Source organism: Rheinheimera metallidurans (assembly GCF_036983985.1).
Taxonomy (GTDB): Bacteria; Pseudomonadota; Gammaproteobacteria; order Enterobacterales; family Alteromonadaceae; genus Alishewanella; species Alishewanella metallidurans.
The window spans coordinates 634,384-692,054 of record NZ_JALAHQ010000002.1; the positions used below are offsets into that span (position 1 = coordinate 634,384).

Below are 57,671 nucleotides of genomic sequence, written 5' to 3' on the forward strand. Positions count from 1 at the left end.
CTGCGACCAACATATTTAAAAAACCGTTGATATTAGTGTTGTTAGTGGCGATAGGGTCGGCAATAGAACGTGGCACTGAACCGAGCGCCGCTTGATGCAATACAAAATCGACACCAGCACACGCTTGCTGGCAGTCCGTTAAATTGCGAATGTCGCCATTTATAAACTGAAAGTTAGCCCACTGCTCGGGGCTAACTAACTGCTGCACTTCATCTAAATTACGTTGATGGCCGGTGGCAAAATTATCTAAGCCTACTACCTGCTGGTTAGCCTTTAACAAGGTTTCAATTAAATTAGAGCCGATAAAGCCAGCACAACCTGTTACCAACCAGCGCTTTGAGGCCGACTGAAGTTGTTGCAAAACATCCATATTTTTCACTCTACTTTTCACTCTATTAATGACTAACTGCCACTGACGTGCGTTCTAATGACATCGACAATGCGCTGACACGCTTTACCATCGCCATAGGGGTTATGGGCGAAGCTCATACTATCGTAATAGGCTTTGTCAGTCAGTAATTTATTAACTTCTTTAACGATAATTTCTGTATTAGCACCAACTAACTTTACCGTACCCGCGGTTACCGCTTCAGGGCGCTCAGTAGTATCGCGCATAACTAATACCGGCTTACCCAGCGATGGCGCTTCCTCTTGAATACCGCCCGAGTCGGTTAATACTAGAGTACTGCGGCTCATTAAATACACAAAGGGTAAGTAATCTTGCGGTGCAATTAAATGCACATTTTTTGCATCTGACAATAAGCGATACACCGGTTCACGTACATTAGGATTTAAATGCACCGGATAAACGATATCGCAATCTGGAAATTGCAATGCAATTTGCTTTAATGCCGCACAAATATGCTCAAAGCCACTACCAAAACTTTCACGACGATGCCCAGTAACCAACACTAAACGCCGACCATTTTGGCCATACGGAAACTGTTTACTAAAATCTGCTGTTAGCTCGCTATTGGCTTCTATTTTCTCGACCACTTGTAACAACGCATCAATCACCGTGTTGCCGGTAACAAAAATATCAGCTGGGTTAACCTGCTCTTGCACTAGGTTATGTTCTGAGTTAGTCGTTGGCGCAAAGTGCAAGCGTGTAATAGCGCTAGTGAGCTTACGATTAGCCTCTTCCGGCCAAGGGCTATAAATATTACCGGTACGCAACCCAGCTTCAATATGCCCTACCGCTGTTTTTTCGTAATAACAGGCTAAAGCGGCAGCGAAGGTGGTACTGGTATCGCCATGCACTAATACAATGTCGGGCTTAAAGTCTCGCAATACTGGCTTAATATTAAGCAGGATATTGGTGGTAACGTCGTATAAATCTTGGCCTGCTTTCATAATAGCCAAATCATATTCGGGTTTTATATCAAATAGCTGTAGCACTTGATCTAACATTTCGCGATGTTGGCCAGTAACACAGACTCGGCTATCAATATCAGGCTGTTGTTTTAGCAAGTTTACCAACGGCGCCATTTTTATGGCTTCTGGTCGAGTACCAAACACACTAAGAACTTTAATCATTGCATTACCTTTTATCGCGCGAAAGGCGTAAAGCTTACCAAAAGCCCTTTAAAAGCGATAGAGTGAAAAGGTAAACTACACACCGAAGCTATGGCTAAATAGGATTTTAGATGATTTATTTTAACAGTAAAAATATTCCCGAACTGGCTGGTTTAAATTTTGCTCAGCGTATGGATGTGGTGCGCCAAGCTGCAAATTTATTGCCCGTACCAACTAAAATTACGCTGAACATTATTAAGCTGTTAATTTTAACTCCGCTTTTTTTGCTAATGGCAAGAAGCTCTGGCTGGTATATTCTGGGCTACGCGGTGTTACTTGTTGTATTGTACCCAGCCATTACCAGACCTTTAACCTTTGCCTTATGCCGTAAGCATTTTGCTAAAATACGTCAGCAATTAGTGCCTAACCCGTAAAGTTTTGTCATTACTATCGCACTTTTCTCGTAGTTTTTATCGCTTTGCCGCGTCCCTAAGGGTGACAACCGGCTATTTGATCTGCATAATCGGCGCGCCCTAGTGCAAAGTACACTAGGTTAATAATTCTAATAAAACTGGGGTTTTCATGACTGAATCAAGCACTATTGCGGCAGCACCTGCTAACCAACCGCAATTTCTCGGCCATCCGGTCGGGCTATATGTGTGCTTTCTCACTGAGATGTGGGAGCGCTTTTCGTTTTACGGTATGAAATATTTGCTGTTGTTATATCTAACTAAGTATCACTTATTTAGTGATGCGGGCGGCCTAGACGTATTAGGTAGCTACGCCGGTTTAGTTTACGCGATGCCGGTGATTGGCGGCATGTTAGCCGACCGCTACTTAGGTATGCGCAAAGCGGTAACCTTTGGCGCTATTTTACTGTGCTTGGGCCATTTAGGCTTAGCTTATGAGGGCTTTCAGGCTTACATGGAAAATGGTGCTGTGGTTCGTGACAATCAGGCGATACAAGTATTTTATTTTTCTTTAGCCTTAATCATTATTGGCGTTGGCTTTTTAAAACCGAACATTTCAACCATTGTTGGCCAACTGTATGGTAAAGAAGATTCGCGGCGCGACTCTGGTTTTACCATTTTTTATATGGGTATTAATCTAGGCTCTTTTATTGCCACGTTATTAGTTACGTACCTAGGTGAAACCTATGGCTGGGGCTACGGCTTTGGCTTAGCCGGTATCGGTATGGTATTGGGCTTAATTGTATTTTTAACTGGGCAAAAATACTTATTCGGTTATGCCGAGCCAGCTAATCCTAAGCTATTAAAAGAAAAGGTATTTGCCGGCATTAATAAAGAATGGTTAATTTATCTAGCCACATTGCCGGCATTAGCAGTAATTTGGCAGCTGGTACAATATAACCCGGTGGTGCACAGCACACTGATCGGCTTATCCTTTATCGTTCTGGTTGGCATTATTTGGTTTATTGTTACCCAGTGTAATAAAGAAGAGCGCGACCGGATGATTGTACTTATCATCTTAACCATGTCTACGGTGGTATTTTGGGCGTTGTTTGAACAATCGGCATCGTCGATGACACTTTATGCCGACCGTGTACTAGACCGCAATATCTTTGGTTATCAAGCCACTGCAGGGCAATTTGGTGCACTAAATGCGTTCTTCATTATTACCCTAGCCCCGTTATTTGCTTGGCTATGGTTTGCATTGGGTAAACGTAAACTAGAACCTAGTACGCCGGTTAAATTTGCTTTAGGTATTATCCAAGCAGGTTTAGGCTTTGGTGCTTTAGTTTATGGCGCCACGCACCCGAACGATGCCGGATACGTTGCAGCTTGGTGGCTAGTGTTAGCCTATGCACTGCATACTATGGGTGAGTTATGCTTGTCGCCGGTAGGTTTGTCGGCAGTAACTAAGTTAGCCGTGCCGAAAGTAGTTGGTGTAATGATGGGTAGCTGGTTCTTAGCCACCGCCTACTCTGAACTGCTAGCAACACAATTGGCAAAACTGGCGGCTATTGATACTAACGCTGGCGAAGTAGCTGACGTAGGTGAAGCACTCGCGGCGTACACTGAATTGTTTAGCTTCTTATTTTATGTTGGTATAGCCGTTGGTGTGTTTATGCTAGTTATTAGCCCTTGGCTGAAAAAACGCATGCATGGTATATCTTAACTAACTTTGTAACTTTGGTAACTTTGGGGGTCAGATCCATTTGTTAATTCTGGATCTGACCCCGACAGTGGGTTTTATTGGCCTCGCCACTGGGCGTGGCATAAAGATTCATATTTCTCTCGGCTAAGCAGTATCCGCGCTAAAACGATATCAGCTTCGCCCGCCTCACCCGTTAAACCAATTTGCGCTTCGAAATGTAGCTCGGGCTCTAAATCTTGCATCATCATATCGGCCCAGTCACCGTTAGGAATAACCAAGTCAACATAGCCTCGGTTTTCATAATGTTGCTGGTACTGGCCATAATCTTCAGCCGACAGGTTTTCGCTGGCCAACTCTTCAAAAATATCGAAGGCATGGTCACATAATTCGTCCAACGTCCACAATTCTAAATCTTGCATTGCTGCTCCGGTTATATTGTACTTAGGCCACTGGTCTTGCATTAGGGTAAATGCAATTACCCAAGCTGGTTATTGGCGCGCAGTATAGCAAGGCTTTGGCGAAAACACTGCTGTGCTGCTACACTAGCGGCCTTTTTTCTAAGCAGATTTTATTATGTACCTGTGCCCGCTTTGCCAAACGCCATTATTACTTAATCTTAAACAGTATCAATGCACTAACAATCATAGCTTTGATATGGCTAAAGAGGGTTATGTTAACCTATTGCCGGTACAGCAAAAAAACTCTAAAGATCCCGGTGACAATAAGGACATGATGCAAGCTCGGCGCACGTTTTTACAAGCCGGTTGGTATGCGCCGTTAGCGCAGGCCGTAGCCCAGCTACTGGCTAAGCTAGCACCTAGTAATTTGCTTGATTTAGGCTGCGGCGAAGGTTACTACACTGGCCAGCTACAACATGCTTTAGCGTATACGGCGATTTACGGTATCGATATTTCAAAAAATGCGGTGAAATATGCCTCTAAAGCGTACTCAGCAATCAACTTTAGTGTTGCCAGTGCTTACCAGCTGCCGTTTGCTGCGAATAGCTTTGCTGCCGTAGTGCGCATTTATGCCCCATCTAAAGCAGAAGAGTTAGCCCGCGTGATAAAAACTGAGGGCCATTTATTAACAGTGGTGCCCGGGCCAAGACATTTAATTGAGATGAAACAGGCTATTTATACGAACGTGCAATTACATAGCGATGCGATAGCACCAATTACTGGCTTTACGCATTTAAAACGAGAACGCTTGCAATTTCAGCTGCAGTTTAAACACGCTGATGACGTATTAGCCTTGATACAAATGGTGCCTTTGGCATGGAAGTTTACCGCTGAACAAAAGCAGCAGTTTGCCGATACTGTACCGCTGATCAGCGTCGATTTTCTGATCGATTTATATCAAAAAACAACTTAGTCATCTTTGTAAAGCCAACTTACCCAGTGCCAATGAGAACCGATTTGCTCTAAGCCAACCGTTGAAGGCATGGATGCCTGAAACGAGCCCCCATGGATGGGTTTACGGCGTGTTGGCGTGAGCAACTCGGTTCGTTAACCTAACTAGTCAGCATTAGCCTTTAACTGGTCTTTTTTGTCTTGCTGCTGTTGATGAATGGCTGTTAATACACCTGACCAAAAGTACGTACCTAGCTCGTTAATTAAATTAGATTCGGCATTCATTAGCATGACCAAACCGAGCTGATGCTCGCGCGAATACGCTATTTCCGCCCGAAAGCCTTGCACCCAGCCACCGTGGTAAATTAATTCGTCTTGGCCAAACTGATATACCCGCCAACCTAAAGCATAATGGGCATCAGTTAAATAACGTCGCCATTCTTTGCGACGCAAATCACGACGGGTTTTCACCCGTTTTTTAGTAATAGTTTTTAATAATTCTTCAGATAATACCTTAGGGTTATGGCCTAACTGGGCGATTAACCAATAGCCAAGATCAATAGCGCTGGCGTTAACACCTGCCGCTGGACTGAAATGATAATAACTCTCGGCAACCTTAGTTGGGTGCCATTTACCTCGGGCTCGCACATGCGGCATGGCACGGTTTTCTGTACTAAAAAATCCATCTAGCCCTACCGATGCTGTAGGTAACTGTAACGGCTTTATAATGCGTTCTTCTAATAATTGCGCGTACGTTTTTTTTGTGGTTTTTTGAATAACTTGATCAATTAAGCTAAACAGTACATTTTGATAACCGTAGCACTGTCCGGGGTTACATAGCGGATCGATTTTACTAAATTGCGGTAAAATTTTATCAAGCGGCACGTTAGCTTCTATTAGGTTATCGTAGGCATTGGCCATTACGCCGGTACTTTGCGATAACAAATGCTCAAGTGTTAGCTGGCTATTGTATTTCTTTGTTTTAAAAGAAAAATCAGGTAAGTATTTTACCAGCTTGTCGTCCCAGTTAAAGTTACCTTCGCTGGCCAAAATACTGGTTAAGCCACCAGCAAAAGTTTTTGATACTGAAGCAATACGAAACACGGTATTGGGGTCAACCAATTCAGGTAGGCCTTTTTCCCTTACACCAAAACCGGCAGTAGCAATAATTTTATTACCTTGCACAATGGCATAAGCTCCGCCAGGAATATCTTGCTCGCTAAGTTTACCGGCATAGTATTGCTCAAAGTCGGCGATTAGCGCCGCAAGTTCATTTTCCCCCTGCGCTATAGCGTCATCATCGCTGGCCTGAGCAAAGCCATTAAATGCCAAAGCTAGCACTATAAAAAAAAGCGGTTTCATGTTGACCTTGCTTCTGTTGGCATTAATCTAAGTCGTCCAGTAAATCATCAAATACGTCTTCGTCAATATCAGGCTCTGGCGGTTGTGGTGGGTTGCCGTCAAACACTTTAAATTGTTGATACTGAAAATATGACTCTTTAATAAAGGCATAAGGGTCTAGCGATTCATCTAACATATTTTCCATCGACATTAACTTTTCACGACCATCAAGTGCCGCGATAGCACCGCGCGCTATCGTCAGCGGCGCATTTAACAATGCTAATGGAAAATACAAATTATCGACTACTTTACCTGTGGTATCGCGCACTGTGGTAGGGCCAAGTGCAGGTAACATGAGGTAAGGCCCATTACCTGCGCCCCATACGGCGAGTGTTTGGCCAAAATCTTCGTCTTGCTCGACTAAGCCTATTTTTGTCGCCACATCAAATAAGCCAAATATACCCAAGGTGCTATTAACTAAAAACCGCCCCGCGCTAATGGCGGCACTTTGCGGTTTAGCTTGCAGGGCGCCGTTTAAAAAACTGGCTGGTTCGTTCAAATTGCTGGCCACATTCACTAAGCTTTTGCGCGCAGGTTTAGGCACCACAGCCATATAGCCGACGGTTACTGGCCGCAAAAAATATCGGTCTAAAATATCATAGTTGAAATCCCAGAACGGCCGGTTAATGGTTTCTAAGGGGTCACGGTTATCAACGTAACGCTGCTGGGGTGCATTGTTAGCCTCTTGCGCAGGTTGTGCCGGTTTGCTGGCACAACCTACTAATACTGAGACAATTAAAACTAGGGCTAATTTAAATAGTGAAAGCCGCATATTAGGGTTCCAAGGTTAAAGAAATAGTAAGGCTTTGCTGAGTAAACTGTAAAGTATCGGACACGGTTTGAATATCGCCAGGACGCTGTTCAACAGTGCCTGACAATGACATACGTGCTACAACCTGAACCTGATCAGAATTGGCTAAGCTCCACCCGGCTTGCATGGCCATTTGCTCTGTAAGTTGCAGTTCTACCTTGCCTTCAGGTAAGGGAATACGCTGCACGGCTAGCGGCAAGGCCGCGCCATCTACCGCACGGGCGAATAAAAACAAACTGGCTTCTGGGTTAGCTTGCTTTAGCTCAGGTGCAACGTTTAAACGTACGTTAATAACACGCCCAGCCACTTCAACTTTTACGCCCAGTTCTTTTAAGCGCTGCTGCACCGCACTGTAGCGCGGATCGTCTTGGGGTAATTGCGTTAATAACAACTGCCATGCACTCGTTGCTTCGGCGAGATCGCCTTTTTCATAGGCGATCAACGCCATTAACGATAACGCATCGCTATTTTTGGGCTCTTTAGTTAGTATTTTCGCTACTGCTCGTCCAGCTCTAGCCAAGCTAGCGTCATCGGCCAGCAAAATGAGTGCCTGCGCATAGCTAAGCAATAACGGAGTACGTTCTGGAGTTAAACGCAGCGCGCGCTCAAAGGCAGCAACCGCTTGCTCTACCGCGCCCTGTGATAAGCGAATACGGCCAAGTAACATCCATGCTACCGCATCATCGCCCTCATTCGCTAAACGCGTGCGAAGCGCTAGCGCAAACCATTCAATTTCTTGCTCAGATAGTGGCTCGCCTTGGTTTAATAGCGCTCGTTCGCCATACTGTTTTAGATTTTGCTGTGCTTGTTGCCAGTCAGCTAGCTGTTGGTAATGCCCGCTGAGGCTATAAATTGCACCAACCAGCACTGCAACAATAACCAGCAACACGGCCGGCAATTGCCAGCTTGGTTTGGCTGACAAAACTGCGGCTGACTGTGTTTTCTGCAAAAACTGGCTTTTTAACTCTTGGGCTGCACTATCAAAATCTTGCTCGGCTAGCTCACCGCTGTCTCTTGCTAGGGCTAATAGTTGTAACCGCTCTTCAAATAATTGGCTTGGTGTTTGCTGGGGTAAATTAGCGGCACGTCTAGGCCAGAATAAACATAGCGCAGTGAACAACAACATGCATAAAGCGGCAATTAAAACAGGCCAAATCATGGTTTTTTACTCCGGTAACGGGCGATAAGTTGATCAAGCTCGGCCTCTGACGTAGGTTGTATTGCAGCATCTGAACCAATAGCTTGACGAGAGCGACGCACAATACCCGTAACCAATAATGCCAATAATACCAGTAACGGCAGCAACCATAACCACAAGGTGTAGCGATTAACCGGTGGAATGTAATGCACAAAATCGCCATAGCGATTAATCATATAATCGAGTATTTGTTGCCGGCTTTTACCTTCGCGAATTAACTGATAGGTTTTGCCTCGCATATCAACAGACACCACGGCATGCGAGTCGGCAATATTTTGGTTTTGGCACTGCGGACAGCGTAACTCTGCAGTAAGTTGCTGATACAATTGGCGTTGCTGTTCGTTATCAAACTGCAATACTTCTTGGCTATAGGCATTAACACTGCTAAACAACACCCAGCAGAGTAACGCGAATACACTGAGTGGGCGCATTATGGCGTTCTCCACTGCTGATATAACGGCGCCAGTTTACTGCGCCACACCATAGGATTAATATCGCCAATATGATGCGCTCGCACTATGCCGTTAGCGTCAATAATAAAGGTTTCTGGTGCGCCACTAACGCCAAGATCGAGTGACAAGCTGCGCTTAATATCTAGCATATTAAATTGATAAGGATCGCCCTGTTGCGTTAATTTTTGCTGTACGTCTTGCTGTAATACCGCAAGATTAAACGGTGCATCAAAGGTGGGGTCACGCGGCAGTTCATAATACAACCCAACAATTTTTACGCCCTGCTTACGCAATTCGGCTAGATAACCCAGCTCAGCGTTACAGGTAGGACACCAAGTGCCCCAGACGTTTAATAAATAGGTTTCGCCTTTTAGTTTTTCTGGCGTCCAGATTTTTTTTGGCTGCATTAAATCAGCCAAGGCAAAATCAGGTAAGGCTTTGTTTAAACTGGCTGACTCGCGCTCACGCGGATCAGAAAACAGTCCACTAAGTAAAAATAGCGTTAACGCCAAAAATGCAACTAAGGGTACATAAAACAGCACTTTACGCATCAGCTACTCCCGCTACTGTTGCATCAGTCGTTGTCGTTTTTCGCCGATAACGTTTATCGGCCAAAGCTAATAGTGCACCTAGCGCCATTAACAGACCGCCGAGCCAGATCCAACGCACAAAGGGTTTTACTTGAATACGCAGTGCCCAAGCACCACCGGGTAACTCTTCAGCTAGCGATACATAAAGATCACGGCTTAAACGCGCATGTACCGCAGATTCGGTCATTACCGTACGTTGAATACGATAAAAGCGTTTTTCGGCGTGTAAATGGGTAACAAATTGGCCATTTTGCCGTACATCTAGCTCAGCAGCTTGCCCGCCATAGTTAGCACCATTTAAATCGTACACATCGGTTAGTGTAAACTCATAGCCGGCCACTGTGGCGGTGTCACCTTCTAGCATGCGAACATCGCGCTCGGTGGTATAGGTTTTGGTCATAGCAACACCGATTACCAGTACCGCAAAACCGATATGCGCCAAGGTCATACCATAGTGGCTCGCATTAAGTTTAGTGATGCCTTTACCAATAGAACCAAATTGACGTAAGCGCAGCACCACCTCGGCTAAGGCGGAAATACCCACCCAAGCACCTAACAACATGCCAAGTAAGGCCAAGTTTGCTTGCACGCTTTGCATGCTAGATAACACACCCAGAGCAATAGCTAATGCGGCTATTGCCACTAAGCTAAGCGGACGCATTAATGGCATAACCTGCTGTTGTTTCCAGCGTACCCAAGGGCCTAGGCCGAGTAAGAGCGCAAAGGGGATCGAAAGATAATAAAACATTTGATTAAAAAATGGTTCACCAATAGAAATAGAACCTAAGCCCAACTCTTTATGAAATAGCGGAAACAAGGTGCCTAAAAACACGATTAAACAGGCAGTAAGCAAAAATATATTATTGCCCCACAGCAGCATTTCACGAGAGAACAACTGATACCTAGCTTGGCTACGCACTGAATTCATCCGACGGCCATAGAGCAGCAATGAGCCACCCACGACCAGCAATAAAAACACTAGCAAATACAAACCGCGACCAGGATCGGTAGCAAATGAATGCACCGATACCAACACACCGGAACGCACTAAAAATGCACCGACTAAACTTAAGGCAAATGCCGCTAACGCCAATAATACGGTCCAGCTTTTAAAAGTGCCGCGCTTTTCGGTTACCGCTAAACTATGAATTAAGGCCGTACCAACTAACCAAGGCATAAAAGAGGCGTTTTCTACCGGATCCCAAAACCACCAACCGCCCCAACCCAGTTCGTTATAAGCCCACCAGCTACCTAGCATAATGCCAAGGGTTAAAAACAACCACGCAGCCAGCGCCCAAGGCCGAACCCAACGCGCCCACACACTGTCGAAACGGCCGCTCATCAGCGCCGCGATAGCAAAGGCAAACGCCACAGCAAAACCGACGTAGCCCATATACAACATGGGCGGGTGCATAATCATGCCGAAATCTTGCAATAATGGGTTAAGGTCGCGCCCTTCTACCGGAAAGAACGGTAAACTGCGCAAAAATGGGTTAGACATAAACAAGGAAAAGGCAACAAAACCCGCACTGATTAAACCCAAGATACCCAGTATGCGCCCCTGTAATAACAAGGGTAATGCTTTAGAAAACTGCGCTACCAACGCTGTCCAAAACGCCAACATTAATACCCATAGCAACATTGAGCCTTCGTGAGAGCCAAAACTTGCGGTAACTTGGTAATACCAAGGCAAAGTAGAGCTGGAGTTTTGTGCCACGTTAATAACGGTAAAATCGTTATGACAAAACGCATAAACTAATGCGGCCATTGCCACTAAAGCAAAAGCAAACTGACCAAACGCCAACGGTTTAGCCAACAGCAGCAAACGCTGATTAGCTGTAAAGCTGCCCAGCAGTGGCACTACTGCCAGCAGTAACGATAAGGCAAAAACAAAGGTAAGCGCTAGCTGTCCGGCTTCAACTATCATTTAGTATGATCCTTGCGTCGGTTTATTTGTGCTGGCATCAAGCTGTGACGGCGGCACATGTTTAATTCCTTTCATCGCCTCAGCAACTTCTGGTGGCATATATTCTTCGTCGTGCTTGGCTAATACTTCGTTGGCTTCGATGGTAGTGGCGTCAACTAGTGTACCCTGCGCTACTATGCCTTGGCCCTCACGAAACAGATCAGGCAAAATACCTTTATAAGTAACATGCACTAACGGCCCAGTGTCGACTAAATCAAAGCTCACTTGTAACGAATTAGGATCACGCTTTACTGAGCCAACAACTACCATGCCGCCAATACGCAAGCGCTGGCCGATTTGCGGTTTAACCTTGTCATTGCCCAATCCATCGATTAATTGCGATGGCGTATAAAACAAATCAATATTTTGCTGTAATGCGTATAACATTGCACCAACGGCACCGGTTAACAGGGCAATGACCACGAGGATAGCGAGTAAACGTTTCTGACGTCTTGGCTGCATTATTTTGTTTGCTCCTGATATTGCTTCACACGTTGCTCGCGCGCCAACCTTGATTGCAGTTGACGTTTAAATTGTTTTTGTTGGTAATGGCTATAACCCGTTAACGCTACTAATAACAAATAAGTAATGCCAAACGACAACCAAACAAATAGCGCATAGCCACCCATATGCCAAAAATCGGCCATTGACTGAAAATACATCTATTGTGCCTCCACAAGGTTTTTTACCCAGGGTCGGTGTTGCTCATTTAACAAAATGGCGGTGCGTAAACGCAAGCACACCAACGCTAGCATAATGACTTTGAATGCCAATATGCTAATAAGCAACGGCCATAACATACTGGGGTCAATTGACGGCTTGGCAAACTTGGTAAGAGACGCGCCCTGGTGCAAGGTGTTCCACCATTCTACCGAGAAATGAATAATAGGCAGATTAATAACGCCAACAATAGCCAGTAAAGATGCTACCTTAGCGCCCGTTTTCCGGTCTGAAAACGCGCCACTTAATGCAATGACCCCGAGATACAAAAATAATAAAATTAGCTCTGATGTTAAACGTGCGTCCCATACCCACCAAGTACCCCACATGGGTTTACCCCAGGCCATACCGGTAATTAATGCAATGGCGGTATATATCGCACCAACAGGAGCAATCGCTAGTACTGACCACTGCGCGACCTTTACTTGCCAAACTAAGGCAATAAAGGCAGCAATTGCCATAGCCGAATAGGTGCCCATCGACATAATGGCTGCAGGTACATGAATATGAATGATGCGATAGCTATCACCCTGCTGATAATCAGCGGGTGTAAAGGCCAAGCCCCAGATATTGCCCACTAGCAATAACACGACGCCAAGGGCAATTAACCAAGGATAAAAGCGACCGCATAGCTGGTATACGGTTTCTGGCTTAGCATAAGGGTGCAACCATTTAAACATATCAGCTCACATTCAATTTTAATGCGCCAATCACCGCTAGCGGGATCAGTGCCAAAGCAAATAACAACATCGCTAACATAATTGCTAGCTGTCCATGATACGACATACCCGTTGCGGCTGCTTCCATTGCTGCACTAGCAAAAATAAGTAGCGGAATATACAGCGGCAAAATAAGCAGTGCCAGTAAAATGCCGCCTTTATCGGCGGATACCGTAAGCGCTGCGCCCATAACCCCAAGCAGGCTAAGTAATGGCGTACCTAGCAATAAGGTAAAGAGCAACGCAACGAAACCGGCAGTATCGATATTAAGTAACAAGGCAACTACCGGTGACAACAACACCAAAGGCAAACCGGTGCTTAGCCAATTAGTAAACAGTTTAGCCAGCACAAAACTCAATAACGGCTGGCGCGCCGCAACGAGTTGTTCAATAACCCCATTTCGATAATCATCTTTAAATAAGCGCTCGGCTGCTAACAGCACGCTGAGTAAGGCGGCAATCCAAACGATACCGGGTGCCATTATACGCAGTAAATTAGGCGATGGGCCAACGCCCAACGGAAACAAACAGAGCACGATAACAAAAAATAACAACGGATTTAGCCAGTCTGCTTTTTGTCGGGCTAATAGCCTGAGCTCACGTTTAATAAACTGCCCTAGCATTACCATCGATATGCCAACTCTAATTTGCTTTGATGCACAAAGGCCACGCTTAAACTTTGGTGTGTGGTAAGAATAATAGCGCCACCTTGTTGCAAGTGTGCGAAAAAGTGTTGTTGCAACATCGCGATAGCGGCTTGGTCTAGTGCCGTAAAGGGTTCATCTAAAATCCATAATTGGCAGTTAGTAAACCATAATCGCGCCAAAGATACGCGCCGCTGCTGCCCTGCTGATAACATACGACAAGGCACATCTTCTAAACCCGCTAAACCCAAGGTTGCCAACAACGCAAAGTCATCTGCTGGGGCAATACCGGAGGCCGCGCGCCAAAAGCTAATATTTTCTAAAGCCGTTAATTGTTCATGAATACCACTATGGTGGCCGATATAACATAAGTTAGCGGCGTAATCAGCATACACTCTGGCTATAGGTTGTTGTAGATAATATAAACTGCCATCGTCGGCTTGAGCTAGCCCAGCTAAAATGCGCAATAATGAGCTTTTACCCGCGCCATTTTTACCGGCAATCTGTAATAGTTCACCGCTACGCACGCTAACATCAAGCTGTTCAAACAGCACACGATCTTGGCGAATACAGGACAAAGCAGTACCCTGCAATATAATTTGGCCGGCGCTAACAGCAAACATTTGTGGTTTAATCACTAAGCTCTAACTATCGACAACAGTAAAAATTGGCCGCATATTACCATATAGACGACATAATACGAACGTGGTTATGTGATAAAGTAACAAAAAACGAGCAAAAATATGAACCAGATTAATCTGGATAAACTACTACAACTGGCGCCAAGCGGCAAAGCAGATACCGCTGCATTGAAATTAGTGGTTGCTCAGGTCTATCAGGGACAGATCCAACAACTTAGTGGTGGCGGTTTTAGTCTACAGGTGCCTTCTGCGCAAGGCGCGCTGCAAATTACTTTACCTGCGTCGGCTAACATTACATTGCAGCAATTAGTACAACAAGCCAGCCCTGAGGCGATAAAAACCGGGCAGTTAGCCGCACTGCAAACTAACTTACCGCCGCGCTTGCCGGTGCAGGTACAGTTTCAGCCGCTAGCTAATGGCAATATTGAGCTGAATATTCAAACGGTTGCCAAAGCTATTACGCTCAATATACCGCCCGAGCAGTTGCGTCAGTTATTACTGGCGGCTTATAGCGCAAAAACCGCAACGACACCAATGCGCAGTGCAGATAGCAGCATTAGCGCGCTATTAGTTACCGCAAAAATACCCCTAACGGCAAATAACACGTTAATTCAGTTGCCGGCATTAGCGCCATTAGCCTTATCGGGCAAAGCTCAGGCTAATTTAGCGCAGTGGTTAGGCGTGAGCCAATCAAGCCAATTTACTGTTGCCTTACAACTTAAAACCAGCGACAAAGGGGTTGAGCCTAACGTGTTACAGCCGACAAGCCAAGGCCAACAACCTGGCACCGCAATGCTTGATAAACCGCAGCAACAAGCCTTGCTACAGCAATTAATTAAGGTATTTAACCAACAGCCGGTAAATACCGCCGGCAGTAACCATCCTATTCTTAATGCGGTAAAACAGCTGGGCATTGCTCCGCCTGGTGCCTATCAATTACAGTTGCAAGCTAACAGCTCAGGTAGTCTTGCTCAGTTGCAATTGCTGCCACAAAAAGACCAATTGCAGTTAGCCGTATTACCTGAAGACAGTAATCGGCCCCTGCAGTTTATTAGCCGAACAGCGCAAAATACGCCAACCACAACAGCAGGTGCAGCTAGTGGTTTTTTATCTGCCGCGACAGTACAACAAGCGTGGCGACATTTGTTACCCTTATTGCCACAAAAAGGCGATCTGCTCACGGCATTACCAGAGTTGCCCGAGCAGGTACAACAGATATTACAACTCGTTCGCCAAAGCCAACCCGATGGCAGTAAAGTGCTAACGTTAAACCAACTCGCACCACAACTGCAAAGCCTACTGCAATTTCAGCCGCTGCAAAACAATGCCAATGTTCAAACCAGTGGTGGCACATTAGCCGTCGCAATACAGCTATTGTTGGGGCATTTATTGCAAAAACCGCTTAGCGCAGCACAGCAACCTGCAAACCAAAAGCTACTGCAATTAGTAAACTCATTAGAGCCAAACCAAACGAGTAACTTATTGCGGCAGTTAGCTGGCCATAGCGGAACATTGCAACAAAGCCAGCTCGCAACCTTAGATAGCAGCCAAAGTGCGCAACAACATTTACTATTGCAGTTGCCGCTGCAACAAGGCGAGCACTCCGTTTTTAGCCAAATACAATTAGAGCAGCGTGAGGCTGATGGCAAGGCAAAAGGAGAAAAGCAAACGCAGTGGCAACTCACCATGCGTTTTGACTTGCAGCAACTCGGGCCATTACTAGTTGTGGCAAAGTTACAGCAGCAACAATTACAGTTACAATTTTATACTGAACAAACTGAAACGAAGCAGTTAGCTGATAAGTTTTTACCGTTGCTAAAAGAGCGCTGTAATATGCAAGGTTTAGTAGTAAGCGATGCTGACTGTGTACTGGGTAAAATTCCTGATACCTTATTGCCACGCGCCAACAGTTTACTTGCGGTTAAAGTATAGGGATCAGCTATGACAGAAAATAAGCAGCAAAAAACCGCCACTGCACTGCAGTACCAAGGTAAACAAGCTCCAACGATAACGGCAAAAGGCCACGGTGAGCTGGCAGACGATATTGTGGCCCTCGCCCGTGAGCATGGCATCTTGGTACATCAAGACGACGAGTTAAGTAAATTACTCAGTCAATTAGAGCTAGGTGAGCAAATACCCAAAGAGTTATATATTGTGATTGCAGAGCTGATTGCGTTTTCTTATGTGTTACAGGGTAAGTTTCCGGAAAACTGGCACAATATTCATCAGCGCATTGATTTTAAAACGTAAAATAGCGCTTATAACTGCTTTTGCTGGTGCAGGTTAAACAACAGTTCCGCTTCAGCCCGCGGCAATTCACATTCACGCATTATTTCTTCTAGATCTGCGCCTAACTGCACCATCTTCATCGCTCGGCTATAAATTTTTGATTCAGGATCAGTAAGCTCTAACGCTTGCTGCTTATCGGCAAGCTGTTGCATATCGGCACTTAGCTGACTATTAAGCTGAGCTAAGCCGGCATCTAGTTGCAATACGCGCTGGCCAACACCAATAACACCGGCCCGTAGCTCTTCAAGCTCATGTTTACCATGTTCTTGTTGCTGCGCGCTAAATTCAAGCCGCTGTTCTAACGCGGCTAATTGTGCCACAACATTTTTGCGTAGCTTGGCGAACCACAGATATATAACTAGCATAAATGCCAGTAATAATACTGCCTGAATTATTACACCAAGCCACATAGTCATTCCTAGAGCGACGTTACTTCGTCCCACTCTTCATCATTGAGGAGTTTATTTAGATCAACCAGAATTAACAGTTCGCCTTCACGGTTAGATACCCCTTGAATAAAGCGCGCACTTTCTTCTGTGCCTACATTTGGCGCGGTATCAATTTCTGACGATTTTAAGTACACCACTTCGGCAACGCTATCTACCAAAATACCGATAACTTGTTTTTCTGCTTCAATAATAACAATACGCGTATTATCCGTTACATCGGCTGGCTCTAAACCAAAACGTGAACGGGTATCAATAACCGTAACCACGTTACCGCGTAAATTAATAATACCTAATACATAATCAGGTGAACCTGGCACGGGTGCAATTTCGGTATAGCGCAGTACTTCTTGCACCTGCATTACGTTAATGCCGTAGGTTTCATCTTGCAATTTAAAAGTAACCCACTGCAACACGATGTCTGCGGCGTCATTCTTTTTAACTGACTGCTTGGTTAAATTACTCATGCACAGCTCCTGTATAAATACCTTTTCCGCTTAAGCACTGATATCCAGACCGCGGTTTAATAAATCTATCATAGCGTCAACATCAACTAATACACACATATGTTTTTTGATTAAGCCCGCCATCCAAGGTCTTTTACCCTCAGCTTCGCGCCACTTTACATCGTCTTGTTCTAAAACATAGGTATTAATTAATGTTTCGCAGCATAAACCCCAGTTACTGCTACCCAGCATAATAACATACTGATAGTTTAGCTTTTGCTGTAAGGTTTCGTCATATTTTTCTGGCATAACCCAACGAGCGGTATCCACCGTGTTTATTTTCTGTTCGCGGTACAGCATTACGCCTTTAAACCATTCCGGTTTACCAATCAGGCTATTCACTTTACCTAATTGATGAATACCACCGAGTTCCTTTAAAGGTACTGCTATTTTTAACCCAGCAACGTCAAAAAATAAGGCTTGAAATTTGCCTTGTCGATAGTCTTTTTGCTCAGTTGCAACAGATACTGTTGGTACTTCTGCCGCCGCAATGCGTTGGGTTACAGGCACATCTCGTTGCTGTAAGTGCTGTGCTTGTTCTACTTGTACAAATTTCGCTTTAAGTGTAGCTAACGCCGCGGCATCGGCAGCCACTTCAGTTTTAGCTTCAATTTTTTGTGCGGCTATTGGTTCAGCTGGCACTATGGTCGCTTGGGCTAACAACTCATTAAGTTGCTGCTTTTTTTCTTCTTCCAGCATTAACGTTTCACTGGGATCTTCGTCAACCAACAAAGCGGATAAATAATGCTGCATCACTTTTTGACTGGCGATTAAATTACTCATGCCGACTCCGGCGCCTGTTGCAGTAAATAGGTCAGTAAGGTGTTGTAGGCAAATACACCGCGTGAGGCCGAGGCAAATTCACTCGGCGGCGTTTGTGCTAAACTTGCGTCGCGAAACTTAGTGTCGACCGGAATTACCGCAGACCAAACTTTATCTTGATACTTTGCTTTTAGCTCTTTGTAGGCTTCTAATGAGGCTTTAGTTCTCTTGTCATACATAGTTGGAATAATAGTGTAGGCATAGTCTCTTTTTTGCGACGTGCGCATTAATGCTAAGGTCGCAATCATTCGTTCTAAGCCCTTTAATGCCAGAAACTCGGTTTGCACAGGAATAAGCAAACGATCACAAGCCGCAATAGCATTGACCATTAACACCCCCATTACTGGAGGGCAGTCAATGACGACATAATCGTACTCTTTTTCGATTTTAAGTAAGGCCTTTTTCAGCATTAAACCCATGCCACCCTTATTACCTAGCGAGCGATCGAGTGTGGCTAAGGCCATTGATGAAGGCAAAATGTCTAAATTGTCCATGCCACTTGGGCATAATGACTGCAAAATTTGTTCGCTGGTAATATCTTTACCACGAATAAAAATATCGTAAACGCTAACTTCTAACTCTTCAGCGTCAATGCCAAAATAATAGGTTAGCGATGCGTGCGGATCGGTGTCTACCAACAAAACCTTGTAGCCGCGTTGGGCTAATAAGCCACCAAGCGTAACGGTAGTAGTCGTTTTACCCACACCACCTTTCTGATTTGCTACTGTCCAAATAACCACTTCAAGGTTCCTGTTGTTCTGGAGACTTTATGTCAGTATTGTCTTCTCGTGTGGTGATACGAATACCGCCACCGGGCAAAGCAATAACTTTTATACTGCCATCTTTTTGCGATACTTGCTCTAATTGTCGCTGTAATGCCGCGTTTTCAGTCGAACTATCTATCTTAGGTTCGTCACTAGCTTGGTTAGCGAAATAACCAAAACGCGATATGGCAATCACCACTTTACGATTAGCCGCTCTACCTTGAATACTGTCGTTTGCGTTAAACGGATAATACTGACCATAACCTTCTATTGCTAAACGCTGAGGAGTGGTGCCTTGCCGCTCCAGTAACCTAAGTACAGAGGTAGCACGGCTTACAGAGAGCTCCCAATTTGAGGAGAATAATTCATTATTAATGGGCTGATCATCGGTATAGCCGCGAACACGAATAAAATTAGTAATTGGGTTAATAACCTTGGTAATTTCCGCCAATAATGTTTGCGCCGATTGCGTAGCAGTAGCACTGCCGCTAGCAAATAATAAACCACTGCTTAATTCGATAGTTAGCCAATTTTCGTCCTGCTGCAGCTTAACTAAACCTTGTTCTAGTAGATTTGCCAGCGCCTTAGTTAATTGTTGCTCTACAGACTGCAATGGGCTGCCAAGCTTATGTTGGGTAACATCCGACAATTGCGTTGCGTCGGCCAATAGCGTTGGCCCTTTTGCTGGTTCTAAAGACGTGCCGTACAGATCGAGCTCACTTTGTGGTACTGGTGTTGTTAGTACGGATAGCCCTTGTTTGCCAGTACCAGAATGCTCAGGCGTTTCAAATATTTTCGTTAAACTATCCGCTAACACACTGTACTTTTCTTCTTTAACAATGGACATGGCGTATAACACTACAAATAGCGCAAACATTAAGGTCATATAATCGGCATAAGAAACCAACCAGCGATCTAGCTGTTCTGGCTCTACATGCGAATGTTTTTGCTTATGGCGGTACATGTGTTTTACCCCGGATGATAAGCCGAAAGCTTACGCTCTATATTGCGTGGGTTTTCGCCATAGGCAATAGACACCAACCCTTCAACAATAAGCTCGTGATACAACGTACGCTGATGCACTAAATTCTTTAATTTGTTACCAACAGGTATAAATACTAAGTTAGCAAAACCCACACCATAAATGGTGGCAACAAAAGCGGTGCCAATACCTAACCCTAATAGTTCAGGGTCTGAAATGTTCGACATAGCTTGAATTAAACCCAATACCGCGCCAACGATACCAATAGTGGGGCTATAACCACCCATAGCATCAAAAATACGTGCTCCGCGTAATAACCGTTCGCGCTCAAGCGTTAACTCCGCATCCAGTGTATCTTGCAACGCTTTTGGCTCTACCCCGTCGACTAACAAATTTAAACCACGATGTAAAAATGGATCCCGCTCGGCCAAGGCATCGTTTTCTAAGGCTAAAAAACCATTACCTCGCGCGGCACCGCCCCAATGCACAATGCGTTCAGCAGTATGTTGCAGTGGTAAATGATCGGCGCGTATTACCCATGGCAGCATTTTTAGGCCAAGTTTAAATTGTGCTGAAGGTGTTTGCAGCATTACCGCACCCACGGTGCCGCCGACAACGATTAAAAACGCAGGAAAGTGCAACAACGTGGCAAGGCTACCGCCCTCAATAACAAAGCCACCGGCGACAGCCAATATAGCCAGTAAAAAACCACTAATTGCCAGCTTATCCATGCGTTACTTCCGTTATCAAACGTCCGGCGACGTCATTAAGACTTACCTCAACATCCATTAACCCTGCAGCGGCAATAGCTTGAGGCATGCCATATACAACACAGCTGGCTTCATCTTGGGCCCAAACTTTTGCCCCCACTTGTTTTAGTAATCTAGCACCTTCGCGTCCGTCTGCGCCCATACCCGTTAATACAATGGCTAGGACTTGATCGCTAAATACTTTTGCAGCGGTAGCAAAGGTAATATCAACACTGGGTTTAAAGGTAATGCGTGGTGAGTCGTCTTCTTTAATGCGCAGTCTTGCCTCACGCTCGCTGCCTTCAATTAGCATTTGTTTACCACCGGGCGCTAAGTAAGCCACGCCAGGTCGAAGTACATCATTATCTTTTGCTTCACACACTTCAATTTTAGCTAACGTATTTAAACGTTGGGCAAAAGCACCGGTAAATGCAGCAGGCATATGCTGAATAAGGACAATCGGCAAAGGGAAGTTTTCTGGCAATGCTGTAATAATACGCTGTAACGCAACAGGGCCACCGGTTGAGGTACCAATAGCCACTAATTTGTACTGTTTACCACTGGCCTGAAATCGTGTCGAGCTGGTGCTGGTTACTCGCTCACTCAATTTAGGTCGCTCAAAGCTAGTACGGGTTAACGCTGGACGTTCGGCTAAACGCGCAGCGCTGCTGCTGTCAGGCCTTGGTGCAACAGTGCTGCTAAACGTTGCCCTACCAAGCTGACGCTTACGAGCTACCGCTTTTACTCTATCACGCAGTAATTGCCCCGCCTCATCTTTATCACGGGCAATATCTTCAAATTTTTTCGGCAGAAAATCTACTGCCCCAGCTTCTAACGCATCAAGGGTCGCCTTTGCGCCTTCATGGGTTAGTGAAGAAAACATTAAAATAGGAATACGTTGTTGCTGCATAATTTCACGGACTGCTGAAATGCCATCTAAAACCGGCATTTCAATGTCCATGGTAATTACATCAGGTTTAAGCGCTAAGGCTTTTTCAACCCCTTCACGGCCGTTATTGGCGGTGTCTACAACTTCTATATCGCCATCTTTAGTCAGAATTTCTGTTAGGCGGCGGCGAAAAAAGCTTGAATCATCAACCACTAACACCTTAATCGACATAGCGTTCTCTCTTTAGGCGTTGGCTTTATTGAAGCGGTCAAATTTAATTTTTGACTTCTTCGCGTAGTGTTTTAACAAGTTGGGTACGTCAAGAATTAGTGCTATACCACCATCTGAAGTAATGGTTGCGCCGGCCATACCTGGCGTGCCTTGCAGCAGTGCGTCAAGCGGCTTTATGACCACTTCTTCTTGACCAATTAGCGAGTCAACAACAAAACCGACTTGCTGGGTGCCAATTTGCACAATTACTACGTGGCCTTGCTCACGTCGACGTTTTTTATCTGAACCTTTAACTAGCCAATGCTCAAGGAAAAACAGTGGGATAGCTTTATTGCGCACGACAACGGTAAGTTGGCCATCTACCACGTTAGTTTTGTTTAAATCGAGATGGAAAATTTCACTTACACCAGCCAGTGGTAAAGCAAAAGTTTGTTTTCCTACCACGACCATTAAGGTTGGCAGTATAGCTAAGGTTAGTGGAACTTTAATTTCCAGCGAGGTGCCTTCACCCAATTTAGAGTGAATATGCACGGTACCGTTAAGCTGATTAATCTTGGTCTTTACTACGTCCATACCGACGCCACGACCTGAGATATCTGAAATTTGTTCTTTAGTTGAAAACCCTGGCGCAAAAATTAGATTAAATGCTTCGGTATCAGACATGCGTGCAGCAGCATCAACGTCAAGAATACCGCGTTTAATAGCGATACCTTTCAGCTTTTCTGGATCCATACCTGCACCATCATCTTGTATGGTTAACAAAATATGGTCGCCGGCCTGCTCTGCGGCGAGCCGCACTGTTCCTACCCGGGTTTTACCTGATTTTTGCCGAACATCTGGCATTTCGATGCCGTGGTCTACCGAGTTTCGTACAAGGTGCACTAGCGGATCGGCTAGCGCCTCAACCAAGTTTTTATCTAAATCGGTTTCTTCACCTTCGAGTACTAACTCTATATCTTTTTGTAAAGCGCGGGCCAAATCTCGTACCACTCGAGGGAAGCGGCCAAATACTTTTTTAATCGGTTGCATACGCGTTTTCATTACCGCGCCTTGAATATCAGCGGTAACAACATCTAAGTTCGAAATGGCTTTGCTCATTTCTTCACTTTGTACGGTAGTCGACAAACTTACCAAGCGATTACGCACTAATACCAGCTCGCCAACCATATTCATAATTTGGTCAAGCCGCTTGGTATCTACCCGCACAGTAGTTTCTGCTTGGGCTGCTTGCTGCGCCGCTGCCGCTTTGTCAGCGACAGGCGCAACCGGTGCTTTACTTTCTACCGGTTCGATTACCGCAGGTGCTCTGCTCGGTGCAGCAGGCTTAGTTTCCGCGGGTGTTGCCGCCGTAGCCTTAACTACGGGTGCATTGCCTTTACCGTGCAATTGATCGAGCAGCGCTTCGAACTCGGCATCATCAATTTCATCGTTAGTTTTGCTATTATTTGTTACCGGAGCTTTAGGTGGTATAACCGTTTTTTTCTGCTCAGCAGATTCCGGTATAAACGCCCCTTTGCCATGCAATTGATCTAGCATGGCTTCAAATTCATCATCGGTAATATCATCATTGCCGGCCGATGCAGCGGGTGTTACTGGTGTAGAAATGACAGGAGCTGCAGCTTTTTTACCATGCAGTTCATCCATCATTTTTTCAAATTCTTCTTCAGTAATTTCATCGATATTGCTGCTAGATGCTGGCGGTGCTGATACCGGTGCAGCAACTTTAGCGGCTACAGGCTCAGCCGCTGCTGCCACAACGGGAGGCGCTCCAGCAGCTTCCGGATTACTGTAATAATGTAATGCATCTAACACCGCTGCCGAAGCAGGTGTTAATGGCTGACGGTTTTGTACTTCAACAAACATCGCATTAATGCTATCGAGCGACTGTAAAATAACGTCCATCAGCTCAGCGGTAACACGGCGCTTACCGGTACGAAGAATATCAAACACGTTTTCGGCGCCATGGCAGGCATCAACTAACTCGGTTAGTGATAAAAAGCCAGCGCCACCTTTTACAGTATGGAAGCCGCGAAAAATAGCGTTAAGTAAATTAGCATCGTCTGGATTATTTTCCAGTTCGACCAGCTGCTCTTGCAGTAATTCGAGGATTTCACCGGCTTCAACCAGGAAGTCCTGCAGTATATCCTCATCCATATCAAAGCTCATGCAAAAACACCTCTGTTAGAAACCTAAGCTGGATAACAAATCATCAACGTCATCCTGACCGCTGACGACATCATCACGCTCTGCTGCATCAATGATAGGCCCTTCGGCTTCATGCGCTTTGGGTTTACTTTTCACTGGTTTAGCGTCTGGTAATGCCGTAAGACTAGACTGACCAAATGCGGTTAATAGGCCGATTAAGCTTTCTTCAACTTCCCGTACTAACTCGATAACACGGCGCAAAATTTGTCCGGTGAGATCTTGGTAGTCTTGTGCCATTAACACGTCAGTAAGTAGCGAGTTAAGGGTACTAGAATTGCCACTCGCTTGGGTAAAAAAACTATCTAATGTATGACATAGCCCTTTAAACTCACCTAACTGCATTTGTCGTTGCATTAATTTTTGCCACTGCGGTTCAATTTTACCTAACTGCTGGCTTAATTCATCAGCAATAGGTAAACACGACTCAACAGCGTCCATAGTGCGATTAGCCGCTTGTTCCGTCATATCGATAACGTGAATTAGCCGCTTTTTCGCATCGGGGATATCTTCTTCGAGTAAATTACTTAACGATGGGTCAATTTGGAAATTTTTTAACGAATCGTGTAACTGACGGGTTAGCTTTCCTACTTCGGCAAATAGCTCTGAAGATCCAGGTACAGCAAGTTGCTGTACCATCTGGTTAGCGGTTTCGTGCTCACCCATTTCAAGCAGTTGCACTAATTCTTTAGCTTGCTCAAGAGAAATTAAAGGCGCCGTAATTGCGGACATGGCTACGCTCCTATGTCAGTTACGATTAGCCAATCCGTTCAAATACTTTAGCCAACTTCTCTTGCAAAGTTGCTGCCGTAAAAGGCTTTACAATATAACCATTCACTCCAGCTTGGGCCGCAGCAATAATTTGTTCTTTCTTTGCTTCTGCCGTTACCATAAGTACTGGAATTTGTTTTAGCTTTGCATCGGCTCGAATGGCACGTAGCAAGTCGATACCTTGCATACCTGGCATATTCCAGTCGGTTACGACAAAATCAAAATCACCATTTTGCAGCATAGGCAACGCTGTGCTGCCATCATCTGCTTCAGACACGTTTGTAAAGCCCAGATCGCGTAACAGATTTTTTATTATCCGTCTCATAGTTGAAAAGTCATCAACTACAAGAATTTTCATGTTTTTATCCAAAATCCCCTCCGGCGAGATATTACTGTTATCTCAGAATAGGTTACAACCAATCCTGCATTCTGGCTTTTAATCTGACCAATGCCTGACTATGGATTTGACTGATCCGAGACTCGCTGACATTCAGCACGGCCCCGATCTCCTTCAAGTTTAGTTCGTCATTATAATACAGCGAAAGCACTAATGCTTCACGCTCGGGTAAACTACTAATTGTTTTTGCTAAATCATGATGAAAACTCTCATGAGCTTGGTTTTCATACAAATGATCGCTATCAGAATCACCCGCTGTTACTAGAACATCTTCAGGTATACCAAGATCTTCTATGCCGATTATTCTACCACTACTAATATCACTTAACATATGATGGTATTCATCCAAAGATATATCAAGTTTTTCAGCAACTTCACTGTCTTTTATATCTCTGCTGTACAGTGCTTCAAGCTCAGCTATTGTTTCTGCTATTAACCGCGCATTACGATGTACTGAGCGTGGTGTCCAATCACCACGGCGCATCTCATCGAGCATAGCACCGCGAATACGAATACCAGCAAAGGTTTCAAAGCTTGCGCCCTTGCTGCCATCAAAATTCTTTGCGGCTTCAATTAAGCCTATCATCCCTGACTGAATAAGATCATCAACCAACACACTGGCTGGCAAACGAGCCAACAGATGATAGGCTATTCGCTTAACTAAAGGCGCATGACGCTCGACCAGTTGCTGCATATGGTCAACACCGCCATAAGCTGCAATTTTTCTGCTCACACTACCCCCCGATCAGCTTTAGGTTGTAATAACTGCTCCAGAAAAAACTCTAAATGGCCAGACGCCACTACTGGCAATGGCCATTTTACAGCTTTTAACGCTAAACCTTTAATCGCCATACTCGCTGGCGTTTTGGGGAACAGTTCGATAAACGCTTTTTGTTTACGTGCTGCTTTACGTACGTTTTCATCATACGGAATGGTTGCAACCAGCTCTAAACTTACATCTAAAAAACGATCCGTAACTCGAGTGAGTTTGGCAAATAACTCTTGGCCTTCTTTTAAGCTGCGCACCATATTAGCGACGATCTTAAATTTCTCTACGCCGTGATCTCGGCTTAGAATCTTCATTAATGCATAAGCATCGGTGATAGATGAAGGCTCATCACAAACTACTACCATCACATCTTGTGAAGCTCGAGAAAAACTCAACACCATGTCAGATATACCTGCAGCGGTATCAACCAACAACACATCAACTGGCGTTTTTAATTCACTAAAGGCGCGAATAAGGCCAGCATGTTCGGCAGGTGCTAGCTCGGTCATACTTTGTGAACCAGAAGTGGCGGGTATAATTTTAATACCAAAAGGGCCGTCTATTATTACTTCGTCAAGTTCAGCCTCTCCGGCCAAAACATGAGATAAATTCTTTTCTACTCTAAGGCCGAGCATAACATCACAATTTGCTAAGCCAAGGTCAGCATCTAGTACTAACACTCTTTTACCAAGCTGAGCCATCGACATGGCAAGGTTAAGGCTGACGTTGGTTTTACCCACACCGCCTTTACCTCCAGTAATTGATATTACTTTTACCATCTGCTTATTCATTTTTCTCAAGCCGCTGGCTTGATCATCAGTATTAACATGACTATGCATAGGTTCCATCCGCGCGGTTCACCTCGTTGTTATACCACTGATGAGCCGTGCCTGTTTGTGCAATTCGTAATTGTTCTGCGTGTTGCACCAGTTTTGGTGCATCAGCAACCGCTATATCTTCCGGTACTCGCTGGCCATTGGTTAAATAACTTACTGGCAGTGCGTTCGCAATAGCGACATTAATAACTTCGCCCAAGCTCAAGCACTCATCAAGTTTGGTGAAAATACAACCAGACAAAGGAATACGTTTGAAATGTGTCACACTTTCTTGCATTACTCTTGCTTGTGCTGTGGCAGACAATACCAGATAACTTTTTATTTTAACACGACTATTGTGCATCAGGCTGGCAAGTTTCTCTGCTAAACGTACATCGCGCTGGCTCATGCCCGCGGTATCTATCAATATTAGTTTGCGTTGTTGTAACTGATTGATTAACAGCGACAGTTCATCGCTGTCTTTGGCCATTTTAACTGGACAACCAATAATACGTCCAAAGGTAGCTAATTGCTCATACGCGCCAATGCGATAGCTGTCGGTAGTAATTAACGCAACCTGATCGGCACCATGGCGTTTAGCAAACTCTGCAGCCAGTTTAGCGACAGTTGTAGTTTTGCCTACACCCGTTGGACCAACCAGTGCAACCACGCCACCGCGACGTAGTATATCATCATTAGTGGTACTTAGCTGGCCAGCCAGTAATTCTAGTGCAGCATCCCAAGCATCTGTGCTGTTTAGCTCTTCCGGCATAAAGCACGCTAACTGGTCAGCAACCTGTTCTGATAAGCCTAACTGTTGCAAGTTTTCAATAATTAGCGCGCGGATTGGTTCACGACGTGCTAGATCTTGCCACATTAAGCCAGACACTTGATGTTGTAATAATTGACGCATAGACAACATTTCATTGCGCATGGCGTCCATTTGTAGCTGTACTAATTTTGCTTGCTGATCTTGCTGTTTCGTTATTTCGCTAAGTTGCATTGAGCTAACATTAGCATTTGTGCCAGAATTTTGACGTTCAAACGCTGCAGCGCGCTGCGGCTCTTTTATCGGTGCAACCTTGGGTGTTGCCTGTTGCGAGCTAACCTGCTGTTTGATCATCTGGCGAGCCAATAACGCCTTTAGTGAATCCGCTGGGGTGTCGGCTTCATCATCAGCAACGGTTGCGGTAAATCGGGGTTCCGCCCTTGGTGCAGCTACAGGCGCGCTTTTAATGGCGGCTATCGGTTCATTATCTATAGCCGCAACAATTTCTACGCCTTCAGGCACTTTTTTATTTGACAGAATAATGGCGTCAGGGCCAAGAAACTCTTTCACCTCAGTTAAGGCGGTACGCATATCTTTTGCTACAAAGCGTTTAATTTTCATGAGTTTACTCCTAACTTGCCTGGCCAATTACGCTGACAATACGAATCTGTTTATCGTCGGGTATCTCTTGATAAGACAATACCCTAAGTCCTGGTATGGTGTACTTCACGAATCGTGCCATTACTGAGCGTAAAATTCCTGACGTGAGTAATACTGCACTATCGCCGCTTAATTCTTGGCTTTGGTGAGCCTCTTGTAACGACTGTTGAATGCGGTCGGCCAGCCCAGGTTCTATACCTGCGCCATCATTCCCTGCAGCTTGCATTGATTGGTGCAGCATTTGTTCAAGTTCTGGCGCAAAGGTAATAACCGGTATTTCTACTTTGCTACCACCCACCTCTTGTACGATTAAGCGACGCAGCGCAATACGACAGGCTGCGGTGAGTACATCCACGTCTTGGCTTTTTGCACCGTATTCAACAAGGGTTTGTACTATGGTGCGCATATCGCGAATTGGCACCCCTTCATTTAGCAGATTCTGTAATACTTTAACCACAGTAGTTAGCGCCAAAGTGTCTGGCACTAAGCCTTCAACGAGTTTAGGTGAATGCTTAGCTAGCATATCAAGCAGGTTTTGTACTTCTTCATGTCCCAACAAGCTGGCAGCATTATTGGTTAAAATTTGGCTTAAATGAGTTGCCACGACCGTTGCGGCATCAACCACGGTATAGCCTAAGGTTTGCGCATGCTCGCGCTGGTCTTTGCTGATCCATACTGCATCTAGCCCAAACGCAGGGTCCTTAGTTGGTACCCCTTTTACTGTACCAAACACTTGGCCAGGGTTTATTGCCAGCTCATTATCATGGCGTAACTCACTTTCACCACTGGTTACACCCATTAACGTCATGCGGTAGCTATTAGGTTCTAAATCTAGGTTGTCGCGAATATGTACGGCTGGAATAAGAAAGCCCAGCTCTTGCGATAATTTTTTCCTTACGCCTTTAATCCGGTTTAGTAATTCACCGCCTTGGGTTTTATCAACCAAAGGTATTAAACGGTAACCTACTTCAAGGCCAATAGTATCAACGCCTTGTACATCGTCCCAGCCAATTTCTTTTACCACATTGCTTTCAATTGGTGCCAAATCGGTACTATTACGGTTAAGTAGTTCGGCTTTAGCTTCGCCTTTGCTCTTATGCATCAAGTAGGCAGCACCACCAACTAGCGCGGCTAATGACAAAAACGAAAAATGCGGCATACCGGGCACTATGCCCATCATCACTAGTACGCCAGAAGACACCGCAAGCACTTGCACGTTACCCAGCTGAGCCGTCATCTGCTGGCCCATGTCACCTGACTTATTCTGCCGTGTTACGATAATGGCAGTACCAATAGATAACAGCAGCGATGGAATTTGTGCTACTAAGCCATCACCAATGGTAAGTAAAGTGTATATTTCGATGGCGTTGCTAAATGACAAACCATGCTGGATCATGCCGATAAATAAGCCGCCAACTAAGTTGATAACCAAAATAACAATACCGGCTATCGCATCGCCTTTTACAAACTTACTGGCACCGTCCATTGAACCGTAGAAGTCAGCTTCGCTAGTAACTTCTTCACGGCGCACGCGCGCTTCTTCTTGGGTGATTAAACCTGAGTTTAAATCAGCATCAATCGCCATTTGCTTACCCGGCATAGCGTCAAGGGTAAAACGCGCCGACACTTCAGCAATACGGCCAGCACCTTTGGTAACCACGACAAAGTTAATGATGATTAAAATTAAGAACACCACTATACCAACGGCGTAGTTACCACCAATAACCACCGAGCCAAAGGCTTCAATAACCTTACCGGCCGCATCACCACCGTTGTGGCCCTCTAATAACACCACGCGAGTACTGGCCACGTTAAGGGCTAAGCGCATAATGGTTGCTACCAGCAAAATGGCCGGAAACGCACCAAAATCGAGCGGGCGCATGGTGTAAATGGTAACGAGTAGTACAATTAACGCTAAGGCAATATTGAATGAAAACAAGATATCGAGCAGCATTGGCGGCAGTGGCAGCACCACCATGGCTAGCGCGGCAAGAATAAATATCGGCGTGCCAAGACCTTTAGCAAAGGCCAGCTTTGAGCGATCGAAATTGGTTAAAAAACTGGGTAACTGCATGACAACCCTGACAGTTAATTGGCACTATACAGGGTCAAAGCAAGAAGTGTTCCAAGAAAACCACCGGCGAATTGGCAAACTCAGATTAGTGCCGATAACCCTCAGGGATCGGTAAGTTTTTCGCTAATGATTTCGGCCGACTACTCTTACCTTTTTTGTACATTTTAAGCTGATACACATAAGCCAGTACCTGAGCTACGGCGGCGAATAGCTGCTCTGGTATTGGATGATCTAGCTTAGTGGTATGGAAAATAGAACGGGCTAAAGCCGGCGATTCAATTACCGGCACCTTGTGTTCGTTGCCAATTTTACGAATATGCATCGCCACTTCATCTACGCCCTTCGCTACCACAACTGGAGCACGGAATTTACCTTGGTCATATTTTAGGGCAATAGCGTAGTGTGTTGGGTTGGTAACAATAACGTCGGCATTGGGCACTTCTTGCATCATACGTTTCATTGACATTTGCATTTGCGTGCGACGAATCCGTGCCTTTATTTGTGGATCGCCCTCGCTACTTTTGTATTCATCTTTAATTTCCTGCAACGACATTTTAAGTTGTTTAATATGGTTCCACTTTTGGTAGGGCGCATCGACCAGCGCTATTATTGACACACTGGAACATAAGCCAAAAAATAACCAAGCCAGAAAATGCAAAGCTGATTCAATATTATTAGGCTCACTCATTAATGACAGCGCCATAATGTCGAAGAAAAACATTTTCAGTAGAAAATAAGCAAAACCAACAACAACCAGCACCTTAAGAAAACTTTTCAGTAGCTCGACTAAGGCTTGTAAGCCAAACATACGTTTCAAACCCTTCATCGGGCTCATTTTACTGGCTTTAAAGCCCGCAGCTTGCCAACTAAAGTTAAAACCACCTAAAAAGGTGTTACCAATAAAGGCGGCAATAACGATGATAAAGAAAATGCCCGCCATAGGAGGAATAAGGTGTTGTGCCACATCTCCCCAAGCGGTAAACATCGAGTTAGTTTCAAAGATATCTTTCGGGTTTAACCGCAGCATGCGCTGGCCAATATCCAGTATTGCCATCGCCAACATTTTGCCAAACACTAAAATAGCTGTAGCACTGCCAATTAAGACAAATGCGGTGCCCATATCTTTAGACCGGGCAATCTGGCCTTTTTCCGCTGCGTCTTGCAGCTTCTTGGACGTGGGCTGTTCGGTTTTTTCCGCACCATCATCTGCCATTGCTGTCTCCTAGCTTAGCAGCCAATCAGACGGCAGCTAAAATCAACGCTATGCTGCCACTGTTTGTCAAAATGAAATAAAAACGTATCTAAGGTTAACCACAAAATGACTAAGCCCGATAGCATGGTAATAGGAAAACCGATAGAAAAAATATTCAGCTGCGGCGCTGCGCGCGTCATAATACCGAACGATAAGTTTACCGTTAACATTGAGACTATAGGCGCTAGTGCTATGGCTAATGAGGTGGCGAACATCCAGCCGCCAAACTCGATGACGGTCCAGTAACTGGTGATCTCCCACCATTCACCATTGATCGGTAAGGTGTCGAAGCTAAACACCAGCATTTGGATCATAACTAAATGGCCATCAAACAACCAAAATAACAAGGTGGCTAAAATTAAGTAAAATTGGCCTATGGCTGCTACGTTTACGCCGCTTGCAGGGTCGACCATTGAAGCAAAACCCAGCCCCGTTTGCGTCGCTAACAACTGCCCAGCCAACACAAAGGTGGTAATAAACATTAACGATATAAAACCTAACGCGAAGCCGATAAGTAACTGAAAGAGTACTTCGATAAACATTTGTCCCGACATTAAATCCGGCGTAGCAACAGGAGGTAAGGTTGGCATAATAATTAAGGTAATTAACACCACTAAACCGGTTTTTATTCGCATCGGTATATTACGTACACCTATACCGGCCATAATTAAAAACATACCGGTTACTCGACATAACGGTAGTAAGTAATCAGCAATAGTTTGCATTAAAATACTTAACGGAAACTCCATTGCGGCCTAACCTACTACCGTCGGAATACTTAAGATCAGCTCTTGGGTAAATTCCATAATAACCCGAGTTAACCAATGCCCACCAAACGACAGTGCCAACAAGGTAACAATTAAGCGCGGTAAGAAGCTTAACGTTTGTTCGTTAATTGAGGTCGCTGCCTGAAATATGGCTACCGCAAGGCCGACAAACAAGGACGGCAAAATAATGGCACTAACCAGTAAAATAACCAAAAATAGCGCATCGCGTAGTATATCGACAAAGACTTCTGGGTTCATGTGCCTACTCCATAACTGGTTGCCAAAGTACCCATTACCAACATCCAACCGTCTACTAACACAAACATCATTAGTTTAAATGGTAAGGAAATAATCATTGGTGACAACATCATCATACCCATGGCCATTAGTACGCTAGCAACAACCAGGTCGATAATAAGAAACGGGATAAAGAGCATAAAGCCAATTTGAAAAGCCGTTTTTAGCTCACTGGTAACAAAGGCGGGGATCACTACGGTTATTGGATAATCTTGCGGATTTTCAGCCACTTCTAGCCCAGCTATTTGTGCAAAGGTATCTAAATCTTTAGTGCGGGTTTGGTGCAACATAAAGGCTTTGATCGGCACTATCGCGGCATCAAACGCCTGCACTGGAGTGATTTCTTCAGTTAAGTATGGCTGGATAGCGGATTCATTAATATTTTTAAACACCGGCGCCATTATAAAGAAGGTTAAAAACAGCGTGATACCAATTAGTACTTGGTTTGACGGTGATTGCTGTAAACCCATAGCTTGGCGCAGTATAGCGAGTACCACAATGATGCGGGTAAAGCTGGTCATCATAATAACCATGGCGGGAATAAAGCTTAGCGCAGTCATTAGCGCCAGCACTTGCAGCGTTACGCTGTATTGCTGGCTGCCATCGGCACCGGTAGTTACAGTAACCGCAGATAACACTGAATTATCGGCTAAAACACTGGGGCTAAACAGTATTACAAGTACCACACACAACAGTCGCAACATAGTTCACACTATTTTTTTAGCAAAGATTGTAACTGTGTATGAAAGTCTGATGCCAACTTTTCTTCGGGGAGTGAATCTTCTAGTTCAAACAGCAAATTAATACTATGCGCAGTAACTCCCAGAACCCGTTGTTTCCCTTGCATTTCAATAACTAACAGCTTCTCTTTTGGCCCAAGTGGCATAGTAGAAATAATTTTAATATGACGACTACCTGGCAAGCGTAGCGTCAATTTTTTGAACAGCCAGCCTAGTGTAATAACAATAGCTACTACGATACTTAACGACAGCGCCATTTTACCCAGACCAAGCCCAGCAGTTGGTCGCTCGGTATTAACCTCGGCCTTCGTTAGTGTTTTGGCCGGCAATGCTGCTACAGTGGTTTGCGGCGTTGTTTCATCTAGTGCCGCTAACGTAGTTTGCGCTGCAACACTGTCATCCGCTTGCGCTGCTATTGATAACAATAAAAAACAGCATAAAAGAAGAGATAATAACCGCATTAACGTAATTTCTTAATACGTTCAATTTGGCTAATAACGTCAGTTAAGCGGATACCAAACTTATCGTTTACTACCACCACTTCGCCATGCGCAATTAAGGTACCGTTTACCAATACATCAAGCGGCTCGCCCGCGAGGCGCTCTAACTCAATCACCGAACCTTGGTTTAGTTGTAGTAAATTACGAATACTAATTTTTGCCCGGCCCACTTCCATTGAAATAGTTACCGGTATATCTAAAATGGTATCAAGCTTACGCTTTTCATCTACGGTAATATCAGCTTTTTCATCACGTAATTCTTCTAACTCTACCGCTTCAGCATCGCCAGACTCGGCCATTGCCGCGGCCCATTCGTCCATGGTGTCTTTATCGTCAGCCATCGTTGTTACCTTCTATCTCGATCTGACAAATTCAGATCAGCTTCTAATTCAGAAATATCGGCATCGCTATCTAAGCGACGCCCACCTTTTGTAAATACATGCATTTCCGACTTAACCGAGTCAGGCCGCTTAATTTTTTCCGTAATTTTAAGCGCCACGTTTTCACGTGAACGGCCAAGCTTTGCGCGGTAAGTTGGTAACTCTTCGATAAGTACCGTGATATGTTCCGGCATTTCTATCGGAATAACATCACCGGCTTTTAGCTCCATAATGTCGCGCAGCGTTAACTCTACATCCATCATCTTGGTGCTTAAATCAACCTTAACATCCATAATTTCGTCGCGAAGTGCCTTACTCCAACGTAAATCTGTATCTTCTTTATCGCTTTGTACACCGGCATCCAATAATTCACGAATCGGCTCTAACATTGAATACGGTAAGGCCACGTGAAAGTCTCCCCCGCCACCATCTAGCTCTATATGAAATGAGCTGATAACGACCACTTCAGTTGGGCTAACAATGTTAGCCATAGCGGGGTTTACTTCCGAATCGAGATATTCAAACGACACGTCCATTACGGGCGCCCAAGCTTCTTTGTAATCTTCAAAAATCAGCTTTAGCAACATTTGAATAATACGTCGCTCAGTTGGTGTAAATTCACGGCCTTCAATTTTGGCGTGATAACGACCGTCGCCACCAAAAAAGTTATCGACCAAAATAAACACTAAACGGGCTTCCATGGTGATTAAACCCGTGCCTTTAAGTGGCCTAAAACGCACCATATTTAAACTAGTAGGCACAAATAGCGTATGCACGTATTCGCCAAATTTAATCATTTGCACGCCGTTAATCGACACTTCGGCGGTGCGACGCATCATATTAAATAAACTAATGCGCATATGTCGGGCAAAACGCTCGTTAACCATTTCCAGTGTTGGCATACGGCCACGGACAATACGATCCTGCGACGAGAAATCGTATTCCATGGTAGAACGGCCCCGGCCATCGCCAGAGTCGTCTACATCTTCTTCTTCAACGTCGTCGACACCGTGTAATAGCGCATCAATTTCGTCTTGTGACAGTAAATCGGTCACGGCTGCTCACTCTTATTGCATAACAAAACCGGTGAAAAGGACTTCATCGACCACCACCGAACCAACGACTTCTATCATTGCCTGCTGCAAATCACTTAGCGCTTTATTTTTTAGCGCGTCACGCCCTGCAACGGTTACTAATTCATCTGCGTTACCCGAACTAAAAGTACTAAGCAAACTCCCCTCAATTAGCGGGATATGCCGCATCGCTAGGGTCTCATTATTTTTGCCACGCACTAATAGCTGTACCTTAATTTGCACCATCCGATCTCGTGCGGCGCCAGGCACGTTAAAAACAAACGGCCGAGGCAATGGCACATAAAGCGCCGTGCCTTTAACTTCAGTGCTTCCGTCAGCGCTAGCTTTGGCTCCATCTGCACCAGCGGATTGTCCAGTTTGCCCAGAGCCACCTGACAGCATAAAAAACGCCACTATGGCGATTACAACTAACAGCCCAGCACCGCCAGCGATTAACAGTAATTTTTTCTTGCCGCCGCCTTCGGTAATAACTAAATCTTTCTCTGCTGCCATAACTGAATCACCTTTTATTAATCTGGCTTTATTATGCTCATCTGTCAGTGGCAATGTAAATCATCGCGGCTTAAATTCCACGCTTGGTGTACTTTATGCGTAATAATCAACCAATCTATCACTAATACTGGTTGCAACCTGCACCACAGCATCAGGCTGGTTAATATCGCCCGCGCTATCATCACCATGTTGAGTAGTCGTACTATTGTTATCACGCTGCTCAAATTGTCGTTCTTGTTGCTGCTGAGTTTGTTGTTGCACATTGCTATCATTTAACGCAATGCCTTGCTGCTGCAGCATTTCTCGCAAACGTGGCATATGTTGTTCTAATGCTTCCTTGGCTTGCGACTGCTGTACTACAAACTGCACTGACGCTTGGTCTTGTTGCATATCTATTTTAATCTGTATTTTGCCAAGGCCTGCTGGATCAAGGCGAATTTCTGCAATTTGGATATTTTGTCGCAGCATTAGATTAACCCGTTCGCGCAACTGCTCTGGGGCATCTTGACGCAGCATATTTAAATTTTGTTTTATTTGTTCAGCTATGCTTGGCGCTGCCGCTTTATCAACACCGGCGTGTCGATGCTGCTCAGCTGCTAACAACGTACTGTTAAATGCGCTTTCGCTGCGACCAGCACTAACATCGGCATTAAGTCTAGCGCTCTGATTAAGCATACCATCTGCTAACGGCTGCTGTTGATTTTGCCCTGATGTTTGCTCTTGATTCTGGCGCAGGCTTGGCTGCTGAGAAGCTGCGTCAGTTTTTCCAGTTAGGCTTAGCTCGCCCTTTTCAGCCAACACTTTTGTTGACGTTTTTTTATCATTAGCTGAATTATTACTTGCGTTGTTTTCTACTACACCAGCTTGTTGCTTATCTAGCGTCGGTAGTTCAGCCTGTTTGCGTATCATTACCTCGGAGTCTAATTCAACGGGTGTTTTTGCATCAGACTGCTTCAGGTTTTGCTCAGTTTTCAATAGTTCAGCTTTAGCAACGTATTTATCAATTGTCGCTTTATCTACAAGTTCGGTAGACACTTCAAGGCCAGCGTCTGTAGCTACGAGCGCTATTTTTGCCTCTGGTGGCACAGGAATGGCCGAATCAACTTTAGTGCCCGCTACGAGCGTTGCTATGCCGTCTTTAGCTATTATACCCGTGCTTTTGTAGCGTGCGGTGCTAGCATGGTCTGCTTTTGCGCCTGACGCTTTGACCTCTGCTTTAGCATCTAACTCCGCCTTAATAGCAGTATTATTGCTTTGTGCTGCTATGGGTAATTTGGCTGCATTTTGTGCACTCGCATCAGTGGCGGTATTTTCGCTGCTATTTGCCAGTGCCGCATTAGCTGACGGGTTAACACCCTTTGTTTGAGCATCAGCTGCGGTTAACGCTTCACGAGTTACTTCATCTGCGGCCGCATTAGTCGTGTTTTTGCCGTCATTCGGTGGTGGTTGAATATCATCTTTAGAAGCGGCAGCTTTAATCGTGCCGTCTTTTAACGCAATTTGCTCTAGGATGCTTGCCGCAAGCAATGTGCTGTCGTCAGTTGGGTTATTTTCGCTTGCTTCGTCACTAACATCGGTGTTTGTGGCTAATAATAAAGCCTGACTAATTACCGATAGCTCACTCACATCGGCAGGCAATAACCTTAGCTTTGCTTCAGTAGGGCTATTTTTTGCCGGTTGCGTAAACTCATTAAGCATTTGGCCAAACATAATGCCTTGGCCTTGCGCCGCGTCATCTGACAAAGCAGCATCTGGCGCCAGCGCTATATCGGATCCTGTCATCAGCAATGATAGCTGTAAGCCTTGCGTCATGGGTCTCTCCCGTAAACGGTCTTTATGCAATGCAACCAGTTCGGTTTTGCTAATTAAGCTAATACGTTACTTAGCCCGTTACTATAATCATTCAATTTTCAGGCCAGCTTTATTCTAAGCTTTGCGCTCTTAAGCGCATAAATTGCTGGCTGGCGTATTCGTCGGCATTTTTTTGTTCTTGTTTTAGCTGCTTTTGCAGTTCAGCAAAGTTATTACGCTCAACCAGTAGCTCTAACGCCTTACGTTTTTTTTGCATAGCTAACCAGGTTTGCTTACGCTGCTCTGCAGCGTTTTTAGCCTGCTGTACTGCTCGCCCCTGTTGTTGTATTGCCTGATCTAACTTGCCAATGAAATTAACAAACTGGTTATATTGGCGGCTTTGTATACCTAGGCTACCTTGCTGCTGGCTTTGTTGAATATATTCAGTACGGTAGTTAGCCAAACCTTGATATTTTTGCTCTTGTTGCTGATAAAACTGCTGGGCCGACACAAACTGTGCTTGTAGCCGTTCTTCTCGTTCTTGCTGAATTTTAATCAACATATTAAAACGTTGGTTTATCACAATGCATCACTCCTTGGCGCAGGAACTAGCAGATTTAGAGCTTGTAGGCTGTCTTCATAGGTCACGACATCATGCATGCCTTGTTGTAAAAACCGATTGATATTTGGCATCATGCCAATTGCTTTATCCAGTTGGGGATCACTGCCTCGTACGTAAGCGCCTATGGCAATTAAATCTTTACTTTGCTGGTAGCTGGAGTACAACTGCTTTACTGCTCGGGCCATGTTCTGATGCTCGGCACTGGTAACAGCAGGCATAACACGGCTAATGGATTTTTCAATGTCTACCGCAGGAAAATGCCCGCTATCGGCGAGCACGCGCGATAAAACAATATGACCATCTAAAATAGCCCGCGAGGCGTCGGCAATCGGATCTTGTAAATCATCACCTTCAGATAACACGGTATAAAACGCGGTAATTGATCCTTGGCTACCACTACCATTACCGGCACGTTCAACTAACGCCGGTAATTTGGCAAATACCGATGGTGGGTAACCTTTGGTTGCTGGCGGTTCACCAACCGCTAACGCGATTTCACGCTGAGCTTGGGCATAACGAGTAATAGAGTCGATTAATAGCAAGACATCCATACCCTGATCACGAAAGTATTCTGCTACCTGTACTGCTGTTTCGCAGCCTTTTAAGCGCATTAAGGGTGATACATCTGCCGGTGCAGCTATTACTACCGAGCGAGCTTTACCTTCGTCACCTAAAATTTCGTCGATAAACTCTTTAACTTCGCGCCCACGTTCGCCCACTAAACCAACCACAATAACGTCGGCCGATGTACCTCGTGTCATCATGCCTAACAATACGCTTTTACCCACGCCTGAGCCGGCAAACAGGCCCATACGCTGGCCTTTACCAACGGTAAGAATACTATTAATGGAGCGCACGCCAACATCGAGTGGCTGCTTAATGGGTCGACGGTGTAGCGGATTTATCGGCTTGCCTTTAGCGCCGCCATAATGCTCTGCAGCAATAGGTCCTTTGCCATCAAGCGGTGCACCAACACCGTCAATCACTCGGCCTAACAAATTCATGCTTAGCGGTACACCTTTAAAATTGAGTAGTGGCGTAACACGCGCTCCCGGCACTACACCCGACACATCATCTTTAGGCATTAAAAAAATACGGTCGTTAGCAAAGCCAACTACCTCGGCCATAATATCGCCACGCGCCGTTTCTACCGAACAAGGCTGACCAATAGCAGCGCTGCAGCCAGTTGCTTCTAATGTTAAACCAACAACACGCACCAAATGCCCAGAAACTGCAGGTTTAGAGCGATGCACATAACTTTGCTGTTGTTGTAAAAATTGGCTTAAAACATCACTGCCGGCCATATTTACTCCGCCACATCAGGTGTAGAATTAGCATGCTGCTGTAATTGTAAAAAGTGTTCTAAACTGCTTTGTACCCGCTGCGATAAAGAACGATCAACGCTAGAACGGCTGGTTTCTACTAAACAGCCACCTTGCTCAACAGCAGGCTCGGCCCTTAATTGCCAGCCGCGTTCAGTTAATATGTCTTTACTATAAGCTTGTTCAATAATAGCGATATCGGCTGGATTTAATTTAATCAAGAGCTGCGTTGCATCTAAGGGTAATGAGCTAATGGCCTCTGATAATGCTTGCAGAATAACCTGTTCATTGGTTTTAACTTCAACGCCAATAACAGCTTGCGCCATCGCCAAGCTCAGTTGTAGTAACTGTTGCTTTACCTGCGTATCAACATTAGCCAATGGTTGCTGCAATTGATCTAACATTAGGCTTAATTGTGCTAAGCGCTCGGTTAATTCACTTTCCCCATCAGCAAGCCCCTGTTTTTTACCCTCAGCTTGGCCTTGCGTAAAACCGTCAGTTTGCCCTTGCTCACGCCCTTCAGCGTAGCCTTTACTAAAGCCGTCTTCTTTCCCTTCGGCAAAACCTTCATCGTAGGCAGCCTGATGCATTTGCTCAATATCGCTGGCTGTCAAAGGTTTGACAGTAAGCTCTTCGTTTAAAGGTTGCTGCTGGGCTTTAGCTACAGCTTGCGTTTTATTTAACGCATTGGTTCGGGTATTGTCGCGCAGCCGCTCTGACGTTAGATCCGGAGTTTGCCAATGTTGCAGCTGCTCTTCGGTATCATCGTCAGGTGAAAATGGCTTTTTATACTTAAATGCATCAACAGTCATAGCCAGTCTCGTTTAGCTTACACGAAGTCATCGCCGCCGCCGCTGCCTAGCATAATTTCGCCAGCATCAGACAAACGGCGTGCCGTAGATAATATTTCTTTTTGTGCGGCTTCCACATCGCTTACCCGCACTGGGCCCATAGCTTCTAAATCGTCCTGCAGCAGTTCGGCTGCGCGTTTGGACATATTTTTGAAAATTTTCTCTTTTAAGTTTTCATCTGTGCCTTTTAAGGCTTTCATTAGTACATCTTGCTGAATTTCACGCAGTAATACCTGAATGCCTCGGTCGTCTACATCTATTAGGTTTTCAAATACAAACATTAGATCTTGAATTTGCTGCGCCATCTCTTCGTCATGTTCGCGAATAGAGTCCATCAGCTGGCCTTCAAGATTGGTATCCATATAGTTAAGAATATCGGCCGCGGCTTTTAAGCCACCCATCTTCGCAGTTTGCGTGCCTGCTTGACCGGCAAATTGTTTTTCCATAATTTCGTTTAACTCTTGCAGCGCAGCCGGTTGAACTTCTTCTAAGTTGGCAATACGCATGGTTAAATCTAACCGCACTTTTTCTGGGAACTGCGACAAAATCTCTGCCGACTGCTCAGGCTCTAAATACGACAAAACAATAGTTTGAATTTGCGGGTGTTCGTTGCGGATGATGTTGGCTACCTGCTTAGAGTCCATCCACTTCAATGAATCTAAACCTTTAGCGCCGCCACCCATTACAATTTGGTCAATTAGGTTGGCGGCTTTTTCTTCACCCAGTGCAGCAGTTAATGCGCGCTTGATAAATTCTTCACTTTGGAAACCAATGGTACTAAAGTTTTGAATTTGTTCGATAAACAAACGGTGCACGGCGCTGATTTTGGCTTGGTTCAGATCGGTCATCTGCGCCATGGCCAAACCCACTTTTTGTACCTGTTTGGGTTCTAAGTGTTTTAAAATTTGCGCGGCATCTTCTTCTGACAGACTCAGCAGTAAGATAGCGGCTTTTTCAACACCGTCCAGTTTGCCTACATCAAAACTAGGCTTTATCGCTTCTATGCTACTCATCTTCAGCCAACCAGTTCTTAACTACCAGAGAGGATAATTCAGGCTCATTTGCAACCAGTGCCCGAACCGCGCGTAATAAATCTTCATCACCGTGTAAATCTGGCAGCATTAAGGTGCCATCTGGTGCAAAGCCTACTGAACTCTCATCAAAACTAGAGTTTAGCATGTCAATAGTGTCATCCCCTAAGTCTAGACCGCTACTAAGTGCGTTGTCGTCATAGGCTTCTTTAGTATCTTCAGGGTAAATTAGTTTTCTTAGCATTGGCCGAACTATCGCTAAAATAAGTACGATAATAATCAGCCCACCAATGGCTAGGCGCATAACTCGCACAAACCACTCTTCTTCATAAAAGGCTGGCGCGACTACCGGTACCACTTCATCTTTCATAAAGGGTACGGAAATAACTTCAATCATATCGCCACGCTGCACATCAAAGCCGATACCACCTTGTAATAAACGGCGAATATTATTTAGCTCGGCTTGTGCTCTTGGTTGTGGCGCACCGTTCTCACCGGCGACATAATCAATGGCCACTGACACACTTAAACGGCGGATCACGCCACTTTGCTGCGAAATATGGCTGATAGTCGTGTCCAGTTCGTAATTGCGCGTCGCTTCTTTATGGTTGCGACCGGGCACTACCGGTTTAGCCGTGCCTCCTGCAGCTTGTTCCGGTATATTGGAGTTTAAAGGCGGCTGATTAGACAACGCACCAGGAATGCCAGAACTTAAACCGCCGACGCTGTTTTCTTCTATTGTCATCTCACTGCGAACTGCAGGTAAATCTGGGTTAAAGCGTTTTTGCGTTTGCTCAGTCGCAGTAAAGTCCATATGCAAATCTACTTGAGCGGTGTAATTACCATAGCCCAGTACTGGCATTAAAATAGAATCAACTTTCTGCCGATATTCTTCTTCTCGGGTACGTTGTAGCTCGTATTCTTTACGGGTACGTGCCGAGCTGGCATCTTGTGAGCCACTATTTAGTAAGCGGCCGTTTTGATCGGTTACCGTAACCCGTGATGGTGATAAACCTTGTACTGCAGAAGCGACAATATCCACGATAGCGTCAACTTCGCTATCGCGTATTACCGTACCGCCACGCGCGGTTACTAATACCGTAGCCGAAGGCAGTTTTTCTACCCGCGCAAACACGTTTTCCTTAGGAATAGCTAATAGCACCCGCGCACGAGCAACACTTTGTAATTCTTCAATAGTACGAGATAACTGCTGTTCGCGGCTATGCTTTAAACGTTCCATTTCTAAACGCTGGCTCACACCAAAGCCGCTGTCTTGTAATAAAAACTCGGTACCATCCGAAGGTGATTTGGTTAAACCAGCACGTGATAAAGATAATTTGATTGCCTGAAATTTATCTTCAGGCACATAAATGGTGTTGCCTTCTAAAGAGTAGCCAATTTTCTGGCTATCTAGATGATCGAGGGTTTGAATTAATTCTGCAGTTTGGAACGCACCTAATGGTCGCATTTCTGGCTGCCGCGCCCAAAGAATAATTAAAATAGCGATGGCTAAACAAATAGTTAATGCCACAATCATGGTGATCTGGCGCACCAAATCGGTACCGCCTAACGAGCCCATAAAACCGGGTTTTTGTTCCTGCTGTTCACCACTGCTGTAATCATTATCAGTTAGTGTCAGCTCGGTGGATTGATTTTCAGCCACAACTTACTCCTTCATTACACCGGCATTGACATGATTTCTTTATAAGCTTCAACCAGCTTATTACGTACTTGCACTGTTGCTTCAAAGGCCAGTGACGATTTCTGGCTAGCAATCATTACCTGCGCTAAAGACACATTAGGATCGCCCATTTCAACGGCAGTGCGCATAGTGCTTGTTTCCTGCGCTAAGTTATTTACTTGGCTTAGAGCATTAGTCAGCATTGAGCTAAAATCACTTTGACTTGGGTTTACCTGCTCAATATTTCTTAATTTAAGCTCAGTACCTACCGCTCTAGCTTGACCGGCCATGGTCTGCATTTCTGCATAAAGAGCCTGACCTTTAATATTCATAGCGTTACCTGTCAAAAAAATGCTGCGATCTATATTACCTTTAATAAAGCAGGAGTCGTGCCAAGTATTAAGCTTTTAATTTATATAGAAAAAAGCCCTCATCAAGAGGGCTGTAAAATACTTTATGCCGGTAGTTCTATACCTGAATCTCGCATTCGAGCTAGCTTGTAACGCAAGGTGCGATCACTGATCCCGAGCTTTTGGGCAACATCTTTGCGGCGGTTATTATAGGCTTTCATGGTAGCTAAAATAATGCGGTGCTCCTGCTCGTACACGCTGTGCTTAAAGCTGCCCTGCTCGTCATTTGCCGTATCATTTAATTCAGGCTGCGATGCGGATATTTCAGCTGGCAATAATGGTTCAGAATACGAGGCTTCATGGTTGGTAACCCTATTCGGTTCATTTATATCCATTTGCTCTAACATAATGTCATCAGCGGTAATACTATCGCCATGAGCAATGATTAAAGCACGCTGGATAACATTATCTAATTCGCGCACGTTGCCGGGCCAATTGTATTGCACCAAGCGCTGACGAGCTTCTTTACTTAAGCTCATTTGACTGCGCCCGCTTATCTGGCAATGCCGCTGTAATAAGTGTTCAGCCAGCGGGATAACGTCTTCAATGCGTTCGCTCAATGCAGGCCACGCTAGCGGAAACACGTTTAGCCGATAAAACAAGTCTTCACGAAACTCGCCCTGCGCTACTGCCTGTTTTAAATTACGGTTACTGGTGGCTAGCACACGCACGTCTAACTTGATCGTTTTTCGCCCACCTAAGCGCTCTACTTCACGCTCTTGCAATACCCGCAGTAACTTTACCTGCAGGTTCAAATCCATTTCGGTAATTTCATCAAGTAAAATAGTGCCTTGCTGCGCTTGCTCAAATTTACCAGGGCAGGCATTAATGGCGCCGGTAAAAGCGCCTTTTTCATAACCAAATAAGGTAGACTCCAGCATGTTTTCTGGAATAGCGGCACAATTAATGGCGATAAAGGGGCCATTACTGCGCTCTGATAACTGATGAATATAACGCGCTAATACCTCTTTACCCGAGCCACTTGGCCCGCTGATCATCACGCTGGCATCAGTACGTGCTACCTTGGCACACAACGCCAATAACTGTTTACTGCTAGCTGCAGCGACAATGGGCTCAATACTATTTTGCGGCTCAGTGCTCACATAGCGGCTTACCGTATTAAGTAGCACTTCGGGTGAAAAAGGCTTAGATAAATAATCAATAGCGCCAAGCTGTATGGCTTCTACCGCGGCTTGTACCGTGGCATAAGCCGTCATCATTAATACCGGCAACTGTGGGTAATGTTCACGTAAGGTTTTCAATAAAACCAGCCCAGATACGCCTTGCATTTGCACGTCGCTAATAACTAATTGCACTTTATGTTGTTTTAATAGCAATAGCGCCTGCTCTGCGCTATCAGCAGCAAGCACCTGATACTGCGCCAGCATTAAGGTATCCTGCAAGGCTTCGCGCAAACCTGCATCATCTTCTACCAGCAATATACGTTGGCTCATTGGCTGTACTCCTTTGTGCTCAATTGCTGTAACGGCAACAACATTTCAAAACATGCGCCCTGCGCAGTTGGCAAATAATGCACACTACCATGATGCGAATGCGCCACTGCCTGAACTACGGCTAAGCCAAGGCCGGTGCCCTGTGCACGCGAAGTAACAAAGGGTTCAAATAAGCTATCGCGCAGCTCTTGGCTAATGCCGGGGCCGTTATCGGTAAGTTTAATTGATAACATCGCACTATCTGTTTGGCTCACGGCAAATTGCAGTGTAATGCTTGCATCAGCTGCAGTGGCTTGAATACTATTTTGTATCAGATTTTGTATTGCACCGGACAACGCATTTTTATTTCCAAGCAAACGTAGTGAATCATCCGGGCATTGCAAAGTTAAACTGGCGTTATGTTGCTGCAATAATGCCTCAGTACCGGCATTTAACTGTTCAGTTAGCTCAGCTAACGTAAACACGGTAACTTGCTGCGCACTGCCGCTACGCGCAAACAGCAGCATGTCATTAACTTGCTGCTCTAAATCCTGCAGGCGAGAGAATAATTTTTGTTGAAATTGCTGCTGCACCTGTAACGTTGTTCGAGGGTTGGCTAAATTTTGTGTATATAACAACGCAGCTGACAACGGTGTGCGAATTTGATGTGCTAAGGTTGCCATCATTTTGCCTAGCGTAGACAAGCGCTGTAGATGACTTAAGCGGCTTTGCAACTGTCGCGTTTCGGTTAAATCCGTCAGCATAATAAGTTGGCCTGACTGGGTATATTCCGAATGCGTAAGTAAGGCACTAATTTGTAATTTAACTCGGCGTCCATCTTTTAACGACACCTCTAAACCGTCGTCATTTCGGGGGCTAAAGCAGCGATTAATAACGGTAAACCAAGCTTGGTCAATAAGCGGTTCGCCCAACATGGCAATTGCCGCCGGGTTAGCTTGATAAACCACACCACGTTGGTCTAGTAAAATAACTGCAGCGGGTAAGGCTTGTAATACCGGATCCAGTGGCGGGGCTGAAAACAATGCCAATGGCTGACGCGCATCGCTAATAGCATCCGGTACATTGTGATGTTTACGGTTAAGCGGCGAAAAATGCAATGCAGCTGCTAAAGTCATACGTCCCCCTGAAACACTAATCTCAGAGGGTATGATGCAGGCTCTGTGCCATAAATTTTTAGTTACATCTTATGGGCTTAGCTGTGTCAACTTCCTGACAGCGCTATTTACTCGTCTTTACCAAGATTATATTTTCGCATCTTTTCTACTAAGGTAGTGCGACGTAAACCTAATACTTCAGCTGCACGCGCCACGACAAACTCATGTCGTTCTAGTGCCTGTGATATAAAACGAATTTCTAATTCGGCTAAGTATTCTTTTAAATCTATGCCCTGCTCCGGTAATGTTTCAAAACCATCTAATTCAAAATCAGTAACCGTTGTTTCACTATCGTCGTCATTATCCGATTGAAACAGCTCGTTAATTAAATCTCGCTCTTGTAAGCTTTCTGGATATTGCGGTACATAACTTTCAACGTCTAAGTGTCGATATTTATGAGGTAACTCAGCAACATCAACTACTTGATCTGGATACATTATTACCATGCGTTCCAGCAGATTAGCCAGCTCTCGTACGTTGCCTGGCCAGCTGTGCAGCTGTAAACTTTGCATCGCATATTCGGTAAATTTAACTCGAGTTTGGCTGTACTTTTCTTGGCGTTTTAGTAGCTCACTAATTAATAACGGTATGTCGTCAACCCGTTCACTTAACGCTGGCGTATCAATAGGAAATACGTTTAATCGATAGTATAAATCTTCACGAAAACTAGCCTCAGCAATCATCTGCTCTAAATCACGATGCGTAGCTGCTACTATTCGCACATCGGCCTTAATCGCCTGAGTCCCGCCCACTCGCTCGTAAGTACGTTCCTGTAACACGCGCAGTAATTTAACTTGCATCGGTAAGGGCATATCACCAATTTCATCTAAAAACAGCGTGCCGCCCTGAGCTAATTCAAAACGGCCTTTTCGGGTAGATATTGCGCCGGTAAAAGCGCCTTTTTCATGGCCAAACAACTCACTCTCTAGTAACTCAGCAGGAATAGCACCACAGTTAATAGGTACAAAAGGCCCATCTGAGCGATGCGATAACAGATGAATATTACGTGCTACAACCTCTTTACCCGTGCCTGAGGGGCCAAGTATCAGAACGTTAGCATCCGTTTTAGCAACTTGTTGAATAAGAAAGCGAACTTGCTGCATGCTGTTTGATGTGCCCACCATGCCGTCAAACTTAACTGAACTGTCATGCTGACGTTGCAGAGGCAACAACCGATGATACTGCTGACTGTCTCTTAACAGCTGAGTTAAAGTAGCGTAAGAAAATGGCTCACTTAGCAGCCCCACCGCATTAGCATTGCAAAGCAAAGGCTGTAGTGTTTCACCAAGTAATAAAAATGCTGTGGCTGGAAAACGTTGTAATAACTCTGCATGCTGCTGGCTTTCCAGTGCACCCAGCAATACTACCGCCGGCGTATTAGTTGCTAGCCGCTGCTGTAAATTGGCTAATGTCAGTAGCTGATGCGATTCATGAATAAAGCTCAGCACAGTACTTAGCCTGCTGCTACGGGGGCTTTGCTCATCAACAATATACAGTAAAGGTGTGTTTGACATGCGACTGCTTTTATTATGCTTTTAATTTCATTGTACTTCGCATAATACAGCTTGCAAGATAATACGCTATTTTTTTGACGCGGTGTCAAAAAAATAGCGTTAGATAATAGTTTTAGCTTAACAAGTCCAAGGCTTGTTGATGTTGTACTCTAGCTTGTAACGCCACACTAATTGATGTTTTGCCTAATATATCAGCGGCTACTTTATCGCTAGTAGCTCGGGCAAAATCTAAATCTTCAATTAGGCTGCGTGCTGCTGACGTAGCTATTTGCTGGCCATTTAAACTACTAGCGGCAGAACTAAAGCTATTAATGGATGCGCCAGCTTCGGCTTGTAAGCCCGAAACGTAATCTAAAGAGGCTTTAATATTCTCAAGCGACAAGGCAGCAGCACTTGCCGAGCTTAAATTAATACTAAACGCATTTTGTGCAGTTAAGCCCGCTTCTACATCGGCGGTATTAAAGCTCATATTGCCTGAGCCAGTACCAAAATTTAACGAGCCGTCTTGACCAAACAGTTTTTTGCCGCCAAATTCAGTGGTATCAATAGTCTGTTTAATATTAGCGGTGTATTGATCAGCCTCTGCTTGCAAAGCTGCTCGCTCTTGTGCGCCATAAATACCATTACCCGCGGCAACGGCTAAGCGGTTAAGTTCGCCTAAATTATCATTAATACCTTGCAAGCCTTGTTCATACACCCTAGCTAACGACATGCCGTCGTATAAATTACGCTCTCCCTGCGCACTAGCATTAATACTGCTGCTTAGCTGATTGGCAATCTGCAAGCCTGCCGCATCATCAGCTGCGCTATTAATACGTTTTGCCGTCGCCAATTTTTTTAGCAAGTTTTCTTGCTGTAACTGTGCCTGATTTAAGGTACTTAAACTACCGGGAGTATTCAGTTTCATTATGGCACCACGCTATGGTTAAACTGGTTATAGTTTAGCCAACATGGCTTCTAACCGCCAGAAAATAATATTTTCCTAAATAATACGTCATATACTACTATTAAAGCGTTTAAACTGAATACGTTAGCTGTTTAGGCATCATTTATGCTAGTGTTGAGTTACAACGGTATTGCACAGATTCAGTGCTTTGCGAGGACAAGTTATGTTTAACGGCAAGACAATTTTAATTACCGGCGGTACTGGCTCCTTCGGTCATAAATATACCGAAACGCTACTTACTCGTTTTAAGCCGAAAAAAATTATTATTTATTCGCGTGATGAATTAAAACAGTACGAAATGCAGCAAAAATTTAATCAAAGCTGCATGCGTTATTTTATTGGTGACGTTCGTGACGAAAGGCGGCTTATTCTTGCTACTCGCGGCGTAGACTTCATTATTCATGCGGCTGCACTAAAGCAGGTGCCCGCAGCGGAATATAACCCAATGGAATGTATTAAAACTAATATTAATGGCGCAGAACACGTTATCAACGCCGCGATAGAAAACAGTGTCGAAAAGGTTATTGCCCTATCTACTGACAAAGCGGCAAACCCGGTTAATTTATATGGCGCCACTAAATTGGCATCCGATAAGCTATTTATTGCTGCTAACAATATCTCCGGCGGCAGCAAACCGCGTTTTTCTGTAGTGCGTTATGGCAATGTGGTGGGCTCGCGAGGCTCCGTAGTGCCGTTTTTTCAGCAACTAATTAACAATAATAGTGGCCACATTCCGATAACTCACCTTGAAATGACCCGATTTTGGATCAGCCTGCAGCAAGGGGTTGATTTCGTTTTAAAGAATTTTGAGCGCATGTTAGGTGGCGAAATTTTTGTGCCGAAAATACCGTCTATTCGTATTATCGATTTGGCGAAGGCAATGGCACCTAATATACCGATTAAACAAGTAGGTATACGTCCTGGCGAAAAACTACATGAAATGATGTGCCCCGGCGATATGTCCTATCACACTTATGAATTTGATGATCATTTTGTCATTGCGCCCGCCATCAAGTTTTTTAATCGTACTAATGATTTTTCGAGTAATGCTTTACACGAAAAAGGTAAGTTAGTCGCTCCCGGTTACGAGTATGCATCAAATACTAACCCTGACTTTTTATCAGTAGAACAAATGCACCAACTTAACCAGGAAGCTCAACCGTGATCCCTTATGGCCGCCAGCACATTACTCAAGCTGATATTGATGCAGTAACCGACGTACTACACAGCGACTTTTTAACCCAAGGGCCAGCTGTACCAGCGTTTGAACAGCGCTTATGTGATCTGGTTAGCGCGCAATATGCTATTGCAGTAAATAGTGCAACCTCAGCACTACATATTGCTTGCTTGGCGCTGGGTGTTGGCCCAGGCAGCAGAGTATGGACATCACCGATTAGCTTTGTCGCCTCAGCTAATTGTGTAAGGTACTGCGGCGCCAGCGTCGACTTTGTTGATATAGAGCCTGACAGTGGCAATATGGCCGTTGATAAACTGCGACAAAAATTAGAGCTGGCACGCAATAATGATACTCTGCCGCAAGTGGTGATACCCGTGCATTTAGCCGGTGCCAGTTGCGATATGCAGCAAATACATTACTTAGCCAATGAATTTGGTTTTAACATTATTGAAGATGCCTCACATGCCGTTGGCGCAAGTTATCAAGACGAAGCCGTAGGCCAATGTCGCTACAGCGATATTACCGTGTTCAGTTTTCATCCAGTAAAAATTATTACGACCGCGGAAGGTGGTGTGGCACTGACCAATAATGCCGAGTTAGCCGATAAAATGTGGTTATTACGCAGCCATGGTATTAGCCGCGATGAAGCGCTAATGACCGAGCCTAGCCACGGTGCATGGTATTATCAGCAGCTAGCTTTAGGCTTCAATTATCGTATGACAGACATTCAGGCCGCTTTAGGGCTTAGTCAAAGTATGCGTTTGTTACCTATTATTCAAAAGCGTCAGCTATTGGCTGCCAACTATAATCGTTTACTCAATGAACTACCGCTTGGCTTGCCCGCGCAAGACGACGACAACATTAGCGCTTGGCATTTATATATTGTCCGCTTAAATGACAAAACCAAACGTAAAACTGTGTTTGATGGCTTAAGAGCGGCCGGTATAGGCGTCAATGTGCATTATATTCCCATTCACACCCAGCCGTACTATCAGCAACTGGGCTTTGACTGGGGCGATTTTCCTGTTGCGGAAGATTTTTATGAGCGCATTATCAGCCTGCCGATGTTCCCGGAATTAACTGGCGAGCAGCAGCAATATATTGCCGATAAACTGGCTGAGTTATTAGCATGAATGTGGCTATTATTCCGGCTCGCGGTGGCAGTAAGCGTATACCTAGAAAAAATATTAAACAATTTGCTGGCCAGCCAATGCTGGCCTACCCTATTTTAGCTGCACTACATAGTGGTTGTTTTGAGCGTGTAATTGTCTCCACTGATGATATAGAAATTGCTGCAATAGCCCAAAAATATGGTGCAGAAACGCTAGCGCTGCGCCCAGCAGCACTGGCTGATGATTATACCGGCACTAGCGCCGTAATCCGCTATGAGCTGGAACAATTACAACACCAGGGCACTACTCCTGAATATTGCTGCTGCATCTATGCTACAACACCGCTATTACAGGCTAATTTGTTAACGACAGCATGGCAAATGCTACAAGCAACAGCATCTCTTAATTATGTTTTTTCGGCCGCACGTTTCTCTTTTCCGATCCAACGCGCTTTAGTGCAAACCGAAACGGGCGTTGCGCCATTTGATACCAGCAGCATAGCTAAACGGTCGCAAGATTTAACACCCACATTTCATGATGCTGGCCAGTTTTATTTCGGTAGAACAGAAGCTTGGCTTACACAACAGCCAGTATTTGGCAACAATAGCCAAATGCTGGTGCTGCCGGATCAGCTAGTGCAAGATATTGATACACCGGAAGACTGGCAACACGCAGAACTACTCTACCAATTACTACAGCAAGCAAAGGCATAAAGTGAAGGTCTTATTTCGCGCCGACGCATCGATTCGCATTGGCTCTGGCCATATCATGCGCTGCTTAACGCTAGCAAAAACATTACAGCAGCAAGGCATGAGCTGTCACTTTGTTTGTCGGCAAACTGACGGCAATTTAATTGATTATGTTGTTGAGCAAGGCTTTGTGGTGTTTAGTCTTTCTGGCACTGCTGAAGATGAAGTAAAGGATGCCAAACAAACACTAGCGCAACTTACTCAGCAGTATCAGCTATTAGTCGTTGATCATTATAAACTAGCTAAAACCTACTGTTTGGCTTTACGTCAACGTTGTCAACAGATAATGGTCATCGACGACTTAGCGAACAGAGCGCACGATTGCGATATTCTGTTAGACCAGAATTTATACCCCAAACTAGAACAACGCTATGCGGGGTTATTACCAAAACATTGCTTGCAGTTGCTAGGCCCACGCTATGCCTTGTTACGTCAAGAATTTTATCAAAGTACTGAGCCGCGCTCTGATTCACATATTCTGATTGGGTTTGGCGGTAGTGATGAGCAAAATTTAACCAGCTTAGCGATTGCAGCTTTACAACAATTAAAGCTTACGCCGATAACGGCCGATATAGTAATTGGGGCGAATAATCCGTGGCGCACTGAGATTGAACAACAAGTAGCGAGCCTGCCCAATGTGAAGCTGCATATTCAATGCAACTACATGGCGACATTAATGCATAAAGCACGACTCATGCTTGGTGCCGGTGGAGCTAGTCATTGGGAACGATGTATTTGTAACCTGCCAGGTCTGGTTGTTACCGTTGCCGAAAATCAGCAGGCGACAACGGCATATCTTGACCACCTTGGCGCTTGTGTTTGGTTGGGTCAGGCTGCTGAAATGTCAGCGCAGTTCTTTGCAGAGCAACTTAGCTACTACCTGTCTCAACCAGCACTGTTGGATGAAATAAGCGAAAAAGCGGCAGCTGTAGTACCAGCAAACGTTGGCACGCCGTTAGTAGTGCAACATATTTTACAGATAATACGAGGACTAGATGGCAACCATTAAACTGGGTCAACATGCTATTGGCGCTAAGCATCCGCCTTTTATCATCGCAGAGTTATCTGGCAACCACGATCAATCACTCGATAAAGCCTTAGCTATGGTTGATGCCGCAGCTAAGTGCGGTGCAAATGCGATAAAAATACAAACCTATACTGCCGACACTATGACACTCGATATTGATACGGGTGAGTTTTACATTGAAGATAAAAATAGTCTCTGGCATGGCACCTCTTTATATAAGTTATATCAAATTGCTTATACGCCATGGGAATGGCACGAGGCTATTTTTGCCCGCGCTAAAGAACTTGGCATGCTTGCCTTTAGCACGCCTTTTGATTTAACGGCGGTAACGTTTTTAGAATCTCTGGATGTTCCTTGTTATAAAATTGCTTCCTTTGAAAATAGTGATCATCCACTGTTAGCCGCGGTGGCTAAAACCGGTAAGCCAGTAATTATGTCAACTGGCATGGCCAGCCAATCTGAATTGGCTGAGTCGGTCGAAGTATTACGGGCCAATGGTTGTAAAGAATTAATTTTACTAAAATGCACCAGCCATTATCCGGCCGAGCCAATTGATGCCAACTTAGCCACTATTCCACACCTCGCTCAGCTATTTGGCTGCCAAGTGGGTTTATCTGATCACACCGCAGGAATTGGTGTCGCCGTAGCTAGTGTTGTACTTGGCGCTACTGTCATTGAAAAGCACTTTGTTTTAGATAGAGCCGAGGGTGGTGTAGATGCCGAGTTTTCATTAGAGCCAGCTGAATTTTCCGCATTAGTACAAGAATGCAAACGCGCCGCGGTAGCACTGGGTAAAGTGACTTACGGCGGTACAGAAAAAGAACAAGCATCACGTAAATTTAGACGTTCATTGTATATTGCCGAAGATATGCAAGCTGGAGATGTTTTTACCAGAGAAAACTTACGCTCAGTGCGCCCCGGGCTTGGTCTAGAGCCTAAATACTTACCCATATTTCTTGGCAAACCAGTTAAAGTTAACCTAAGTAAAGGCACGGCGTTAACTTGGGATCATTTAGGCTAACGCCGGTTATTCGTTAAGGAAGCACAGCCGATGAATTATCTAGTAGCAACAACTAAAAGCTGGAATATCGACGCTTTTCATCTTCACGCACCAGAATTACCCGGCACTTGGCATTTAATTAGTCAACCTGAACAACTTACGGTTGCGTTACTGGATAAATTACAACCTGATTATATCTTCTTTCCCCACTGGAGTTGGCATGTACCCGATGCCATTACTAGCCAGTACCAATGTGTCTGTTTTCATATGACAGACGTGCCTTATGGTAGAGGTGGTAGCCCATTACAAAATTTAATCAGTCTTGGCCATAAAAAAACTATGCTATCTGCCCTAAAAATGACCAGTGAATTAGATAGTGGTGATGTTTATGCAAAAGTACCGCTAGAACTAAATGGTACGGCCCAGCAAATATACCAGCGTGCGTCACTACTGGTTTACCAGATAATACGCCTTATAGTTAGTGTTAACCCGCAACCGCAACCACAACAAGGCACTGCCACTATTTTTCAACGCCGAACTCCAGCCCAAAGTGAATTGCCACCGAACTTAAACCCAGAGCAACTGTATGATTTTATTCGCATGCTGGATGCGAATAACTATCCTCACGCATACATAGAATACGGTAATTGGAAGTTAGAACTCACTCAAGCGGAACCTTGTACAGATGGTACACTACAGGCTAAAGTGCAATTTCATCCGCTTATAGGAAAGCCGCTATGAAAACCGTTGTCATTGTTGCTGCTCATCCCGATGACGAGGTGCTTGGCTGTGCTGGTGCCATTGCGTTGCATCATCAATCTGGTGATAAAGTTCATGTCATTTTTATGGCCGATGGCGAAAACTCTCGTATAGAAGCAACACCACAACACCAAGCTAGACAGTCTGCTGCACATGCTGCATTGTCGGTACTAGGCGCAGCATCCATTACCTTTTTAGATTTTCCAGATAATAAAATGGATTCAGTACCCTTACTTGATATTGTGCAAACACTAGAGCAAGCACTTAAACTTTTGAAGCCTGACACCATTTACACCCATTTTGGTTATGATCTCAACATTGACCATCGCCTTACTTATCAAGCGGTATTAACAGCGTGTCGACCACACCCCGAGCAATCGGTGCAAGCAATATACTGTTTTGAAGTGCCCAGCAGCACTGAATGGAGCGCAGGCACAGACCCTGCATTTCGGCCCAATCTGTTTATCGACATTAGTAGTGTAATTTCCCAAATAACAGCAGCATTAACTTGTTATGAAGCGGAGCTTAGACCATGGCCGCATAGCCGCTCGTTACAAGCCATAACAGCAAAGCAGCGATATCGCGGTAGCTGCGTTGGTTTAGCCGCAGCAGAGGCGTTTATGGTTGAACGCGAAATAAGAACATTAAAATAATGCAGTTAAAAGATGTGCTACATAATCGCTTTACGCCACTTTCACAGCATGAACTGCAGCAGGTTTGGCACTGGCGAAATTTGCCGCATATTAGAGCGAATATGCACAATGACCGCTTAATAAGTTGGCCTGAGCATCAAGCATGGTTTAAGCAATTACAGCAAGATAGTCAAAAAACGTACCTGATACTTTGGCAAAATAACCGCCCTATAGGTACGCTGTACTTTACGCTTATCGCAGACAGTACTTTAGAATGGGGCTGCTATATTGGTGATCAGCAAGTGTGGCCTGGTTCTGGCTTACTATTAGAAATTGCGGCCCTTGATTATGCCGCACGTTGTCACAGCATACTTACACTGCAAGCCGAGGTATTATCATTTAACCACTCGGTAATAAAAATGCATACACTGTTTGATTATCAACTTATCAACCAAGGTGACTATGCTGGAGTCAGAAATAACCAAGCCTATAGCGTAATGACCTTTAACTATCAACTGGCAGACTGGCGGAAAAACCGGAGCAACATATTAGCAAAAATACCGAAGCAGATAGTAGCTGCAGCCAATTTAATTGAATTTAAACATGAGTAGGCTAATAAAGATGAGTGGGTTAACAACATGGAATTAGAGCAAGCTATTCGTAACACGCTAATACAAGTGGCTATTATTGCTAACTGTCAATTAATTGAAAATATTAGCGATGACACCGTGCTGCTGCAAAGCGGGTTAGATTCTTTAGGTTTTGCCATGTTAGTGGCGCAATTAGAAGAGGATTTAGAAATAGATCCCTTTAGCCAAATGCAAATTGCCGTGTATCCACGTACTTTTGCTGAATTTGTCAATATTTATCGGCAAGCTCTGGGTACAGGAAACTAGCCATGAACCTGCTACAAAGGCTAATACAAGCAAATTATCAAACTTTAGCCATAAATGATGAACGTGATACCAGCTATGTACAGCTTATTGAGCAAGCATTGCAGCTAAGGCAGCTACACCCTTATTTACAGCAACAAACCGTTGCTTTGTCATATAGCAACCTAAATGACTTTAGTGTTGCGTTAATTGCTTTTGATGGCTGGTGCAACGCACTGTACTTGCTACCTGAGCCAACCCTGCTATTACCAGAATCCACAATACATTGGCCTACTGATACTCCCGTTAGTGTTTCAAGCCTAAAACAGAATTATGAAGATGACGCACAAACTCAGTGGTATTTAGCAACATCAGGCACAACCGGCACTCCCAAATGGATAAACCATAGTTTTAATAGCTTAAGTCGTGCAATAAAAATATCAGCAACGACTAACTTACATTGGGCTCTATGCTATCAAGCCACACGTTTTGCTGGTTTGCAGGTATTACTGCAAAGTATAGTGTCGGGCGCTATCGTTACTGACTGCAGCATCGGTGAGCCAGAGCAACGTATTGCTTTAATGCAAAAGCATGCTATTAATGCCATATCAGCAACGCCATCGTTATGGCGCCAATTACTGATGACCGGCCAATTAAATACATTATCATTACAGCAACTAACACTTGGTGGTGAAATAGCCGATCAAGTGCTGCTTGATACACTATCAGCTTTATTTCCCAGCGCTAAACTACTGCATATCTATGCTTCTACTGAAGCTGGAGTTGGCTTCGCCGTTGCTGACAAACAAGCTGGTTTTCCCGTTAGTTGGTTAAGCGAAAAAACAAACGGTATAAGGTTTAAAATCGATGATAAGCAGCATCTTTGGTTAAAAACGCCCTGCTCATCAGATTTACACTTAGCGGCGTTACAAAACGAACACGGTTTTATTGACACCACTGATCTGGTTAGCATAGCGCATGACAGAGTGTTTTTTTTAGGTCGAGCTAGCGGCGTCATTAATGTTGGTGGCAATAAGGTGCACCCAGAGCAAGTGGAACAAGTACTATTACAACACCCCGCCGTACTGCAAACTAAAGTGTATGCTAAAGCCAGCAGTGTACTGGGCCAGCTGGTTGTAGCTGATATTGTTATCAATCATGTCAATAACCGCACCAGCACTAGCGCTGAGTATATTGCTAAAAATAACGCAGAAATAAAACGACAGTTACTGCAGCACTGTCAGCAGCAGTTGCTACGCTACCAAGTACCTACACGATTTAATTTTGTTAGCACGTTAACCACTAATGCTAGCGGCAAGCTAAACCGGCAAACTCAAGAGAGAGAATCATAATGAGTCAGTTAGTTATTGTTACCGGCGCTAGCCGAGGTTTAGGCTTAGCTATTTGCCAGCAGCTACTGCTAGCTAACTACACAGTGTTAGCTCTAGCCAGAACGCTAAGCGATAAACTAATACAGCTACAACAGCACAATACCCAGCTGCATTTTATCGCGATAGATTTAAGCCTGCTTGATAATATTCAAGCGTTATGTGCTGATATGGTTAAACAGTATGGCCGACCCTACGCACTTATTAACAATGCAGCAGTAGGCTATGATGGCGTACTAGCAACAATGCACAACTCTGAAATAAGTAACTTACTTAATCTCAATATTCAAGCGCCTATCTTGCTAAGCAAATACTTACTTAGACCGATGTTACTTAATCAAACTGGCCGAATTATTAATATTTCATCCATCATTGCCCGCACTGGCTTTAATGGTTTAA

The 57,671-nt window shown here is 44.8% G+C and carries 63 protein-coding genes (2 of these 63 only partly in view); 16 read left to right on the plus strand and 47 right to left on the minus strand.

Annotation, left to right across the window (positions count from 1 at the left end):
• On the minus strand, positions 1–370 hold the start of the coding sequence (locus MN199_RS08310; RefSeq protein WP_335739074.1) for an SDR family oxidoreductase. Its footprint begins 635 nt before the window's first position; only the first 370 of its 1,005 coding nucleotides appear in the window; the start codon lies at positions 368–370; its stop codon lies beyond the left edge, outside the window.
• A gap of 32 nt (positions 371–402) precedes the next feature.
• Entirely contained in the window at positions 403–1,536 is a 1,134-nt protein-coding gene (gene wecB / locus MN199_RS08315; RefSeq protein WP_132584267.1) for a non-hydrolyzing UDP-N-acetylglucosamine 2-epimerase, read from the minus strand.
• A 110-nt stretch (positions 1,537–1,646) separates the two neighbouring features.
• Here wecB and MN199_RS08320 point away from each other — a divergent pair, with 110 nt between their 5' ends.
• Positions 1,647–1,949: a DUF6170 family protein gene (locus tag MN199_RS08320; RefSeq protein ID WP_132584269.1), complete on the plus strand. Its 303-nt coding sequence runs from the start codon at positions 1,647–1,649 to the stop codon at positions 1,947–1,949.
• A 148-nt stretch (positions 1,950–2,097) separates the two neighbouring features.
• Positions 2,098–3,654: a peptide MFS transporter gene (locus MN199_RS08325; protein ID WP_335739075.1), complete on the plus strand. Its 1,557-nt coding sequence runs from the start codon at positions 2,098–2,100 to the stop codon at positions 3,652–3,654.
• 74 nt (positions 3,655–3,728) lie between these two features.
• Here MN199_RS08325 and MN199_RS08330 read toward each other — a convergent pair whose 3' ends face one another.
• Positions 3,729–4,052 (minus strand): DUF440 family protein, encoded by a 324-nt coding sequence (locus MN199_RS08330; RefSeq protein WP_335739076.1) that lies wholly within the window; start codon positions 4,050–4,052, stop codon positions 3,729–3,731.
• A 154-nt stretch (positions 4,053–4,206) separates the two neighbouring features.
• Here MN199_RS08330 and rlmA point away from each other — a divergent pair, with 154 nt between their 5' ends.
• Positions 4,207–5,004 (plus strand): 23S rRNA (guanine(745)-N(1))-methyltransferase, encoded by a 798-nt coding sequence (rlmA, locus tag MN199_RS08335; protein ID WP_335739077.1) that lies wholly within the window; start codon positions 4,207–4,209, stop codon positions 5,002–5,004.
• 143 nt (positions 5,005–5,147) lie between these two features.
• On the opposite strand, the gene MN199_RS08340 is transcribed toward rlmA, so the two are convergent.
• Genes MN199_RS08340 through ccmA form a run of 11 tightly spaced genes read right to left on the minus strand, consistent with a single transcriptional unit; the run spans position 5,148 to position 14,120 of the window.
• Positions 5,148–6,344: a serine hydrolase domain-containing protein gene (locus MN199_RS08340; protein WP_335739078.1), complete on the minus strand. Its 1,197-nt coding sequence runs from the start codon at positions 6,342–6,344 to the stop codon at positions 5,148–5,150.
• A 22-nt stretch (positions 6,345–6,366) separates the two neighbouring features.
• Positions 6,367–7,155, minus strand: a complete 789-nt coding sequence (locus tag MN199_RS08345; RefSeq protein WP_132584279.1) for an MlaA family lipoprotein — start codon at positions 7,153–7,155, stop codon at positions 6,367–6,369.
• A 1-nt stretch (position 7,156) separates the two neighbouring features.
• A complete protein-coding gene (ccmI, locus tag MN199_RS08350; protein WP_335739079.1) occupies positions 7,157–8,353 on the minus strand; it encodes a c-type cytochrome biogenesis protein CcmI in 1,197 nt (398 codons plus the stop codon).
• On the minus strand, positions 8,350–8,823 hold the full coding sequence (locus MN199_RS08355; protein WP_335739080.1) for a cytochrome c-type biogenesis protein: 474 nt from the start codon (positions 8,821–8,823) through the stop codon (positions 8,350–8,352). The genes ccmI and MN199_RS08355 overlap by 4 nt, the downstream gene beginning before the upstream one ends.
• Positions 8,823–9,395, minus strand: coding sequence for a DsbE family thiol:disulfide interchange protein (locus MN199_RS08360; protein ID WP_335739081.1), 573 nt, complete (start codon positions 9,393–9,395; stop codon positions 8,823–8,825). The genes MN199_RS08355 and MN199_RS08360 overlap by 1 nt, the downstream gene beginning before the upstream one ends.
• Positions 9,388–11,361, minus strand: a complete 1,974-nt coding sequence (locus MN199_RS08365) for a heme lyase CcmF/NrfE family subunit (RefSeq protein WP_335739082.1) — start codon at positions 11,359–11,361, stop codon at positions 9,388–9,390. The genes MN199_RS08360 and MN199_RS08365 overlap by 8 nt, the downstream gene beginning before the upstream one ends.
• Positions 11,362–11,862 (minus strand): cytochrome c maturation protein CcmE, encoded by a 501-nt coding sequence (gene ccmE / locus MN199_RS08370; protein WP_132584289.1) that lies wholly within the window; start codon positions 11,860–11,862, stop codon positions 11,362–11,364.
• Positions 11,862–12,062: a heme exporter protein CcmD gene (gene ccmD / locus MN199_RS08375; RefSeq protein ID WP_132584291.1), complete on the minus strand. Its 201-nt coding sequence runs from the start codon at positions 12,060–12,062 to the stop codon at positions 11,862–11,864. The genes ccmE and ccmD overlap by 1 nt, the downstream gene beginning before the upstream one ends.
• Complete coding sequence (locus tag MN199_RS08380; RefSeq protein ID WP_335739083.1) at positions 12,063–12,800, minus strand: heme ABC transporter permease; 738 nt, start codon at positions 12,798–12,800, stop codon at positions 12,063–12,065.
• Between the two features lies 1 nt (position 12,801).
• Positions 12,802–13,467 carry a heme exporter protein CcmB gene (ccmB, locus tag MN199_RS08385; RefSeq protein WP_335739084.1) on the minus strand — a complete coding sequence of 222 codons (666 nt, stop codon included), beginning with the start codon at positions 13,465–13,467 and terminating at the stop codon, positions 12,802–12,804.
• Positions 13,461–14,120, minus strand: coding sequence for a cytochrome c biogenesis heme-transporting ATPase CcmA (ccmA, locus tag MN199_RS08390; protein WP_335739085.1), 660 nt, complete (start codon positions 14,118–14,120; stop codon positions 13,461–13,463). The genes ccmB and ccmA overlap by 7 nt, the downstream gene beginning before the upstream one ends.
• Positions 14,121–14,225: 105 nt before the next feature.
• Here ccmA and MN199_RS08395 point away from each other — a divergent pair, with 105 nt between their 5' ends.
• Both MN199_RS08395 and MN199_RS08400 read left to right on the plus strand, forming a co-directional pair.
• The gene (locus MN199_RS08395; protein WP_335739086.1) at positions 14,226–16,055 is read left to right on the plus strand and encodes a flagellar hook-length control protein FliK; all 1,830 of its coding nucleotides are present in this window, start codon (positions 14,226–14,228) and stop codon (positions 16,053–16,055) included.
• Positions 16,056–16,064: 9 nt separating this feature from the next.
• Positions 16,065–16,373, plus strand: a complete 309-nt coding sequence (locus MN199_RS08400; protein ID WP_132584301.1) for an EscU/YscU/HrcU family type III secretion system export apparatus switch protein — start codon at positions 16,065–16,067, stop codon at positions 16,371–16,373.
• 8 nt (positions 16,374–16,381) lie between these two features.
• Here MN199_RS08400 and MN199_RS08405 read toward each other — a convergent pair whose 3' ends face one another.
• The 33 genes from MN199_RS08405 to MN199_RS08565 form a co-directional block, all read right to left on the minus strand.
• On the minus strand, positions 16,382–16,822 hold the full coding sequence (locus tag MN199_RS08405) for a DUF2802 domain-containing protein (protein ID WP_132584303.1): 441 nt from the start codon (positions 16,820–16,822) through the stop codon (positions 16,382–16,384).
• An 8-nt stretch (positions 16,823–16,830) separates the two neighbouring features.
• On the minus strand, positions 16,831–17,325 hold the full coding sequence (locus MN199_RS08410) for a chemotaxis protein CheW (protein ID WP_132584305.1): 495 nt from the start codon (positions 17,323–17,325) through the stop codon (positions 16,831–16,833).
• A 30-nt stretch (positions 17,326–17,355) separates the two neighbouring features.
• A complete protein-coding gene (locus MN199_RS08415; protein WP_132584307.1) occupies positions 17,356–18,147 on the minus strand; it encodes a chemotaxis protein CheW in 792 nt (263 codons plus the stop codon).
• On the minus strand, positions 18,144–18,926 hold the full coding sequence (locus tag MN199_RS08420; RefSeq protein WP_132584309.1) for a ParA family protein: 783 nt from the start codon (positions 18,924–18,926) through the stop codon (positions 18,144–18,146). Before MN199_RS08420 ends, MN199_RS08415 begins: the two co-directional genes overlap by 4 nt.
• 1 nt (position 18,927) lies before the next feature.
• Complete coding sequence (locus tag MN199_RS08425; protein ID WP_335739087.1) at positions 18,928–19,914, minus strand: flagellar motor protein MotB; 987 nt, start codon at positions 19,912–19,914, stop codon at positions 18,928–18,930.
• A gap of 5 nt (positions 19,915–19,919) precedes the next feature.
• Complete coding sequence (locus MN199_RS08430; RefSeq protein ID WP_132584313.1) at positions 19,920–20,663, minus strand: flagellar motor protein; 744 nt, start codon at positions 20,661–20,663, stop codon at positions 19,920–19,922.
• Positions 20,656–21,801, minus strand: a complete 1,146-nt coding sequence (locus MN199_RS08435) for a protein-glutamate methylesterase/protein-glutamine glutaminase (RefSeq protein ID WP_132584315.1) — start codon at positions 21,799–21,801, stop codon at positions 20,656–20,658. The genes MN199_RS08430 and MN199_RS08435 overlap by 8 nt, the downstream gene beginning before the upstream one ends.
• A 12-nt stretch (positions 21,802–21,813) precedes the next feature.
• The gene (locus tag MN199_RS08440) at positions 21,814–23,967 is read right to left on the minus strand and encodes a chemotaxis protein CheA (protein WP_335739088.1); all 2,154 of its coding nucleotides are present in this window, start codon (positions 23,965–23,967) and stop codon (positions 21,814–21,816) included.
• Between the two features lie 15 nt (positions 23,968–23,982).
• A complete protein-coding gene (locus MN199_RS08445; protein WP_132584319.1) occupies positions 23,983–24,735 on the minus strand; it encodes a protein phosphatase CheZ in 753 nt (250 codons plus the stop codon).
• A 25-nt stretch (positions 24,736–24,760) separates the two neighbouring features.
• Positions 24,761–25,132, minus strand: coding sequence for a chemotaxis response regulator CheY (cheY, locus tag MN199_RS08450; protein ID WP_207903071.1), 372 nt, complete (start codon positions 25,130–25,132; stop codon positions 24,761–24,763).
• Between the two features lie 52 nt (positions 25,133–25,184).
• Positions 25,185–25,904: an RNA polymerase sigma factor FliA gene (locus MN199_RS08455; RefSeq protein WP_472511585.1), complete on the minus strand. Its 720-nt coding sequence runs from the start codon at positions 25,902–25,904 to the stop codon at positions 25,185–25,187.
• A complete protein-coding gene (locus tag MN199_RS08460; RefSeq protein ID WP_472511587.1) occupies positions 25,901–26,779 on the minus strand; it encodes a MinD/ParA family protein in 879 nt (292 codons plus the stop codon). The genes MN199_RS08455 and MN199_RS08460 overlap by 4 nt, the downstream gene beginning before the upstream one ends.
• The gene (flhF, locus tag MN199_RS08465; RefSeq protein WP_335739089.1) at positions 26,772–28,145 is read right to left on the minus strand and encodes a flagellar biosynthesis protein FlhF; all 1,374 of its coding nucleotides are present in this window, start codon (positions 28,143–28,145) and stop codon (positions 26,772–26,774) included. The genes MN199_RS08460 and flhF overlap by 8 nt, the downstream gene beginning before the upstream one ends.
• 10 nt (positions 28,146–28,155) lie before the next feature.
• Positions 28,156–30,258, minus strand: a complete 2,103-nt coding sequence (flhA, locus tag MN199_RS08470; protein WP_335739090.1) for a flagellar biosynthesis protein FlhA — start codon at positions 30,256–30,258, stop codon at positions 28,156–28,158.
• Between the two features lie 85 nt (positions 30,259–30,343).
• Complete coding sequence (gene flhB / locus MN199_RS08475; protein WP_335739091.1) at positions 30,344–31,471, minus strand: flagellar biosynthesis protein FlhB; 1,128 nt, start codon at positions 31,469–31,471, stop codon at positions 30,344–30,346.
• 14 nt (positions 31,472–31,485) lie between these two features.
• Positions 31,486–32,259, minus strand: coding sequence for a flagellar biosynthetic protein FliR (gene fliR / locus MN199_RS08480; RefSeq protein WP_132584331.1), 774 nt, complete (start codon positions 32,257–32,259; stop codon positions 31,486–31,488).
• 6 nt (positions 32,260–32,265) lie between these two features.
• Positions 32,266–32,535, minus strand: coding sequence for a flagellar biosynthesis protein FliQ (gene fliQ, locus MN199_RS08485; protein ID WP_132584333.1), 270 nt, complete (start codon positions 32,533–32,535; stop codon positions 32,266–32,268).
• The gene (gene fliP, locus MN199_RS08490; RefSeq protein ID WP_335739092.1) at positions 32,532–33,278 is read right to left on the minus strand and encodes a flagellar type III secretion system pore protein FliP; all 747 of its coding nucleotides are present in this window, start codon (positions 33,276–33,278) and stop codon (positions 32,532–32,534) included. The genes fliQ and fliP overlap by 4 nt, the downstream gene beginning before the upstream one ends.
• Positions 33,279–33,286: 8 nt before the next feature.
• Entirely contained in the window at positions 33,287–33,739 is a 453-nt protein-coding gene (gene fliO, locus MN199_RS08495; protein WP_335739093.1) for a flagellar biosynthetic protein FliO, read from the minus strand.
• 35 nt (positions 33,740–33,774) lie between these two features.
• A complete protein-coding gene (gene fliN, locus MN199_RS08500; RefSeq protein ID WP_132584338.1) occupies positions 33,775–34,155 on the minus strand; it encodes a flagellar motor switch protein FliN in 381 nt (126 codons plus the stop codon).
• A gap of 5 nt (positions 34,156–34,160) precedes the next feature.
• Positions 34,161–35,249: a flagellar motor switch protein FliM gene (fliM, locus tag MN199_RS08505; RefSeq protein WP_335739094.1), complete on the minus strand. Its 1,089-nt coding sequence runs from the start codon at positions 35,247–35,249 to the stop codon at positions 34,161–34,163.
• Positions 35,250–35,261: 12 nt separating this feature from the next.
• Entirely contained in the window at positions 35,262–35,780 is a 519-nt protein-coding gene (fliL, locus tag MN199_RS08510) for a flagellar basal body-associated protein FliL (protein WP_335739095.1), read from the minus strand.
• A 93-nt stretch (positions 35,781–35,873) separates the two neighbouring features.
• On the minus strand, positions 35,874–37,592 hold the full coding sequence (locus MN199_RS08515) for a flagellar hook-length control protein FliK (protein ID WP_335739096.1): 1,719 nt from the start codon (positions 37,590–37,592) through the stop codon (positions 35,874–35,876).
• Between the two features lie 109 nt (positions 37,593–37,701).
• Positions 37,702–38,154 carry a flagellar export protein FliJ gene (gene fliJ, locus MN199_RS08520; RefSeq protein WP_132584346.1) on the minus strand — a complete coding sequence of 151 codons (453 nt, stop codon included), beginning with the start codon at positions 38,152–38,154 and terminating at the stop codon, positions 37,702–37,704.
• Positions 38,151–39,497, minus strand: coding sequence for a flagellar protein export ATPase FliI (gene fliI, locus MN199_RS08525; RefSeq protein ID WP_335739097.1), 1,347 nt, complete (start codon positions 39,495–39,497; stop codon positions 38,151–38,153). Before fliI ends, fliJ begins: the two co-directional genes overlap by 4 nt.
• Before the next feature lie 2 nt (positions 39,498–39,499).
• Complete coding sequence (gene fliH, locus MN199_RS08530) at positions 39,500–40,327, minus strand: flagellar assembly protein FliH (protein WP_335739098.1); 828 nt, start codon at positions 40,325–40,327, stop codon at positions 39,500–39,502.
• 17 nt (positions 40,328–40,344) lie between these two features.
• Complete coding sequence (gene fliG, locus MN199_RS08535) at positions 40,345–41,379, minus strand: flagellar motor switch protein FliG (RefSeq protein ID WP_335739099.1); 1,035 nt, start codon at positions 41,377–41,379, stop codon at positions 40,345–40,347.
• Positions 41,372–43,060: a flagellar basal-body MS-ring/collar protein FliF gene (fliF, locus tag MN199_RS08540; RefSeq protein ID WP_335739100.1), complete on the minus strand. Its 1,689-nt coding sequence runs from the start codon at positions 43,058–43,060 to the stop codon at positions 41,372–41,374. The genes fliG and fliF overlap by 8 nt, the downstream gene beginning before the upstream one ends.
• Positions 43,061–43,074: 14 nt before the next feature.
• Positions 43,075–43,410 carry a flagellar hook-basal body complex protein FliE gene (gene fliE / locus MN199_RS08545; protein ID WP_132584356.1) on the minus strand — a complete coding sequence of 112 codons (336 nt, stop codon included), beginning with the start codon at positions 43,408–43,410 and terminating at the stop codon, positions 43,075–43,077.
• A 122-nt stretch (positions 43,411–43,532) separates the two neighbouring features.
• On the minus strand, positions 43,533–44,942 hold the full coding sequence (locus tag MN199_RS08550) for a sigma-54-dependent transcriptional regulator (protein ID WP_335739101.1): 1,410 nt from the start codon (positions 44,940–44,942) through the stop codon (positions 43,533–43,535).
• Positions 44,939–46,057 carry a sensor histidine kinase gene (locus tag MN199_RS08555; RefSeq protein WP_335739102.1) on the minus strand — a complete coding sequence of 373 codons (1,119 nt, stop codon included), beginning with the start codon at positions 46,055–46,057 and terminating at the stop codon, positions 44,939–44,941. Before MN199_RS08555 ends, MN199_RS08550 begins: the two co-directional genes overlap by 4 nt.
• A 107-nt stretch (positions 46,058–46,164) precedes the next feature.
• On the minus strand, positions 46,165–47,610 hold the full coding sequence (locus MN199_RS08560; protein WP_335739103.1) for a sigma-54 dependent transcriptional regulator: 1,446 nt from the start codon (positions 47,608–47,610) through the stop codon (positions 46,165–46,167).
• A 112-nt stretch (positions 47,611–47,722) separates the two neighbouring features.
• Positions 47,723–48,517, minus strand: coding sequence for a flagellin (locus MN199_RS08565; RefSeq protein WP_335739104.1), 795 nt, complete (start codon positions 48,515–48,517; stop codon positions 47,723–47,725).
• 202 nt (positions 48,518–48,719) lie between these two features.
• On the opposite strand from MN199_RS08565, the gene pseB reads away from it, so the two are divergent.
• The 11 genes in view from pseB to MN199_RS08620 are tightly spaced (at most 30 nt apart) and all read left to right on the plus strand, a layout consistent with a single transcriptional unit that may run on beyond the window.
• A complete protein-coding gene (gene pseB / locus MN199_RS08570; RefSeq protein ID WP_335739105.1) occupies positions 48,720–49,721 on the plus strand; it encodes a UDP-N-acetylglucosamine 4,6-dehydratase (inverting) in 1,002 nt (333 codons plus the stop codon).
• On the plus strand, positions 49,718–50,866 hold the full coding sequence (gene pseC, locus MN199_RS08575; protein ID WP_335739106.1) for a UDP-4-amino-4,6-dideoxy-N-acetyl-beta-L-altrosamine transaminase: 1,149 nt from the start codon (positions 49,718–49,720) through the stop codon (positions 50,864–50,866). The genes pseB and pseC overlap by 4 nt, the downstream gene beginning before the upstream one ends.
• A complete protein-coding gene (pseF, locus tag MN199_RS08580) occupies positions 50,863–51,558 on the plus strand; it encodes a pseudaminic acid cytidylyltransferase (RefSeq protein WP_335739107.1) in 696 nt (231 codons plus the stop codon). Before pseC ends, pseF begins: the two co-directional genes overlap by 4 nt.
• A gap of 1 nt (position 51,559) precedes the next feature.
• Complete coding sequence (gene pseG / locus MN199_RS08585; protein ID WP_335739108.1) at positions 51,560–52,603, plus strand: UDP-2,4-diacetamido-2,4,6-trideoxy-beta-L-altropyranose hydrolase; 1,044 nt, start codon at positions 51,560–51,562, stop codon at positions 52,601–52,603.
• The gene (gene pseI / locus MN199_RS08590; protein ID WP_335739109.1) at positions 52,590–53,642 is read left to right on the plus strand and encodes a pseudaminic acid synthase; all 1,053 of its coding nucleotides are present in this window, start codon (positions 52,590–52,592) and stop codon (positions 53,640–53,642) included. Before pseG ends, pseI begins: the two co-directional genes overlap by 14 nt.
• Positions 53,643–53,672: 30 nt before the next feature.
• On the plus strand, positions 53,673–54,362 hold the full coding sequence (locus MN199_RS08595) for a formyl transferase (RefSeq protein WP_335739110.1): 690 nt from the start codon (positions 53,673–53,675) through the stop codon (positions 54,360–54,362).
• Positions 54,359–55,033: a PIG-L deacetylase family protein gene (locus MN199_RS08600; protein ID WP_335739111.1), complete on the plus strand. Its 675-nt coding sequence runs from the start codon at positions 54,359–54,361 to the stop codon at positions 55,031–55,033. The genes MN199_RS08595 and MN199_RS08600 overlap by 4 nt, the downstream gene beginning before the upstream one ends.
• Positions 55,033–55,623 carry a UDP-4-amino-4,6-dideoxy-N-acetyl-beta-L-altrosamine N-acetyltransferase gene (gene pseH, locus MN199_RS08605; RefSeq protein WP_335739112.1) on the plus strand — a complete coding sequence of 197 codons (591 nt, stop codon included), beginning with the start codon at positions 55,033–55,035 and terminating at the stop codon, positions 55,621–55,623. The genes MN199_RS08600 and pseH overlap by 1 nt, the downstream gene beginning before the upstream one ends.
• Positions 55,624–55,650: 27 nt before the next feature.
• Entirely contained in the window at positions 55,651–55,908 is a 258-nt protein-coding gene (locus MN199_RS08610; protein ID WP_335739113.1) for an acyl carrier protein, read from the plus strand.
• Between the two features lie 2 nt (positions 55,909–55,910).
• Positions 55,911–57,236 (plus strand): AMP-binding protein, encoded by a 1,326-nt coding sequence (locus MN199_RS08615; protein WP_335739114.1) that lies wholly within the window; start codon positions 55,911–55,913, stop codon positions 57,234–57,236.
• Positions 57,236–57,671: the 5' portion of an SDR family NAD(P)-dependent oxidoreductase gene (locus tag MN199_RS08620; RefSeq protein WP_335739115.1), read on the plus strand. It continues 287 nt past the right edge of the window; 436 of the gene's 723 nt are visible here — the first part of the coding sequence; it begins with the start codon at positions 57,236–57,238; its stop codon lies beyond the right edge, outside the window. The genes MN199_RS08615 and MN199_RS08620 overlap by 1 nt, the downstream gene beginning before the upstream one ends.

What these genes read in the sequence shown, in the direction of transcription:
- wecB (WP_132584267.1), bottom strand. Translation starts at nt 1,536, where the DNA reads ATGATTAAAGTTCTTAGTGTGTTTGGTACTCGACCAGAAGCCATAAAA.
- MN199_RS08320 (WP_132584269.1), top strand. Translation starts at nt 1,647, where the DNA reads ATGATTTATTTTAACAGTAAAAATATTCCCGAACTGGCTGGTTTAAAT.
- MN199_RS08325 (WP_335739075.1), top strand. Translation starts at nt 2,098, where the DNA reads ATGACTGAATCAAGCACTATTGCGGCAGCACCTGCTAACCAACCGCAA.
- MN199_RS08330 (WP_335739076.1), bottom strand. Translation starts at nt 4,052, where the DNA reads ATGCAAGATTTAGAATTGTGGACGTTGGACGAATTATGTGACCATGCC.
- rlmA (WP_335739077.1), top strand. Translation starts at nt 4,207, where the DNA reads ATGTACCTGTGCCCGCTTTGCCAAACGCCATTATTACTTAATCTTAAA.
- MN199_RS08340 (WP_335739078.1), bottom strand. Translation starts at nt 6,344, where the DNA reads ATGAAACCGCTTTTTTTTATAGTGCTAGCTTTGGCATTTAATGGCTTT.
- MN199_RS08345 (WP_132584279.1), bottom strand. Translation starts at nt 7,155, where the DNA reads ATGCGGCTTTCACTATTTAAATTAGCCCTAGTTTTAATTGTCTCAGTA.
- ccmI (WP_335739079.1), bottom strand. Translation starts at nt 8,353, where the DNA reads ATGATTTGGCCTGTTTTAATTGCCGCTTTATGCATGTTGTTGTTCACT.
- MN199_RS08355 (WP_335739080.1), bottom strand. Translation starts at nt 8,823, where the DNA reads ATGCGCCCACTCAGTGTATTCGCGTTACTCTGCTGGGTGTTGTTTAGC.
- MN199_RS08360 (WP_335739081.1), bottom strand. Translation starts at nt 9,395, where the DNA reads ATGCGTAAAGTGCTGTTTTATGTACCCTTAGTTGCATTTTTGGCGTTA.
- MN199_RS08365 (WP_335739082.1), bottom strand. Translation starts at nt 11,361, where the DNA reads ATGATAGTTGAAGCCGGACAGCTAGCGCTTACCTTTGTTTTTGCCTTA.
- ccmE (WP_132584289.1), bottom strand. Translation starts at nt 11,862, where the DNA reads ATGCAGCCAAGACGTCAGAAACGTTTACTCGCTATCCTCGTGGTCATT.
- ccmD (WP_132584291.1), bottom strand. Translation starts at nt 12,062, where the DNA reads ATGTATTTTCAGTCAATGGCCGATTTTTGGCATATGGGTGGCTATGCG.
- MN199_RS08380 (WP_335739083.1), bottom strand. Translation starts at nt 12,800, where the DNA reads ATGTTTAAATGGTTGCACCCTTATGCTAAGCCAGAAACCGTATACCAG.
- ccmB (WP_335739084.1), bottom strand. Translation starts at nt 13,467, where the DNA reads ATGGTAATGCTAGGGCAGTTTATTAAACGTGAGCTCAGGCTATTAGCC.
- MN199_RS08395 (WP_335739086.1), top strand. Translation starts at nt 14,226, where the DNA reads ATGAACCAGATTAATCTGGATAAACTACTACAACTGGCGCCAAGCGGC.
- MN199_RS08400 (WP_132584301.1), top strand. Translation starts at nt 16,065, where the DNA reads ATGACAGAAAATAAGCAGCAAAAAACCGCCACTGCACTGCAGTACCAA.
- MN199_RS08405 (WP_132584303.1), bottom strand. Translation starts at nt 16,822, where the DNA reads ATGTGGCTTGGTGTAATAATTCAGGCAGTATTATTACTGGCATTTATG.
- MN199_RS08410 (WP_132584305.1), bottom strand. Translation starts at nt 17,325, where the DNA reads ATGAGTAATTTAACCAAGCAGTCAGTTAAAAAGAATGACGCCGCAGAC.
- MN199_RS08415 (WP_132584307.1), bottom strand. Translation starts at nt 18,147, where the DNA reads ATGAGTAATTTAATCGCCAGTCAAAAAGTGATGCAGCATTATTTATCC.
- MN199_RS08425 (WP_335739087.1), bottom strand. Translation starts at nt 19,914, where the DNA reads ATGTACCGCCATAAGCAAAAACATTCGCATGTAGAGCCAGAACAGCTA.
- MN199_RS08430 (WP_132584313.1), bottom strand. Translation starts at nt 20,663, where the DNA reads ATGGATAAGCTGGCAATTAGTGGTTTTTTACTGGCTATATTGGCTGTC.
- MN199_RS08435 (WP_132584315.1), bottom strand. Translation starts at nt 21,801, where the DNA reads ATGTCGATTAAGGTGTTAGTGGTTGATGATTCAAGCTTTTTTCGCCGC.
- MN199_RS08440 (WP_335739088.1), bottom strand. Translation starts at nt 23,967, where the DNA reads ATGAGCTTTGATATGGATGAGGATATACTGCAGGACTTCCTGGTTGAA.
- MN199_RS08445 (WP_132584319.1), bottom strand. Translation starts at nt 24,735, where the DNA reads ATGTCCGCAATTACGGCGCCTTTAATTTCTCTTGAGCAAGCTAAAGAA.
- cheY (WP_207903071.1), bottom strand. Translation starts at nt 25,132, where the DNA reads ATGAAAATTCTTGTAGTTGATGACTTTTCAACTATGAGACGGATAATA.
- MN199_RS08460 (WP_472511587.1), bottom strand. Translation starts at nt 26,779, where the DNA reads ATGCATAGTCATGTTAATACTGATGATCAAGCCAGCGGCTTGAGAAAA.
- flhF (WP_335739089.1), bottom strand. Translation starts at nt 28,145, where the DNA reads ATGAAAATTAAACGCTTTGTAGCAAAAGATATGCGTACCGCCTTAACT.
- flhA (WP_335739090.1), bottom strand. Translation starts at nt 30,258, where the DNA reads ATGCAGTTACCCAGTTTTTTAACCAATTTCGATCGCTCAAAGCTGGCC.
- flhB (WP_335739091.1), bottom strand. Translation starts at nt 31,471, where the DNA reads ATGGCAGATGATGGTGCGGAAAAAACCGAACAGCCCACGTCCAAGAAG.
- fliR (WP_132584331.1), bottom strand. Translation starts at nt 32,259, where the DNA reads ATGGAGTTTCCGTTAAGTATTTTAATGCAAACTATTGCTGATTACTTA.
- fliQ (WP_132584333.1), bottom strand. Translation starts at nt 32,535, where the DNA reads ATGAACCCAGAAGTCTTTGTCGATATACTACGCGATGCGCTATTTTTG.
- fliP (WP_335739092.1), bottom strand. Translation starts at nt 33,278, where the DNA reads ATGTTGCGACTGTTGTGTGTGGTACTTGTAATACTGTTTAGCCCCAGT.
- fliN (WP_132584338.1), bottom strand. Translation starts at nt 34,155, where the DNA reads ATGGCTGACGATAAAGACACCATGGACGAATGGGCCGCGGCAATGGCC.
- fliL (WP_335739095.1), bottom strand. Translation starts at nt 35,780, where the DNA reads ATGGCAGCAGAGAAAGATTTAGTTATTACCGAAGGCGGCGGCAAGAAA.
- MN199_RS08515 (WP_335739096.1), bottom strand. Translation starts at nt 37,592, where the DNA reads ATGACGCAAGGCTTACAGCTATCATTGCTGATGACAGGATCCGATATA.
- fliI (WP_335739097.1), bottom strand. Translation starts at nt 39,497, where the DNA reads ATGGCCGGCAGTGATGTTTTAAGCCAATTTTTACAACAACAGCAAAGT.
- fliH (WP_335739098.1), bottom strand. Translation starts at nt 40,327, where the DNA reads ATGACTGTTGATGCATTTAAGTATAAAAAGCCATTTTCACCTGACGAT.
- fliG (WP_335739099.1), bottom strand. Translation starts at nt 41,379, where the DNA reads ATGAGTAGCATAGAAGCGATAAAGCCTAGTTTTGATGTAGGCAAACTG.
- fliE (WP_132584356.1), bottom strand. Translation starts at nt 43,410, where the DNA reads ATGAATATTAAAGGTCAGGCTCTTTATGCAGAAATGCAGACCATGGCC.
- MN199_RS08550 (WP_335739101.1), bottom strand. Translation starts at nt 44,942, where the DNA reads ATGAGCCAACGTATATTGCTGGTAGAAGATGATGCAGGTTTGCGCGAA.
- MN199_RS08555 (WP_335739102.1), bottom strand. Translation starts at nt 46,057, where the DNA reads ATGACTTTAGCAGCTGCATTGCATTTTTCGCCGCTTAACCGTAAACAT.
- MN199_RS08560 (WP_335739103.1), bottom strand. Translation starts at nt 47,610, where the DNA reads ATGTCAAACACACCTTTACTGTATATTGTTGATGAGCAAAGCCCCCGT.
- MN199_RS08565 (WP_335739104.1), bottom strand. Translation starts at nt 48,517, where the DNA reads ATGAAACTGAATACTCCCGGTAGTTTAAGTACCTTAAATCAGGCACAG.
- pseB (WP_335739105.1), top strand. Translation starts at nt 48,720, where the DNA reads ATGTTTAACGGCAAGACAATTTTAATTACCGGCGGTACTGGCTCCTTC.
- pseF (WP_335739107.1), top strand. Translation starts at nt 50,863, where the DNA reads ATGAATGTGGCTATTATTCCGGCTCGCGGTGGCAGTAAGCGTATACCT.
- pseI (WP_335739109.1), top strand. Translation starts at nt 52,590, where the DNA reads ATGGCAACCATTAAACTGGGTCAACATGCTATTGGCGCTAAGCATCCG.
- MN199_RS08595 (WP_335739110.1), top strand. Translation starts at nt 53,673, where the DNA reads ATGAATTATCTAGTAGCAACAACTAAAAGCTGGAATATCGACGCTTTT.
- MN199_RS08600 (WP_335739111.1), top strand. Translation starts at nt 54,359, where the DNA reads ATGAAAACCGTTGTCATTGTTGCTGCTCATCCCGATGACGAGGTGCTT.
- pseH (WP_335739112.1), top strand. Translation starts at nt 55,033, where the DNA reads ATGCAGTTAAAAGATGTGCTACATAATCGCTTTACGCCACTTTCACAG.
- MN199_RS08610 (WP_335739113.1), top strand. Translation starts at nt 55,651, where the DNA reads ATGGAATTAGAGCAAGCTATTCGTAACACGCTAATACAAGTGGCTATT.
- MN199_RS08615 (WP_335739114.1), top strand. Translation starts at nt 55,911, where the DNA reads ATGAACCTGCTACAAAGGCTAATACAAGCAAATTATCAAACTTTAGCC.